58 protein-coding genes, 6 tRNA genes, 1 other RNA gene and 1 riboswitch (1 of these 66 only partly in view) are annotated in these 57,402 nt (G+C 39.2%); of the genes, 29 read left to right on the forward strand and 36 right to left on the reverse strand.

From position 1 onward, the window contains the following. From ACTJJH_RS14215 to ACTJJH_RS14235, 5 genes are all read right to left on the reverse strand, one after another. Positions 1 to 668: GTP-binding protein (locus ACTJJH_RS14215; RefSeq protein WP_440601320.1), on the reverse strand; the 668-nt coding region annotated here is incomplete at its 3' end. Between the two features lie 95 nt (positions 669 to 763). Next, positions 764 to 2,902: an elongation factor G gene (gene fusA, locus ACTJJH_RS14220; RefSeq protein WP_002120436.1), complete on the reverse strand. Its 2,139-nt coding sequence runs from the start codon at positions 2,900 to 2,902 to the stop codon at positions 764 to 766. Between the two features lie 177 nt (positions 2,903 to 3,079). Then, the gene (rpsG, locus tag ACTJJH_RS14225) at positions 3,080 to 3,550 is read right to left on the reverse strand and encodes a 30S ribosomal protein S7 (RefSeq protein ID WP_001138055.1); all 471 of its coding nucleotides are present in this window, start codon (positions 3,548 to 3,550) and stop codon (positions 3,080 to 3,082) included. Positions 3,551 to 3,710: 160 nt separating this feature from the next. After that, complete coding sequence (gene rpsL, locus ACTJJH_RS14230) at positions 3,711 to 4,085, reverse strand: 30S ribosomal protein S12 (RefSeq protein ID WP_002050319.1); 375 nt, start codon at positions 4,083 to 4,085, stop codon at positions 3,711 to 3,713. Positions 4,086 to 4,285: 200 nt separating this feature from the next. Then, entirely contained in the window at positions 4,286 to 5,605 is a 1,320-nt protein-coding gene (locus ACTJJH_RS14235) for an EcsC family protein (protein ID WP_440601321.1), read from the reverse strand. Between the two features lie 300 nt (positions 5,606 to 5,905). Between ACTJJH_RS14235 and ACTJJH_RS14240 the strand changes: the two genes are divergently transcribed. The 5 genes from ACTJJH_RS14240 to ACTJJH_RS14260 all read left to right on the forward strand — a co-directional run bounded on the left by ACTJJH_RS14240 (position 5,906) and on the right by ACTJJH_RS14260 (position 11,356). Further along, complete coding sequence (locus tag ACTJJH_RS14240; RefSeq protein WP_440601322.1) at positions 5,906 to 7,135, forward strand: beta-ketoacyl synthase N-terminal-like domain-containing protein; 1,230 nt, start codon at positions 5,906 to 5,908, stop codon at positions 7,133 to 7,135. 18 nt (positions 7,136 to 7,153) lie between these two features. Next, positions 7,154 to 7,606 carry a protoporphyrinogen oxidase HemJ gene (gene hemJ / locus ACTJJH_RS14245; RefSeq protein WP_002120291.1) on the forward strand — a complete coding sequence of 151 codons (453 nt, stop codon included), beginning with the start codon at positions 7,154 to 7,156 and terminating at the stop codon, positions 7,604 to 7,606. 157 nt (positions 7,607 to 7,763) lie between these two features. Continuing rightward, positions 7,764 to 8,324 (forward strand): hypothetical protein, encoded by a 561-nt coding sequence (locus tag ACTJJH_RS14250; RefSeq protein ID WP_440601323.1) that lies wholly within the window; start codon positions 7,764 to 7,766, stop codon positions 8,322 to 8,324. A gap of 385 nt (positions 8,325 to 8,709) precedes the next feature. Further along, entirely contained in the window at positions 8,710 to 10,335 is a 1,626-nt protein-coding gene (locus tag ACTJJH_RS14255; RefSeq protein ID WP_311082545.1) for an NAD+ synthase, read from the forward strand. Continuing rightward, positions 10,328 to 11,356 (forward strand): hypothetical protein, encoded by a 1,029-nt coding sequence (locus tag ACTJJH_RS14260; RefSeq protein ID WP_311082543.1) that lies wholly within the window; start codon positions 10,328 to 10,330, stop codon positions 11,354 to 11,356. Before ACTJJH_RS14255 ends, ACTJJH_RS14260 begins: the two co-directional genes overlap by 8 nt. A 43-nt stretch (positions 11,357 to 11,399) precedes the next feature. Here the strand turns inward: ACTJJH_RS14260 and ACTJJH_RS14265 are convergent. From ACTJJH_RS14265 to ACTJJH_RS14295, 7 genes are all read right to left on the reverse strand, one after another. Next, positions 11,400 to 11,476 (reverse strand) — tRNA-Met (locus ACTJJH_RS14265). 157 nt (positions 11,477 to 11,633) lie between these two features. Further along, the gene (cntB, locus tag ACTJJH_RS14270) at positions 11,634 to 12,590 is read right to left on the reverse strand and encodes a carnitine monooxygenase, reductase subunit CntB (RefSeq protein WP_440601324.1); all 957 of its coding nucleotides are present in this window, start codon (positions 12,588 to 12,590) and stop codon (positions 11,634 to 11,636) included. 47 nt (positions 12,591 to 12,637) lie between these two features. Beyond that, on the reverse strand, positions 12,638 to 14,089 hold the full coding sequence (locus ACTJJH_RS14275; RefSeq protein WP_440601325.1) for an NAD-dependent succinate-semialdehyde dehydrogenase: 1,452 nt from the start codon (positions 14,087 to 14,089) through the stop codon (positions 12,638 to 12,640). Between the two features lie 63 nt (positions 14,090 to 14,152). Beyond that, positions 14,153 to 15,268 carry a carnitine monooxygenase subunit alpha gene (cntA, locus tag ACTJJH_RS14280; protein ID WP_033848324.1) on the reverse strand — a complete coding sequence of 372 codons (1,116 nt, stop codon included), beginning with the start codon at positions 15,266 to 15,268 and terminating at the stop codon, positions 14,153 to 14,155. A 42-nt stretch (positions 15,269 to 15,310) separates the two neighbouring features. After that, entirely contained in the window at positions 15,311 to 16,285 is a 975-nt protein-coding gene (locus ACTJJH_RS14285) for an alpha/beta hydrolase (RefSeq protein WP_440601326.1), read from the reverse strand. 11 nt (positions 16,286 to 16,296) lie between these two features. Next, the gene (locus tag ACTJJH_RS14290) at positions 16,297 to 17,949 is read right to left on the reverse strand and encodes a BCCT family carnitine transporter (RefSeq protein ID WP_075383853.1); all 1,653 of its coding nucleotides are present in this window, start codon (positions 17,947 to 17,949) and stop codon (positions 16,297 to 16,299) included. Positions 17,950 to 17,969: 20 nt separating this feature from the next. Then, complete coding sequence (locus ACTJJH_RS14295; RefSeq protein WP_199978223.1) at positions 17,970 to 19,082, reverse strand: tartrate dehydrogenase; 1,113 nt, start codon at positions 19,080 to 19,082, stop codon at positions 17,970 to 17,972. Positions 19,083 to 19,185: 103 nt separating this feature from the next. Between ACTJJH_RS14295 and ACTJJH_RS14300 the strand changes: the two genes are divergently transcribed. Beyond that, on the forward strand, positions 19,186 to 20,166 hold the full coding sequence (locus ACTJJH_RS14300; protein ID WP_311082535.1) for a LysR family transcriptional regulator: 981 nt from the start codon (positions 19,186 to 19,188) through the stop codon (positions 20,164 to 20,166). A 54-nt stretch (positions 20,167 to 20,220) separates the two neighbouring features. Here ACTJJH_RS14300 and ACTJJH_RS14305 read toward each other — a convergent pair whose 3' ends face one another. The 5 genes from ACTJJH_RS14305 to coaD all read right to left on the reverse strand — a co-directional run bounded on the left by ACTJJH_RS14305 (position 20,221) and on the right by coaD (position 22,834). Next, complete coding sequence (locus ACTJJH_RS14305) at positions 20,221 to 21,405, reverse strand: porin (RefSeq protein WP_440601327.1); 1,185 nt, start codon at positions 21,403 to 21,405, stop codon at positions 20,221 to 20,223. A 148-nt stretch (positions 21,406 to 21,553) separates the two neighbouring features. After that, positions 21,554 to 21,630 (reverse strand) — tRNA-Met (locus tag ACTJJH_RS14310). 64 nt (positions 21,631 to 21,694) lie between these two features. Further along, positions 21,695 to 22,050: RNase P RNA component class A (gene rnpB / locus ACTJJH_RS14315), an RNA gene on the reverse strand. 27 nt (positions 22,051 to 22,077) lie between these two features. Continuing rightward, positions 22,078 to 22,341, reverse strand: a complete 264-nt coding sequence (locus tag ACTJJH_RS14320) for a YfhL family 4Fe-4S dicluster ferredoxin (RefSeq protein WP_005070936.1) — start codon at positions 22,339 to 22,341, stop codon at positions 22,078 to 22,080. A gap of 1 nt (position 22,342) precedes the next feature. Next, positions 22,343 to 22,834 carry a pantetheine-phosphate adenylyltransferase gene (gene coaD / locus ACTJJH_RS14325; RefSeq protein WP_005070938.1) on the reverse strand — a complete coding sequence of 164 codons (492 nt, stop codon included), beginning with the start codon at positions 22,832 to 22,834 and terminating at the stop codon, positions 22,343 to 22,345. A 134-nt stretch (positions 22,835 to 22,968) separates the two neighbouring features. Here coaD and smpB point away from each other — a divergent pair, with 134 nt between their 5' ends. Continuing rightward, positions 22,969 to 23,445: an SsrA-binding protein SmpB gene (gene smpB, locus ACTJJH_RS14330; RefSeq protein WP_002120348.1), complete on the forward strand. Its 477-nt coding sequence runs from the start codon at positions 22,969 to 22,971 to the stop codon at positions 23,443 to 23,445. Between the two features lie 48 nt (positions 23,446 to 23,493). Here smpB and ACTJJH_RS14335 read toward each other — a convergent pair whose 3' ends face one another. The 3 genes from ACTJJH_RS14335 to rluD form a co-directional block, all read right to left on the reverse strand. Next, complete coding sequence (locus ACTJJH_RS14335) at positions 23,494 to 24,045, reverse strand: flavodoxin family protein (protein WP_032038597.1); 552 nt, start codon at positions 24,043 to 24,045, stop codon at positions 23,494 to 23,496. Between the two features lie 109 nt (positions 24,046 to 24,154). Next, positions 24,155 to 24,892, reverse strand: coding sequence for a peptidoglycan editing factor PgeF (pgeF, locus tag ACTJJH_RS14340; RefSeq protein ID WP_320124574.1), 738 nt, complete (start codon positions 24,890 to 24,892; stop codon positions 24,155 to 24,157). A 10-nt stretch (positions 24,893 to 24,902) separates the two neighbouring features. Beyond that, positions 24,903 to 25,955 (reverse strand): 23S rRNA pseudouridine(1911/1915/1917) synthase RluD, encoded by a 1,053-nt coding sequence (gene rluD, locus ACTJJH_RS14345; protein ID WP_005075271.1) that lies wholly within the window; start codon positions 25,953 to 25,955, stop codon positions 24,903 to 24,905. Positions 25,956 to 26,026: 71 nt separating this feature from the next. On the opposite strand from rluD, the gene ACTJJH_RS14350 reads away from it, so the two are divergent. Together ACTJJH_RS14350 and ACTJJH_RS14355 are read left to right on the forward strand one after the other, a co-directional pair. Next, complete coding sequence (locus tag ACTJJH_RS14350) at positions 26,027 to 27,178, forward strand: outer membrane protein assembly factor BamD (protein WP_032038600.1); 1,152 nt, start codon at positions 26,027 to 26,029, stop codon at positions 27,176 to 27,178. Between the two features lie 157 nt (positions 27,179 to 27,335). Continuing rightward, positions 27,336 to 29,210, forward strand: a complete 1,875-nt coding sequence (locus ACTJJH_RS14355) for a DNA primase (protein ID WP_440601328.1) — start codon at positions 27,336 to 27,338, stop codon at positions 29,208 to 29,210. On the opposite strand, the gene hemA is transcribed toward ACTJJH_RS14355, so the two are convergent. After that, positions 29,207 to 30,490 (reverse strand): glutamyl-tRNA reductase, encoded by a 1,284-nt coding sequence (gene hemA / locus ACTJJH_RS14360; protein WP_440601329.1) that lies wholly within the window; start codon positions 30,488 to 30,490, stop codon positions 29,207 to 29,209. The genes ACTJJH_RS14355 and hemA overlap by 4 nt on opposite strands. A gap of 88 nt (positions 30,491 to 30,578) precedes the next feature. Between hemA and ACTJJH_RS14365 the strand changes: the two genes are divergently transcribed. The 11 genes from ACTJJH_RS14365 to panD all read left to right on the forward strand — a co-directional run bounded on the left by ACTJJH_RS14365 (position 30,579) and on the right by panD (position 36,652). After that, positions 30,579 to 32,288: a tetratricopeptide repeat protein gene (locus ACTJJH_RS14365; RefSeq protein ID WP_440601351.1), complete on the forward strand. Its 1,710-nt coding sequence runs from the start codon at positions 30,579 to 30,581 to the stop codon at positions 32,286 to 32,288. A 4-nt stretch (positions 32,289 to 32,292) separates the two neighbouring features. Further along, on the forward strand, positions 32,293 to 32,871 hold the full coding sequence (gene lolB / locus ACTJJH_RS14370; protein ID WP_440601330.1) for a lipoprotein insertase outer membrane protein LolB: 579 nt from the start codon (positions 32,293 to 32,295) through the stop codon (positions 32,869 to 32,871). An 18-nt stretch (positions 32,872 to 32,889) separates the two neighbouring features. After that, positions 32,890 to 33,723 (forward strand): 4-(cytidine 5'-diphospho)-2-C-methyl-D-erythritol kinase, encoded by an 834-nt coding sequence (ispE, locus tag ACTJJH_RS14375; protein ID WP_440601331.1) that lies wholly within the window; start codon positions 32,890 to 32,892, stop codon positions 33,721 to 33,723. Beyond that, positions 33,722 to 33,796, forward strand: a tRNA-Gln gene (locus tag ACTJJH_RS14380). The genes ispE and ACTJJH_RS14380 overlap by 2 nt, the downstream gene beginning before the upstream one ends. A gap of 26 nt (positions 33,797 to 33,822) precedes the next feature. Continuing rightward, a tRNA-Gln gene (locus tag ACTJJH_RS14385) sits at positions 33,823 to 33,897 on the forward strand. Between the two features lie 20 nt (positions 33,898 to 33,917). Then, positions 33,918 to 33,992: transfer RNA gene (locus ACTJJH_RS14390), tRNA-Gln, on the forward strand. Positions 33,993 to 34,083: 91 nt separating this feature from the next. Further along, positions 34,084 to 34,158: transfer RNA gene (locus tag ACTJJH_RS14395), tRNA-Gln, on the forward strand. 36 nt (positions 34,159 to 34,194) lie between these two features. Beyond that, positions 34,195 to 35,145 (forward strand): ribose-phosphate pyrophosphokinase, encoded by a 951-nt coding sequence (locus ACTJJH_RS14400; RefSeq protein WP_002120445.1) that lies wholly within the window; start codon positions 34,195 to 34,197, stop codon positions 35,143 to 35,145. A 96-nt stretch (positions 35,146 to 35,241) separates the two neighbouring features. Beyond that, positions 35,242 to 35,538, forward strand: a complete 297-nt coding sequence (rplY, locus tag ACTJJH_RS14405; protein ID WP_002120443.1) for a 50S ribosomal protein L25 — start codon at positions 35,242 to 35,244, stop codon at positions 35,536 to 35,538. A gap of 20 nt (positions 35,539 to 35,558) precedes the next feature. Continuing rightward, the gene (pth, locus tag ACTJJH_RS14410; protein WP_440601332.1) at positions 35,559 to 36,140 is read left to right on the forward strand and encodes an aminoacyl-tRNA hydrolase; all 582 of its coding nucleotides are present in this window, start codon (positions 35,559 to 35,561) and stop codon (positions 36,138 to 36,140) included. Between the two features lie 131 nt (positions 36,141 to 36,271). Then, complete coding sequence (gene panD, locus ACTJJH_RS14415; RefSeq protein ID WP_002120296.1) at positions 36,272 to 36,652, forward strand: aspartate 1-decarboxylase; 381 nt, start codon at positions 36,272 to 36,274, stop codon at positions 36,650 to 36,652. A 45-nt stretch (positions 36,653 to 36,697) separates the two neighbouring features. Here the strand turns inward: panD and ACTJJH_RS14420 are convergent, their stop codons facing one another. Together ACTJJH_RS14420 and ACTJJH_RS14425 are read right to left on the reverse strand one after the other, a co-directional pair. Then, positions 36,698 to 37,258 carry a GDYXXLXY domain-containing protein gene (locus ACTJJH_RS14420; protein WP_068526700.1) on the reverse strand — a complete coding sequence of 187 codons (561 nt, stop codon included), beginning with the start codon at positions 37,256 to 37,258 and terminating at the stop codon, positions 36,698 to 36,700. Beyond that, positions 37,255 to 39,039: a DUF2157 domain-containing protein gene (locus ACTJJH_RS14425; protein ID WP_440601333.1), complete on the reverse strand. Its 1,785-nt coding sequence runs from the start codon at positions 39,037 to 39,039 to the stop codon at positions 37,255 to 37,257. Before ACTJJH_RS14425 ends, ACTJJH_RS14420 begins: the two co-directional genes overlap by 4 nt. A 176-nt stretch (positions 39,040 to 39,215) precedes the next feature. Then, a riboswitch (FMN riboswitch) is annotated at positions 39,216 to 39,366 on the forward strand. 90 nt (positions 39,367 to 39,456) lie between these two features. Between ACTJJH_RS14425 and ribB the strand changes: the two genes are divergently transcribed. After that, entirely contained in the window at positions 39,457 to 40,116 is a 660-nt protein-coding gene (gene ribB, locus ACTJJH_RS14430; protein ID WP_238517120.1) for a 3,4-dihydroxy-2-butanone-4-phosphate synthase, read from the forward strand. Between the two features lie 58 nt (positions 40,117 to 40,174). Here ribB and ACTJJH_RS14435 read toward each other — a convergent pair whose 3' ends face one another. Next, entirely contained in the window at positions 40,175 to 40,849 is a 675-nt protein-coding gene (locus tag ACTJJH_RS14435; RefSeq protein WP_002120346.1) for an HAD-IA family hydrolase, read from the reverse strand. Between the two features lie 97 nt (positions 40,850 to 40,946). Between ACTJJH_RS14435 and ACTJJH_RS14440 the strand changes: the two genes are divergently transcribed. Further along, entirely contained in the window at positions 40,947 to 41,714 is a 768-nt protein-coding gene (locus ACTJJH_RS14440; RefSeq protein WP_016144494.1) for a hydroxymethylpyrimidine/phosphomethylpyrimidine kinase, read from the forward strand. Between the two features lie 44 nt (positions 41,715 to 41,758). Here ACTJJH_RS14440 and lysM read toward each other — a convergent pair whose 3' ends face one another. The 6 genes from lysM to ACTJJH_RS14470 all read right to left on the reverse strand — a co-directional run bounded on the left by lysM (position 41,759) and on the right by ACTJJH_RS14470 (position 45,429). Then, positions 41,759 to 42,232 carry a peptidoglycan-binding protein LysM gene (gene lysM, locus ACTJJH_RS14445; RefSeq protein WP_002120434.1) on the reverse strand — a complete coding sequence of 158 codons (474 nt, stop codon included), beginning with the start codon at positions 42,230 to 42,232 and terminating at the stop codon, positions 41,759 to 41,761. A 186-nt stretch (positions 42,233 to 42,418) separates the two neighbouring features. Further along, on the reverse strand, positions 42,419 to 42,655 hold the full coding sequence (gene acpP / locus ACTJJH_RS14450) for an acyl carrier protein (RefSeq protein ID WP_001279871.1): 237 nt from the start codon (positions 42,653 to 42,655) through the stop codon (positions 42,419 to 42,421). Positions 42,656 to 42,739: 84 nt separating this feature from the next. After that, positions 42,740 to 43,474: a 3-oxoacyl-ACP reductase FabG gene (fabG, locus tag ACTJJH_RS14455; RefSeq protein ID WP_002120395.1), complete on the reverse strand. Its 735-nt coding sequence runs from the start codon at positions 43,472 to 43,474 to the stop codon at positions 42,740 to 42,742. Beyond that, entirely contained in the window at positions 43,471 to 44,457 is a 987-nt protein-coding gene (gene fabD, locus ACTJJH_RS14460; protein WP_002120357.1) for an ACP S-malonyltransferase, read from the reverse strand. The genes fabG and fabD overlap by 4 nt, the downstream gene beginning before the upstream one ends. Before the next feature lie 151 nt (positions 44,458 to 44,608). Next, positions 44,609 to 44,794 (reverse strand): 50S ribosomal protein L32, encoded by a 186-nt coding sequence (gene rpmF / locus ACTJJH_RS14465; protein ID WP_000290730.1) that lies wholly within the window; start codon positions 44,792 to 44,794, stop codon positions 44,609 to 44,611. 74 nt (positions 44,795 to 44,868) lie between these two features. Beyond that, positions 44,869 to 45,429: a YceD family protein gene (locus ACTJJH_RS14470; protein ID WP_002120393.1), complete on the reverse strand. Its 561-nt coding sequence runs from the start codon at positions 45,427 to 45,429 to the stop codon at positions 44,869 to 44,871. Positions 45,430 to 45,525: 96 nt separating this feature from the next. On the opposite strand from ACTJJH_RS14470, the gene ACTJJH_RS14475 reads away from it, so the two are divergent. The 5 genes from ACTJJH_RS14475 to rluB all read left to right on the forward strand — a co-directional run bounded on the left by ACTJJH_RS14475 (position 45,526) and on the right by rluB (position 49,469). After that, complete coding sequence (locus ACTJJH_RS14475) at positions 45,526 to 46,188, forward strand: elongation factor P hydroxylase (protein WP_440601334.1); 663 nt, start codon at positions 45,526 to 45,528, stop codon at positions 46,186 to 46,188. 90 nt (positions 46,189 to 46,278) lie between these two features. After that, complete coding sequence (locus ACTJJH_RS14480; protein ID WP_440601335.1) at positions 46,279 to 46,896, forward strand: L-threonylcarbamoyladenylate synthase; 618 nt, start codon at positions 46,279 to 46,281, stop codon at positions 46,894 to 46,896. 223 nt (positions 46,897 to 47,119) lie between these two features. Then, on the forward strand, positions 47,120 to 47,911 hold the full coding sequence (locus ACTJJH_RS14485; protein WP_064785569.1) for a segregation and condensation protein A: 792 nt from the start codon (positions 47,120 to 47,122) through the stop codon (positions 47,909 to 47,911). Next, a complete protein-coding gene (gene scpB / locus ACTJJH_RS14490) occupies positions 47,908 to 48,504 on the forward strand; it encodes an SMC-Scp complex subunit ScpB (RefSeq protein WP_002120355.1) in 597 nt (198 codons plus the stop codon). The genes ACTJJH_RS14485 and scpB overlap by 4 nt, the downstream gene beginning before the upstream one ends. A gap of 41 nt (positions 48,505 to 48,545) precedes the next feature. Next, positions 48,546 to 49,469 (forward strand): 23S rRNA pseudouridine(2605) synthase RluB, encoded by a 924-nt coding sequence (rluB, locus tag ACTJJH_RS14495; RefSeq protein ID WP_002120431.1) that lies wholly within the window; start codon positions 48,546 to 48,548, stop codon positions 49,467 to 49,469. A 61-nt stretch (positions 49,470 to 49,530) separates the two neighbouring features. On the opposite strand, the gene bioD is transcribed toward rluB, so the two are convergent. The 5 genes from bioD to ACTJJH_RS14520 form a co-directional block, all read right to left on the reverse strand. Continuing rightward, entirely contained in the window at positions 49,531 to 50,175 is a 645-nt protein-coding gene (gene bioD / locus ACTJJH_RS14500; protein WP_032004264.1) for a dethiobiotin synthase, read from the reverse strand. Next, positions 50,176 to 50,925 (reverse strand): malonyl-ACP O-methyltransferase BioC, encoded by a 750-nt coding sequence (bioC, locus tag ACTJJH_RS14505; protein ID WP_440601336.1) that lies wholly within the window; start codon positions 50,923 to 50,925, stop codon positions 50,176 to 50,178. It abuts the gene before it with no gap. After that, positions 50,922 to 52,079: an 8-amino-7-oxononanoate synthase gene (locus ACTJJH_RS14510; protein ID WP_440601337.1), complete on the reverse strand. Its 1,158-nt coding sequence runs from the start codon at positions 52,077 to 52,079 to the stop codon at positions 50,922 to 50,924. Before ACTJJH_RS14510 ends, bioC begins: the two co-directional genes overlap by 4 nt. 1 nt (position 52,080) lies before the next feature. Continuing rightward, positions 52,081 to 53,361, reverse strand: coding sequence for an adenosylmethionine--8-amino-7-oxononanoate transaminase (bioA, locus tag ACTJJH_RS14515; RefSeq protein WP_174724537.1), 1,281 nt, complete (start codon positions 53,359 to 53,361; stop codon positions 52,081 to 52,083). Positions 53,362 to 53,454: 93 nt separating this feature from the next. Further along, complete coding sequence (locus ACTJJH_RS14520; protein ID WP_440601338.1) at positions 53,455 to 54,186, reverse strand: alpha/beta fold hydrolase; 732 nt, start codon at positions 54,184 to 54,186, stop codon at positions 53,455 to 53,457. Between the two features lie 356 nt (positions 54,187 to 54,542). Between ACTJJH_RS14520 and otsB the strand changes: the two genes are divergently transcribed. Beyond that, entirely contained in the window at positions 54,543 to 55,394 is an 852-nt protein-coding gene (gene otsB / locus ACTJJH_RS14525; RefSeq protein ID WP_440601339.1) for a trehalose-phosphatase, read from the forward strand. Continuing rightward, positions 55,382 to 56,815 carry an alpha,alpha-trehalose-phosphate synthase (UDP-forming) gene (locus tag ACTJJH_RS14530; protein ID WP_440601340.1) on the forward strand — a complete coding sequence of 478 codons (1,434 nt, stop codon included), beginning with the start codon at positions 55,382 to 55,384 and terminating at the stop codon, positions 56,813 to 56,815. Before otsB ends, ACTJJH_RS14530 begins: the two co-directional genes overlap by 13 nt. Positions 56,816 to 56,884: 69 nt before the next feature. Here the strand turns inward: ACTJJH_RS14530 and ACTJJH_RS14535 are convergent, their stop codons facing one another. After that, positions 56,885 to 57,402: the end of an MFS transporter gene (locus ACTJJH_RS14535; RefSeq protein WP_167564410.1), read on the reverse strand. Its footprint extends 676 nt past the window's final position; only the last 518 of its 1,194 coding nucleotides appear in the window; its start codon lies off the right edge, out of view; the stop codon is at positions 56,885 to 56,887.

Below are 57,402 nucleotides of genomic sequence, written 5' to 3' on the forward strand. Positions count from 1 at the left end.
ATTGAGAATACGTCTTCGATTGGCATTAAGAATGCTTTGTCGATAGCACGTTCTGGTTCTGGGATGTAAGAGTCAAGCGCTTCAACAAGAGCAAGAACTGAAGACTCACCATATTGACCAGCATCGCCTTCCAACGCTTTAAGCGCAGAACCACGGATAACTGGAGTGTCATCACCAGGGAAGTCATAAGTAGAAAGAAGTTCACGAACTTCCATCTCTACTAATTCAAGTAATTCTTCATCATCAACAAGGTCACACTTGTTTAAGAATACGATGATGTAAGGTACACCAACCTGACGAGAAAGAAGGATGTGTTCACGAGTTTGTGGCATTGGACCGTCAGTCGCAGCACACACAAGGATCGCGCCGTCCATCTGAGCAGCACCAGTAATCATGTTTTTAACGTAATCGGCGTGGCCCGGGCAGTCAACATGCGCGTAGTGACGAATTGGAGAATCGTATTCTACGTGTGAAGTATTAATTGTAATACCACGTGCTTTTTCTTCAGGTGCTGAGTCGATTTGTGAGTAATCTTTCGCTTCACCGCCGTAAGTTTTTGCACAAATTGTTGCAATCGCAGCAGTTAAAGTTGTTTTACCATGGTCAACGTGACCGATTGTGCCCACGTTTACGTGTGGCTTATTACGTTCAAACTTGGCTTTAGCCATGATGATCTTCCTTTATAAACTACTCATGGAGGGTCACCCCATGAGCACTTGGTTTTTAACTAAGAAATTAGTTTGGGCTTATAGTAATCGAAAGATTACTCGTCGTCACCTTTTTTACCGCCAGCTTGGAATTTAGCGATGATGCCTTCAGCCACGTTACGTGGAGTTTCAGCATATTTAGCAAATTCCATAGAGTAAGTCGCACGACCTTGAGACATAGAACGCATTTGAGTCGCGTAACCAAACATCTCAGCAAGAGGAACTTCTGCACGAATTGCTTTTGTTCCACCAGGAAGATCGTCCATACCTTGAACCATACCACGACGACGGTTTAAGTCACCCATGATATCGCCCATGTAGTCTTCTGGAGTTTCTACTTCAACTTTCATGATAGGTTCAAGAAGGATAGGATCCGCTTTCATGAAACCATCACGGAAGGCATAAGAACCTGCCATTTTGAACGATAATTCGTCAGAGTCGACGTCATGGTAAGAACCGTCGAATAATGTCGCTTTAATACCAACAACAGGGTAACCAGCCAATACACCATTCTTCATACGTTCTTGAATACCTTTGTCAACCGCGCCAAAGAATTCTTTAGGTACTACACCACCAACAACTTCTTCAACGAATTGGTATTCTTTACCAGCTTCTTCAACATCAAGCGGTTCAAGACGTACATATACGTGACCAAACTTACCTTTACCACCAGTTTGACGTACGAACTTACCTTCTTGTTCAACAGACTTTTTGATCGTTTCACGGTAAGCAACCATTGGTTTACCAATGTTAGCTTCAACACCGAATTCACGCTTCATACGGTCAACAATGATGTCAAGGTGAAGTTCACCCATACCAGCAATAATTGTCTGACCAGATTCTTCGTCTGTACGAACACGGAACGATGGATCTTCTTTAGCCAAACGACCTAAAGCGATAGACATTTTTTCTTGGTCTGCTTTAGTTTTTGGTTCAACAGCCAATGAAATTACTGGCTCTGGGAATTCCATACGCTCAAGAGTAATGATGTTTTTCTCATCACATAATGTATCACCAGTTGTAACGTCTTTAAGACCTACACACGCTGCGATATCACCTGCACGGATTTCATCAAGATCTTGGCGTTCGTTCGCATGCATTTGCACGATACGACCGATACGTTCACGCTTAGCTTTAACTGGGTTATAAACCGGATCACCTTGTTTAAGAACACCAGAGTAAACACGTACGAATGTTAAGTTACCTACGAATTTGTCGTTCATGATTTTGAACGCAAGCGCAGAGAACGGAGCTTCGTCAGATGCTTCACGAGACGCTTTAGTTTCGTCTTTGTCGTCAAGGATACCTTCGATCGCTTTAACTTCTGTAGGTGATGGTAAGAATTCAATTACAGCATCCAACATACGTTGAACACCTTTGTTCTTGAACGCAGAACCACAAAGCATTACTTGAATTTCAGAAGCTAATGTACGAGCACGTAAACCAGCGATGATGTCTTCTTTAGAAAGATCACCTTCTTCTAGGTACTTGTCCATTAATTCTTCAGAAGCTTCAGCCGCAGCTTCAACCATTTTTGTACGCCATTCGTTAGACGTATCAACTAGGTCAGCTGGGATATCAGCATATTCAAACTTCATACCTTGAGATGCTTCATCCCAGATAATCGCTTTCATTTCGATAAGGTCAACAACACCCTGGAATGTATCTTCAGCACCAATTGGCACAACGATAGGAACAGGATTACCACCTAAACGAGTTTTAACTTGCTCAACAGCACGGAAGAAGTTTGCACCAGTACGGTCCATCTTGTTCACGAATGCTAAACGAGGCACTTTATATTTGTTCGCTTGACGCCATACAGTTTCAGACTGAGGTTGTACACCACCTACAGCACAGTAAACCATGCACGCACCGTCAAGAACACGCATAGAACGTTCAACTTCGATTGTGAAGTCTACGTGTCCCGGGGTGTCAATTACGTTGATACGGTGTTGTTCGAATTGGTTACCCATACCAGACCAGAAACAAGTCGTAGCAGCAGAGGTAATTGTAATACCACGCTCTTGCTCTTGTTCCATCCAGTCCATTGTTGCTGCACCGTCGTGTACTTCACCAATTTTGTGAGATACACCTGTGTAGAACAAAATACGTTCAGTTGTAGTTGTTTTACCTGCGTCAATGTGCGCAGAAATACCGATGTTACGGTAACGAGTAATTGGGGTTTGGCGAGCCATGATGTCTACATTCCTAAATGTTATATTTAAAACAGGACGCACCAATTAAATTGATGCGCGCGAATATCCAAACAGGCAACTTAAATACCTGCAAAGCCCCCACTTTGATAGAGAGCAATGTTGAATCGAGCTGCTGTACGCATGAATATTCTCCTGAATAAGGCCTGTTTTATCCGCTTAGAAACGGTAGTGAGAGAAGGCTTTGTTAGCTTCAGCCATACGGTGCACATCTTCACGTTTTTTGATTGCTGCACCTTTACCTTCAGCTGCATCAAGCAACTCACCAGCAAGACGTAAAGCCATCGTTTTTTCAGAACGCTTAGCAGCAGCATCTACTAACCAACGCATAGCTAAGGCAGTACGACGGGATGGGCGTACTTCCATAGGTACTTGATAAGTAGCACCACCAACACGGCGTGCTTTTACTTCAACCATAGGACGAACTTTTTCAAGAGTAGTCTCGAAAAATTCAACTGGGTCTACTTTGTTTTTTTCTTGAACGCGTTCTAAAGCACCGTAAACGATACTTTCTGCAATAGATTTTTTACCATCTTGCATTACGTGGTTCATGAATTTAGCGATTGTTTGGCTGCTAAATTTTGGATCTGGAAGGATCTCACGAGCAGCGACTACGCGACGTCTTGGCATTTTAATACACCTAATAATATGACACTTCAGGATGATCCAGCAGTTTGTACAAGTGTCATGTACACGACGCTGGCCTTACTATACGTCGCTTGAATTACAAATCTATGAAGAATTCAAACAAGCGAAACGCTAAAGGGCTTATTCGACTAGTTTCCTAGAATTACTTCTTAGGACGCTTAGTACCGTATTTAGAACGTGATTGATTACGATCTTTAACACCAGCACAGTCTAATGAACCACGAACGGTATGGTAACGTACACCCGGTAAGTCTTTAACACGACCACCACGGATAAGAACAACACTGTGCTCTTGTAAGTTATGACCTTCACCACCGATGTAGCTAGATACTTCAAAACCTGAAGTTAAGCGAACACGGCAAACCTTACGCATAGCTGAGTTAGGTTTTTTAGGTGTAGTTGTATAAACACGTGTACAAACACCACGACGTTGTGGACAAGCCTTCAACGCAGGAACTTTGGATTTTTCAACCAAAGTCGTACGACCCTTACGGATCAACTGATTCGTTGTTGCCATATGGCAATTCTCCCGTTATTAAAAAACCTTAAAAAGAAAATACCTCTTTTTAAGGGCACATAATTGTAAGCCAAGATGCAAAAATGGTCAACACGGCAATACTTACCAAATGTTGACCATATCAATGTTTGACAGCACGATTTACAAATTTAAATAGAGGTTATTTTTACTTTTTAAACCTTCACTTTGTAAGCGTATTGTTAAGAGTATTTTTTATCTTCCAATATCTCGTCATCATCCTCTGGAGTTAGAGCAGGCTTTTGTTCAGTATGCTCATGTTCTGTCACATGTTTATCAGCAAGTTTTTCTAAGCCCTTATGAACATTTTCCTGAACTTTCTCTTCACTTTTTTCGTTTTCTGTAGGTTTTAACACAATAGATACTTTCGAGATTACCTCGTGATTTTCTACTTTATGATGATGAGCAGCATGAATATTGCCATCTTCGCCTACATTTAAAAGTCTTGGGCTTGCTTTTTGAATGAGTGTAACCGCAGCATAATAAGCCTGTAGTGGAGATAAATGCTCACTTGGATGTTCGTTTAAATAATGTCTTGCAGCTCCAAAAATTGCCTGAGCTTTATGTCCTACATCTTCTTGTAATTTCCAGCTATATACTGCACTTAAAACAGCGCCTGCAACTGGGGTAAACTTACCAAAAGCTGAAAGTTTAGGAATACGATTTAACCATTCCCATTTAAACTCCCCTTCTTCATCTGTTAACCAGTTCTTTAAAGTATCTATATCTGTGGTTGAACCTAATACTTGCTGAAATTGATGAATATCTTGAGTTTCCAACATATTCCGCAATGTTTTTAAAGCCAACAAGAGAGTTTGTTTCTCTGCAATCAGGCTAATGTCAACTTCTTTAAAAATAAACTCAACAACATCTTGGTCTGCCACCTCGAGCAAATCAAAGCCATGTGATCTTCCTGTCTGGTAAATAGTTCTTAAAACTAAAACCAATGAAACTGGAATATCTACAGCTGCACCGACCACGCCTGATACACCTGTAATTGCACCTTGTACAGTCGCAATGAGCTTGTTTTGTTCTATAAGCGCCTGACTTAGACGTTGAGAACGACCTGTATCTTTAGTTAATTCAAATAAATCTTTAGCACCCGCTTCTTCTAGGATTTTTTCAGTTAAGGTACTTTTTGAACTAAAGTCATTTAACCAATTAAATAAATGGCCTGAGATTTTTTCATCCCAATCTGGCGAAAGAAATGTAGCAACACCATTTACTTTTTTAAAATGTCGACCAAATACCTGACGTGTGACTTTTGGTAAATGTTCTCTTAGCATTTGTTGAGGACTTTCATATTGCTCAACTTCAAATGGGCTTTTTGTTCTCGATCTACCTTCAACAGTTTTTCCAGTTGGGATTGGTTCAATTACCTTACTGACGTCACCTGATTGGTTCTGTTGCAAGATACTCAATCCTGTAGAACTGAGCTTTTTAGCCACTCCGAAGACCTGAGAAAACAAATTGTCAGATTGATTATTATTAAATTTTGTCATCAAGTACCTCGATTTTTTAATTTATCTAATTAGAGATAAATACTAGGTGGAATGTGGATTTATCTCAACTTGAATGTGTGTATTTTAGTTAACCCCAAATGCAACATACTATGTATTTGGTTATTTTTTTTAAATGTAAAATTGTCATAAAGATTTGCCATAAGAAATAAAAATCCTTTCTGCTATCATGTTAACAACGAAAAACATGAGTCCCGTTTTCTTACAGCTATATTCTCCTATTCATTTTCATAGCTGTTGAACACGATAGACTCTTAAATATCACCATAAAGGGACCTGTAGATGAAACGTGTTGTAATCACTGGTATGGGTATTAACTCATGTATCGGTAACTCTTTAGAAACAGTTACTCATTCACTTCAAAATGGAATCTCCGGGACACGTTTTAACCCAACTTATGCTGAACTCAATTTTAAAAGTCATGTCAGCGCTGCTGCAGAACAAGACTTTGATAATATCGACCGTAAATTAAAACGCTTCATGGGCGTATGTGCGATGTATGCATACAACGCTGCTGTAGCTGCAGTTGAACATGCAGGCCTTACTCCTGAACAACTTGCTGGTAATCCACGTTATGGTATTGCAGGTGGTTCAGGTGGTGGCTCAACTGCTTCTGTTGTTGAAATGACAGAATTATTAGAGACTAAAGGCGCACGTAAAGTGGGTCCATTCTTCGTACCACGTAACATGTCAAACACCATTACTGCAAACGTAGGTGTTGCATTTAAACTACAAGGTATTTCACATACTATTACAAGTGCTTGCGCAACTTCTGCAGATGCAATTGGTTATGCGTACAACTTAATTCAACTTGGCAAACAAGACCTCATGCTTGCTGGTGGCGGTGAAGAAGATCACTGGTCTCAAAGTTTATTGTTTGATGCAATGGGCGCACTTTGCTCGAAATATAACGACTCTCCAGAAACAGCATCTCGCCCATATTCAGCAGACCGTGACGGCTTCGTTATTGCTGGCGGTGGTGGTTTCGTAGTACTTGAATCACTTGAGCACGCGCAAGCACGTGGTGCGAACATTTTAGCTGAAGTAGTAGGTTATGCTGCGAACAGTGATGGCGCGGACATGGTTGCTCCAAGTGGTGAAGGTGCTACACGTTGTGTATTAATGGCACTTGAAGAAGCTAAGCAACATGGCGTAGAGAAAATTGACTATGTAAATACACATGGTACTTCTACTCCAGCGGGTGACATTACAGAACTTAAAGCAATGGAACGTGCATTTGGTGAAGGTAACGTACCTCCTCTTAGCTCAACCAAATCTATGACAGGTCATAGCTTGGGTGCGGCTGGTGTACAAGAAGCTATTTACTCTGTGCTAATGATGCAAAATGACTTTATTGCACCAAATATCAACGTGACTGAACTTGATGAAGGCGCAAAACCTTTTGATATCGTACTTGAAAAACGTGATGCAAAATTGAATACTGTAATGAGTAACAGTTTTGGCTTTGGCGGTGTTAACGCTTGCCTTATTTTCAAGAAGTGGGATGCATAATCCCACCTAGGATTATCGATGGATGCACCTTCTGATGCTTTTTTGTGGGTAAAAGCATTACATATTATTGCCGTGGTTTGCTGGTTCGCTGCTTTGTTCTACTTACCACGTCTATATGTTTATCATGCTATGAGTGAAGATGCTGCAAGTCATCAACGCTTTGAGGTAATGGAACGCAAGTTGTATCGTGGAATCATGTGGCCTTCGATGATTGCTACATTAATTACCGCCCATTTCCTTGTAGAGTGGGGTGATGCAACTCGACATTACCATCAAGCGACTTGGTTTTACCTCAAAGTTGGATTAGTGGCTTTATTAGTGATTTATCATTTGGTATGTGGCTATTATCGTAAAAAGCTCATCGGAAATGCTCACTATAAATCACATAAGTTCTGGCGCTTTTTTAATGAAATGCCAACCTTAATTTTATTTGCTGTTGTGATTTTAGTTGTTGTAAAGCCTCAGTTCTAACTGGGGCTTTTGCTTTTCTTCTCTAAGAAGTCTTATATTCACAATAATAAAAACATAAAATTCATTTAAATATTTATAAAAACAGAACTATAAAACTAATGAATAGTCATAGCTCTTTATTTAGCAACACATGATCTATACTATGCTAAACAAATAGATGAACTCATTTAATGGCAAAGCTATGCTAACTTTTAATGCCCTTAAACGCTTAATCCATACACCATTTATTCTTCTTACACTTTTTATTTTCCGTCACTTAAAAAACTATCCGATTAGACATCTGACTGCTCACGAAAAATTATTAGCACAAATGGTTTTCGGCGACATGCTTGATTGTGAACGGCCTAAAATTATTGCTACGCGCTACCTCCCTTGGCAGAGTTGCGGTATTTTCATGGCCCCAAATGGGAATATTTATGTCAATACTGCTGATTACAGTGAAAATTACGCTTTAGAATCTAAGTTTATGCAAGGTATTTTTATTCACGAACTCACACACGTCATGCAATATCAAAAAGGCATTCATGTACTCTTTAAAGGTGCTTTATTACAATCAGCCTATTACCTCAGCTTTAAAAGTTACAATCCCTACAAATATACCTACCACCCTGACAAGGCATTTAGTACGTATAATATTGAACAGCAAGGCGAAATTGCGCGCGATATTTGCTCTGGAAAAATCCCAAATATTATCTGTTCACCTCAACTTCATTTGTAACTAAATAATCAATCTCGCTTTGAACGTAACATTTTTTGCGTAATGTAAATGAGAATTCTTATAAATCAGAAATACTTATCTAAACTATAAAATTGCGCTTATTCAATTCAAATTATTGAAAAAAATAGAACAGACTTATTCCAAATTAGCTTGTGATAAGGCAGTATACAAACAATAAAAATAATGAAGCCTGTTTCTATTCTATACAGAAAATCTCGTTATTTTTACGCAGAAAATATGGGATTGGTATATATTATTGATCTTGACATTTTTGTTTACTATTTTAATTGTTTACTATCGTATCATACACATCGTTGAAAAATTATATTCATAAAAATCAACACTGTGTGTATCTATATTCGTTATGATCTAGGATTAGGTTTGAATGAAAAGTTTTAAAGTTGCCCTTGCTCAGTTTTCTCCGCATATTGGCAATATTGACTCAAACACCCAAAAGATGATTGAGCAAGTAAATCAGGCGAAAAAACAAGACGCTGACCTGATTATTTTTCCCGAGCTTTCTGTTATTGGTTATCCAGCTGAAGATCTATTGTTACGTCCAAATTTAAATAAACGTATGCAAAAGGCTTTTGCACAACTTGCCGAAGTTAAAGATATTGTTATGGTTTTCGGATTTGTGAACCAGACAGAAGATGGTCAACGTTACAATTCTGCTGCTGTCATGAAAGACGGTCAAGTTTTGGGTGTTTTTAATAAACATAATTTACCAAACTATGGCGTCTTTGATGAAAAACGTTATTTCCAAAAAGGCCATCAGCATTTGGTGTTTGAATATCTTGGGCATAAGTTTGGTGTATTAATTTGTGAAGATATCTGGTCAATTAATACGGTCAAACAGTTGAGCCAATTAAATGTTGATACTGCTCTTGTACTCAACTCATCACCATATGAAGTCGGCAAACCACAACACCGTATACAGACCTTAAGTGAACTTGCAAAACAACTTCATCTAAATATTGTTTACGTTAACCAAGTGGGCGGACAAGACGATTTAATTTTTGATGGTACAAGTTTTGTCAGCAATCAAAATGGTGAAATTGCTTTACAAGCAGCAAGCTTTAAAGAAGACATTTATATTGCTGAATTTGACCGTGATACAAAGTTATATAAAGTCACTGAATCTGCTCCTGCATTAGAAACATTTGCAGAAATCTATCAAGGTTTAGTCATGGCAACTCGTGACTATGTAGAGCGCTCGGGCTTCCCAGGTGTGATTCTGGGTCTTTCTGGTGGTATCGACTCTGCCCTTACACTTGCGATTGCTGTGGATGCAATCGGTGCAGAAAAAGTGCAAGCTGTAATGATGCCTTATACTTACACTTCTCAAATTAGTGTAGAAGATGCGGCTGAACAAGCTCGCCGTATGGGTGTGACTTTCGGTATTGCTGAAATTCACTCAATCGTAAATAGCTTCATGCAAACCCTGTATCCTTTCTTTGGTAATTCACCAGCTGATGCAACTGAAGAAAATTTACAAGCGCGTGCTCGTGGCACATTGCTTATGGGCTTATCAAACAAGTTTGGTAATTTAGTCCTTGCTACAGGGAATAAATCTGAACTTTCAGTTGGCTACTGTACGCTTTATGGCGATATGGTTGGTGGCTTTGCTGTTCTAAAAGATGTTTATAAAACTATCGTGTTTGAATTAGCAAAATACCGTAACAGCTTAAGCGAAACTCCTGTGATTCCTGAGCGTGTGATTACCCGCCCACCTTCAGCAGAACTTCGCCCAGATCAAAAAGACCAAGACTCTTTACCAGCATATGATGTGTTAGATGCCATCCTTTACGCATACATTGAAGAAGATTTAGGTCAGGCCGATATTATTGCCAAAGGTTTTGATAAAGAAGTTGTTGAAAAAGTCATCCGTTTAGTTGATCGTAATGAATACAAACGTCGTCAAGGTGCGATTGGCCCGAGAATTACCTCTCGTGCATTTAGTCGCGAACGACGTTATCCGATTGTCAACGGTTGGACAGCGAATGACTGAGCAGAAAAACTCATCAAAAACTACAGCACTTGCTCAAGCACTTTTGCTTGAGCAAGTGGAATTTTTCAAAAAACAATTATCTATAGAAAACTCACCTATCTATTTCCAGCAGTTCATTCAGTTGTTTATGCAACATGCTGACGAAATCAAGCTACATGAGGTTGTTGATTTAGAGCAACTACAAGCCGTTGTGAAACGCTATGCTTTTGAAATGCAGCTAGGTGCTGGTTTACTTGAGTTTATTGGGGAAATCGCGCAGCGTATTTATTTATCTGCTATGAAGTCTCCAATTCAGTTACAAGACTTGGTCTCTGACCACCAATTTGAAATGTGGCTTTCTAAATTTTTAGAAATGGAACATATTCCTCATTATCTCAATCAGTTTTTAAGAACTAGCCCTTCTGTACAACAGCTTTGCCAATATATTGCAACCTCGACTCTAGAACAAAAATTACCAAAACTTCTAACTGCCTCTAGAGTGGATGACTATCATTTTGAATGGCAACATAAACTCAAAAAATTTTCCTTTTTGCAGCAGCAACGTCTTGAGCATAAACTTGAAACCTGGATTGCCAGTTTTATTCACGAGCAACTTACAGAATTAAGTCTTTTATCGAGTGAAGATTTAGAAAGTCTAGTGCGTCATGTTTGGGAAGATATCAGACATAAAAAAATGTATGAGTTTATGAAACAACTCACTCCTCTCGATGTTGAAGAGTTCTTTGTTTTAATTTACGAATACTGGAAAGAATTACGTCAATCAGAATTTATGCAAGATCTGATTTTGTATGGTGTCGAAGTTTTTTATGACTTTTATAAAGATCAGAGTTTATTTGAAGTATTAAGTGAGATTGGATTAACCGAAAACGACTTACAAACAGAAGCTTTACGTTTTTATCCGAAGGTTATGGATGCCTTTAATGAGCACGGTATTTTAGAACCTTTACTTCAAGCGCTTTTAGCTCCCTTTTATCAAAGCTCAAAAACACTCGATATGATTGAAAAACATTTTAATGAGTAAAAAATAGATAAAAAGAAACCACGCAGGAGCGTGGTTTTTAAAATGGTGGCTATGACGAGACTTGAACTTGTGACCCCCGCATTATGAGTGCGGTGCTCTAACCAACTGAGCTACATAGCCGTAAACTGTGTGCGCATTATCTATAGTTCTGTATAGCAGGTCAATAGGTAAAAACCCTTAATGCCCATCAATTGAACAAATAAGATTCAGATCATCATTATTTGTTCTTTTTTTAGCATTTTTTTGCTTTAAATAATTGATCGGCCACAGAAATATATTAAAGATCTAATATTAGTTTTTTACCTTTAGCTCTCGACACACAAATCATCATGCTCTTCTGTGAAGCCTTTTCTGCATCACTTAAGTATTGATCAAAGTGATCTGCTTCGCCTTCTAAAATAGCAGTTTCACATGTACCGCATACGCCTTCGCGACATAAGCATTCCACATCAATATTTAATGTTTCAATAGCTTGTAAAATCGTCTGATTACTTTGTACTTCAATTTCCTGATTAGACTTGGCTAGTACAACCGTAAATGCTTCCCCATCTTCAGGAACTGCTGAAGCGAATTGTTCCCAGTGAATGTACTCATCGCGGTAACGGTGCTTATTACAGCAATCAATCACAGCATCAATCATGGGTTTCGGCCCACAAACATACACATGTGTGCCTTTAGGTTGTGATGAAATCAATTCATCCAGCTTTAATGAGCAACCTTCTGAGTCAACATAATTAAACACATGTTCTGCATGTTTCTGCTTTAACTCATCTAACAAAGCCGCATGTTCAGGTGAGCGGTAAGCATAATGTAGCTCAAAATCTGCACCACGTGCTGCAAGCTCGTCCATTTGAGGCAAGAATGGTGTAATACCAATTCCACCTGCAATTAAAATATGTTTATTGCCTGTTTCAGCTAATGGAAATAAATTTTTTGGTTCTGAAATCTGAATTTCACAGCCTTCATCACACTGATCATGCATAAACACTGAACCACCCTTACCTTCCACATCTTTACGAACACAGACTTGGTAAGTTGATAAATCTTGCGTACAGCTCATCAATGAATATGCATTTGAAAGCTGTTCATTCATTTTGACAATAATATGGCTTCCCCCACTAAATCGAGGAAAGTTCTGCCCATCTTGACGTTTGAACGTAAACCGTTTGATTAAAGGGGTTAGCTGTTCCACACGAGTAACAACCGCTGGGAACATTTCATAATGACTCGCCATATTAGAATCCTTCTTTTACCGCATATTTTTGTTGTTAGCGCTTATCCTTAAAGCCCTAAACACATGTATTTAATGGTCATGAATTCTTCAAGACCATATTTTGAGCCTTCACGCCCAACACCTGATTGTTTCACACCACCAAATGGTACAACTTCATTTGAAATTGCTGTGGCATTCATACCGACCATTCCATATTCAAGCTGTTCTGACACTCGCCATAAACGTGAAATATTTTCGCTATAAACATACGCAGCCAAACCGAAGATCGTGTCATTTGCTTGAGAAACGACGTCTGCTTCATCTGTAAAGCGAATAAGCGGCGCAACTGGACCAAAAATTTCTTCTTGGACAATTTCCATTGTACGGTCAACGTTCGTTAGAACTGACGGCTCATAAAAGGTTTGCCCTAAAACATGCTGTTTACCACCGCAAGCAATTTTAGCGCCTTTGCTCACTGCATCATCAATCAACTGCTGTGCTTTCAAAACTGCTTTTTCATTAATTAATGGACCAATTTGCACACCATCTTCAAGTCCATTACCGACTTTAAACTTTTGTACTTCTTGTACAAACTTCTCGGCAAAAGCTTGATAAATATTGTCGTGTACATAAATGCGGTTAGCACAAACACAGGTCTGGCCTGCATTACGGAACTTGGCAAAAATCGCGCCTTGTACAGCTTTATCTAAATCGGCATCGTCAAACACAATCAGAGGCGCATTACCACCTAACTCAAGCGCCAATTTTTTAATGGTGCTTGAACACTGCTGCATCAGTAGGCGTCCTACTGGAGTTGAGCCAGTAAACGTCAATTTCTTCACTTTTTCATGCGAAGTAAATACAGAACCAATTTCTTGAGATTTACCGGTAACAACATTAATTACACCAGCTGGAATACCTGCTTTTTCGGCAAGTTTCGCAATCGCTAAAGCACAGTAAGGTGTTTCATTTGCTGGCTTAATCACTATCGTACATCCAGCTGCTAAAGCTGGTGCTGCTTTACGCGTAATCATAGCAATTGGGAAATTCCACGGCGTAATAGCAGCCACAACCCCCACAGGTTCTTTATTAATAATAAAGCGCTGCTGGTTATTTACGGTTGGAATCACATCACCATAAATACGCTTGCCTTCTTCGGCAAACCATTGAATAAAGGATGCAGCATAACGCACTTCACCTTTTGCTTCTGCCAAAGGCTTTCCTTGTTCAATAGTCATAATGAGAGCAAGTTCATCGGTATGATCGAGAACCAGTTTGTACCAAGCCAATAAAATATCTGCACGGTTTTGGGCAGTTAAAGCTTTCCAGCTTTGCAAAGCCGTATAAGCAGCCTCAACTGCTTGAGTCGCCTCAGCCGCTCCCATATTTGGAATTGTGCCAATTTCTTCGCCTGTTGCAGGGTTAGTTACCGGAACCGCCGCATTCGACTGTGCAGCTAACCATTGTCCGTTAATATAGGCTTGTTGCTGAAATAATTCAGTACTTTGTAAACTCGACATATCATCTTCCTAATTGAAGAGTCAGGTGTAAGTCATCTTTACACCTGAATAAATCCATTTGTTTTATTTGTGATGCTGCGCCACTAAATGTTGGAAGTAAGCAATACCATGTTCACTAATTCCTGAACGTTGCTTATCAGTCATAATACGGCCTTGGCCTCGATAACCACGTGATTTCAAACCACGTTGTACACTTTCTACCAAGTTCAAATCTTCAGGACGGAATACATTGCGATACCACTCAATTAAGTCTTTCTGATCTTGAGTGAGTTCTTCGTTGGTGAAGTAAATATCGTAATGTTGCAAGGTCGTTTCTGCATCTACTGGAAACTCATAGATCACCGTCATGAAATTGCTACCCGGTGGTACGTTGAACATGGTGCAAGGCCAAGTCCAGAAACCGTGAAATTCAGGATCAGTGACCGATGGATCAAGCTTAAATGACTTCTCAGATGAACGTGCAAAGCCATATTGCAATGTCCAGTTCTGATGTGTGGTATGCCAATATTTATCAACTTGTACGGAGTCAGCAAAACCAGGATGCGCTGGTCCACAGTGGTAACATTCTAGATAATTATCGACAATTACTTTCCAGTTTGCTGGCGTTTCTGTCACGAAACGTGCTGCCAGTTTCAAATCTTTAATTACGCTACATGCTTGATTTAAACGCTCAGCAAATTCCGGAAGCTGGTCTTCTACGCATGTCGCACTTTCATCCATATTAATGAAAACAAATCCTGCATATTCCTCAACTTTTAAAGGCACCATGCTTGAGTTTTCTTTATCGAAAGATTCGACATGGTCACAGTTACGTGCCAAAGCTAAGCTACCATCTAGCTTAAAAGTCCAAGCATGATATGGGCAAGTAATTACATTTTTTGCTTTACCACTGCCACTTAAAAGCTCGTGACCACGATGTGGACACACATTATAAAACGCACGTAAAACACTATCTTTACCACGAATGATGACAATATTTTCACCAATTACTTTACGGGTAATATAGTCATTCGGTTGTGCCAATTCACTGCCATGTGCAACACAAATCCAGCTTTTAGCAAAGATTGCTTCTTTCTCATGCTCAAATACTTGCGATGAAGTATAGAAAACTTTAGGGAAAGTCCATGCAACATCTGGGTTTGCGCAAAAATCTTCAGGTAATTTTTCAACTGCACTCATGTTATTACTCCATTAAATTCTTTTCGTCCAAATGACTCGATATTAAATTGATGTCTTTTCGACACTGCCAAACATGCGACGTATCGCACTCAGCATGTTTTGATATAACTGTTGAACTTCAGGGCAATCACGCATGAGACGTAAACTGCCATGTAATAAACCTTTGCCTAAATGGAACTCGTTAGGGATACCTGCTTGTTCCAATTTTTGGGTAAGGAAATAACCGTCATCACTTAAAGGGTCATACTCTGCAACGGCTACAAAACTCATAGGCATATCTGAAAAATCATTTACCAATAAAGGTGCTAGACGTAAATCCTGCCAATCTTGTGAATTCGGTGCATATTCCTTTAAATAAAAATGCATATCTTCCGTTGTAAGTAACGGCGCATGGGCATGCTTTTGTGCGGCTGGTGTATCAAGTGCTGTAGTTAAACACGGATAAACCAAAGCCAGACCTTGAGCTTGTAAACCACTATGCTGTAGATGCACTGCAAGAGCTACTGCTAAGTTACCGCCTGCGCTATCGCCTGCTAGAACGATATTTCCGCTATCAATCTGCCAATCAGAACCATACTCTTTAAGCCATTGATAAACTGCTAAACAATCTTCAAAAGCTGCTGGAAAGCGATGCTCTGGTGCCATGCGGTAATCCACACTAATGACAACTGCATTTAAGTCCTGACATAAATAACTGGTAATAAACTCATGTGAATCGAGGCCACCCACCATCCAACCGCCACCATGTAAATACAACACACATGGCCAACCAGCTTCAGGTCGTTTAGTTTTTGGTGAATAGATGCGAACAGGTACAGGATGCTCTGCATTTGCAACAACTCGGTCTTCTACTTCGATCTTGCCATCACGAGGCAAAGTGTAGTGTCGACACATCGCGTCATAGGCCGCGCGGACTGAGTCAATATCTGCATCTGCTGGTGAATAAATGCTGCTCCAATACACAAGGCTTTGCATTTCTTCACTTAAAACATACGTGGTCTGTTCACATGTAGTCATTACCGTTCCCTCTAGCTGGTTTTTCTGTCCAGTTTGATTGAGCTTGCAAGCTCAAGCTGCATCCGTTTTGCATGTTCATCTTGAGTCTGGTTTAAACCAATTTCCACATCATCATAACCTTGTTGCTCAATTAAATGTGATGGGACTTTGGCATAATCCTGAATCAACCATTTCACTAAGCCATAGGTCTGAATCAGAATAATCACAATGAATGGTAAAGCTGTCACAATAGTTGCCGTTTTCATGGTGTCTAAAGGTGCCTTACTAAAGATCATGGCAATTGGAACCAAAGTCAGCATGACACACCAGAACAGACGTGCGTTTGGCGATGGATCTTGCCCTTCACTTAAACCACGTGTACATGTTGCTGAAACCGCATACCCAACCGCATCCATATGTGCTGCCAAGAACACCACCATAATGCCGAGGAAAATCCACATCATCAGCTTTCCAGCAGGTAATAGGCTGAGCAATTGACCAATTGCAACCTCACCACCCTGTTGGCTTAAGATTTGCGGTACATTAACAGCCCCATGAATAAAGCTATAAACGCTGTAGTTTTCAAACACACCAAAGATGAACCAAAGACCAACACTACCGCCAATTACCATGGCAAAGATCACCTCTTTAATAGTACGGCCTTTAGAAACACGCGTTACGAACAGTGCCACACCCGGTGCATATGAAATCCACCACAACCAGTAAAATACAGTCCATTCACGGGTAAACTTGCCATCACCCATTGGGTCGGTAAACAAGCTCATGTCGACAAAGTTGGTTGCCATTAATCCAAAACTCATTAATGAATTATTCAAAATGAATTGAGTCGGACCAAAGCAAAGTACATAAATCGCAAATAACACTACACCTAAGCACACCATGTGGCTTAAACGCTGCATGCCCTTGTCCATACCTACATACGAACTAAGTGCAAACAGAACCGAAACTGCCAAAATAATGATGACTTTAGTCATAAAGGTATTTGGGATACCTGTGAGTTGAGACAAAATATTGGTAAATGTCACGGCGGTGAGTACTAATGAAATCGTCAATGCACCAAACATGCAAAGCAAGAACATAAGGTCAACTAAACGTCCAACCACGCCGGTTGATTTAAAGCCTGTCACAGCTTCAATCACAGATGCCAAACTTAAGCCTTTATTTTTTCTCACATGATAGCTGTAGCACAAAGAAATTGATGCCAAAGCATAAATTGCCCATGCACTTAAACCTGAGTGAAAAAACGAGTAAGCCACGCTATATTTCAATGCTTCTGCTGACTCAGGCGGTAAGCTCAAACCCGGAGTTTGATAATAGTAAGCCCAGTCCAAAAAGCCCCAGTACAATGTAGAAGACCCGATACCCGACAAGATGAACATAAAAATCCATGACATCGTGGTGTATTGAGGCTTTCCTTCACCGAGTTTAATTTTGCCGTATTTACTAAAAGCTAGACCAAAAGTAAAAATAATGGCTAAAAAAGCAAACAGTAATACTGGGGTTGTAAATACCGATGTCGTCCACTGCATCCATGTTGCAGCAATCTTTATCGACTCTTGCGAATAAATCGCCAAACCAGCAACTGAAATAAATACAAACAGTAAACTGGTTACGGCAAGAACTTTATCCGTATAAATTTTTGTGTTTTGATTATCCATATCCATACATCCATTTTTGGATGGCGTTATTCCATAGCGAACACGTCCATTTTAATTTGGGCTACACACGATGCAATTGCATCTCCTACCTCATAAGTTTTTGCCTGACCACCGATATCGGCTGTCTTTGGCCCATTAATTAATACATGCTCAATCGCCTGCATAATGTCCTGACCTGCTTGAATGCAACGTTCGTCTTCTTCGCCAAAGAATTCGAACATCATGGCACCTGACCAAATCGCAGCGATTGGATTGGCAATTTGTTTACCGTAAATATCTGGTGCCGAACCATGTACAGGTTCAAACAATGATGGGAATTTTCTTTCTGGGTTTAAATTTGCCGAAGCAGCCAAACCAATAGTTCCTGTACATGCAGGGCCTAAATCGGAAAGAATGTCGCCAAATAAATTCGATGCAACAACCACATCAAAGCGTTCAGGTTGTAAAACAAAACGAGCTGCTAAAATATCAACGTGCTGTTTATCGGCTTGAATTTGTGGATATTGTTTTGCCATCGCATCAACGCGTTCATCCCAATACGGCATGCTGACGGCAATACCATTTGATTTGGTCGCTGCTGTAATTTTTTTCGCATCACGCTGATTTGCAAACTCAAATGCATAACGCAAAATGCGATCTACGCCATGACGTGTAAATACGGCTTCTTGTAAAACAAACTCTCGATCTGTTCCTTCAAAAGCCTTACCACCAATGGCTGAATACTCACCTTCACTGTTTTCACGGACCACGTAGAAGTCGATATCACCCGGTTTTTTGCCTACTAAGGGACATTTAACACCCGGCATTAAGCGCACTGGACGTAAATTCACATATTGGTCAAAACCGCGACGGAACTGGAGCAACGACCCCCAAAGTGAAATATGGTCAGGTACTTTATCTGGCCAGCCTACAGCGCCAAAATAAATTGCATCGTAGCCCTGCAAAGTTTCAAACCAGTCATCTGGCATCATTTTGCCGTGCTCAAGGTAGTAATCGCAGCTTGCCCATTCAAATGCATCTAACTGAAGCTCAATGCCGTACTTCTCTGCTGCAGCCTTTACAACCTTAATGCCTTCTGGTAGAACTTCTAAACCAATGCCATCGCCTGCAATCGTGGCAACTTTATATCTTTTTGCCATAAGCTTCCTTCACACCTTCGACTAATATCCTTGTATGGCTTAAACATGATGTTTTAAGCAAAAATGATCAACAACAGAACTATCACTCCAATGGACACGGATCGTGAATAATCTACCTAACCTATCGGATTTAAAGGTTTTTTGCACAGTCGCCAAACTAAAAAGTTTTGTCGAATCTGCTGAGGAACTTGGGACTTCGCCAGCTTTTATTAGCAAGCGAATTAATATTTTAGAAAACACGTTGAGCTGCAAACTTTTTCATCGCAGTACGCGTCATGTCAGCCTAACGGAAGATGGCAAACTTATTCTTGAGAGAGTTTCAAATATTCTTGAAGAATTTGATGAAGTTTGTGAACTGGTGAATAACCCGCTGAGTACACCTACGGGTCGTATGGATATTATTAGTAGCTTTGGTTTTGGCAGAAAACATATCGCACCGATTCTGTCTAAATTAATGATGCTTTATCCAAAGCTTCAAATTCATTTTGACACCATCGACAATACCAAAGACCTGATTCAACACAGTATTGATTTGGACATTAGAATTGGTAATGAAATCGCACCGAATATGATTGCGAAGAAGTTAGCTTCCAATTTTCGGATTTTATGTGCGGCGCCGAGTTATTTACTTAAACACGGCGTACCAGACAGCATTCAAGATTTGCAAACACATGATTGTTTGACAATTAGTGAACGCGATCAATCTTCAGTTTTATGGAAATTTAGGCATGCCTCTGAAGATGTCGCAGTACATATCAAACCACGCTTTGTTTCGAATAACGGCGAAATTATTCATCAGCTTGCTATAGAAGGTCATGGCATTATTTTCCGTTCAATTTGGGATGTTGCAGATGAATTGATTACAGGTCAACTCCAGCATATTTTGCCTGAATATTGGCAAGATGCAGATATATGGGCGGTTTATCCATCACGGCTTAAAAGCTCATCTAAATTACAAACCTGTATTTTGTTTATTCAAAACGAATTGCTCAATCGTTTACAGCATGTTCAAAACCTAAACCGAGGACAACTCATTTCTCCGGCAGTTAAAAGAGAACCACCACCTGAAAAAGTCTTTCTATGAAAAAAAGCCCTAAGTGAGGTCTATTCACTTAGGGCAATAAATCGCTTTTAAATTTTAAAAATAATATCCGATTGAAAGATAAAATAATTTATCCCAATCATTACTGCTACCTTGTGCAAGACCATCAGCCCCACCACCCACCATTGGATCATTTTTACTCATAATGTATTCACCCTGAATACCAATAGCTTTGTAATTAAAATAAACCCCTGCTATTAAACGTTCAGAATCTTTATAGCCATCCTCGTCTTTAAAAAAGCGGCTATGAGAGATATAAGGCTTAATATTTTCAAGTTTGTGGAATGGTTTAGCAAAGGTATAGTTAATTTCATTAACCAAATATTTACCTTTATTGGCAACTTGATATGGATAATCAAATGCTCCAATGGTTGAGCTATTTGGCAATAAATCATCCCCATTCGTCACATCTTGCTTACCAGCTAAAAACATCCATTGCCATGCCTGATATTGCGTTTGAGCAAATACATTCCATGATTTGCGATGCCCATCTTCATCAGTTCTTTTATTTTCTAAATCAGAGTACCAAACTGAACCACCTAACTCGATCGAAAATTTTTGAGCTTTATCAAGTTCAAATTTTCTAGATCCTCGAGCAATCCACATATTCTTTTCTTCGATATTAGTACCTGTGGTTAAATCATCAGCTTCCACAAAGTTACCACTGTATCTGCTTGAGTCCTTTGAGGTTCCCTTATAATTTCCGCCATCAGTTGGATAGAAACCTAAGGTCAAATTGTATTTATCATCTGCAAATTTATATTTAATCCCCAGATTATCAATATCTTCTAAACCAACGGTATTTAAAAGCGTTTCGTAATAACTACTTCCCCAAAATTCACCAAAGCCAAAATCAACGGGTTGCAAACCTGCCGTGATTCTCTGCTGATCAGATAATTTATAACCTACCCAAGCTTTTTTTAGAAAAATCGCATCACACAAGCGATCATATTGATAACAACGAGCATCTGCCCCTGCAATCCAATCTGGATTTTCATAACCTAGCACTAATTTAATATCAGTTAATCGCCAGTCATCATTTTGAGAACCTTCATTTGCATCAACCACATAATCTTTATGCAAATAACGAGAACGTACTGCGCCAGAAACTTTAAATTGTCCCGATTCCAAAGTTGGATCTCCCCAACTTAAATCAGCCGCAGAAGCCTCTACTCCCGCCGTTAAGCTTAAAATTCCTAAAAATAATAATGACCTTTTCATGTCTTCAACATCCTTGTTAAGTGTTATAAGAACATGAAGAAATTGATCTAGACAAGCAATGCCATAACTATAAAGTCGGTCTTTACAAACTGTGTTTAATCAAAAAATGAGCATAAAAAAAGACCACGCAGGAGCGTGGTCTATAAAATGGTGGCTATGACGAGACTTGAACTTGTGACCCCCGCATTATGAGTGCGGTGCTCTAACCAACTGAGCTACATAGCCGAAAACTGTGCGCGCATTATCTTAACTTCTTTAACGCACGTCAAGAAAAATTTTAAATAAAATGAGGTGAAGTGAGCCTATAAGCCGGGTTCTGTCGAGGATGGTCATTCCTCTAGGCGTACAATCACTCATACGCTCAAGCGACCTACCCGAATCCAGTACGGGCCGTACCTCAGGATTCCTATTTGGTCTTGCTTCTGGTGGGGTTTACCATGCCGTGAACTGTTACCAGACACGCGGTGCGCTCTTACCGCACCCTTTCACCCTTACCTCACGAATGAGGCGGTCTACTCTCTGCTGCACTTTCCGTCGGCTTTCACCGCCCAGGCGTTACCTGGCACCCTGCCCTATGAAGCCCGGACTTTCCTCCCCTGCTTCAGTCACGAAGACCTCCACAGCAGCGACCATCCAGCTCACTTCAGGGGCGCATATTAACAAATTTATTTACTAATTGCTTGTGCTTTTTTGAGCAATTAATTTTTTATATTTGTCGAATAGCTCATCTTCCGTCTCCACATGCTGCGGATCTTTAGGAATACAGTCCACTGGACAAAATAACTGACATTGCGGCTGGTCATGATGACCAACGCATTCAGTGCATAAATCTGGATGAATTTCATAAATCACTTCACCCATGAAAATAGCTTCATTTGGGCAAACTGGTTCACAAACATCACAGTTTATGCATTCATCGGTGATATATAACGACACTTTACCAACCTTGTTGATGTTTACGTTCAAAGGCCTCAACCACAGCTTGCGGAACAAACTTGGTTACATCCCCTTTTAAACGAGCAATTTCCCGAATTAATGTCGAAGAAATAAATGAATACTGCTCAGATGGTGTTAAAAATACTGCTTCAAAATGTGGGTCAAGTTGACGGTTCATATTGGCAAGTTGAAATTCATATTCAAAATCAGAAACTGCTCTTAAACCACGAAGTACTGCTGTTGCCTTTTGCTCTTTGAAAAAATTAACCAGTAGACCATCAAAGCCTACAAATTCAACATTTGATAAATGGCTGAGTGATGTTTGGGCCAGTTCAACTCTCTCTTCTAGACTGAACAAAGGGTTTTTATGATGTCCAATTGCAATTGCTACTACAACCTCATCAAACATTCTTGATGCTCTAGTAACTAAATCAACGTGTCCATTCGTGATGGGGTCAAATGTTCCAGGATAAATTACACGCGTTTTAGACATCCGCTAGTACTCTAATTGTATTGTGAACCTATTTTAGCAAAAGTTATACATGAGGCGAAATATTGACGTGCAGGAAAAACTTCACCTTAGCATCAGTTTACGGCACAATAGGCATAATTGTGGAAGTTTGAATTATGGCGAAAGCGACAGTAGTGAAAAAACATAATGGCGGAACCATCGCACAAAACAAACGTGCCCGCCATGATTATTTTATCGAAGAAAAATTTGAAGCTGGTATGTCTTTACTCGGCTGGGAAGTAAAGTCTTTACGTGCTGGTCGCATGAGTTTGACAGAAAGTTATGTCATTTTTAAGAATGGTGAAGCGTTTTTATTTGGTGCACAAATTCAACCGCTCCTTTCGGCGTCTACTCATGTAGTACCTGAAGCTACACGTACACGTAAATTATTATTATCACGCCGAGAACTAGAAAAGCTAACAGGTTCAGTGAACCAAAAAGGTTACTCATGTGTTCCTTTAGCATGTTATTGGAAAGGTCACTTGGTTAAACTTGAAATTGCTCTGGTGAAAGGTAAACAGCTTCACGACAAACGTGCGACTGAAAAAGATCGCGATTGGCAGCGTGATAAAGCTCGTATATTTCATAAGTAATTAAATAAAAAGCCTCTTTTTAGAGGCTTTTTTATATCGCGGAATTTATTAATTTAATCTATATAAGAGTCCAGCAATATATTCGCCAAACCATTTAGCTGTATCTAAATCACCTTGTGGAGGAGTAATTTCAACAGGTGCATTATCTGACTGTGTCATTAAACCTAAACAACTCGATAATCGGTTTAAATCTTTTTCACTATGCCCAGTCGTCATTAAAGGTAAACCTGACCAAAGCATGCCATGTTGCATCGCAAAAATATTTAATTGTTGTAATACCGCCAGTTTATCGCCACTCAACCCACCTGAGTTTGCAAATCCAGCTGCAAGCTTCCCTTGCCACAAACGCTCTTTCCAACGTTTAGAAGTACTGTCCATAAACTTTTTAAAGTCAGCGGTCATACTTCCCATATAAGTAGGCGAACCAAAAATAATACCGTGCGATGCATCAAGCGCATCCCAATCAATATGTTCAATATTCATTAAATGTACTTTTATACCCATCACCTCTGCACCAGCAGCAATAGCGGAAGCTACCTTCGCGGTATGACCATATGGACTGTGGTAGACAATAGAGAGATGTTTTTCAGGCAAAGACATAAGATTAAAATTTTGAGCGATTTTTTCTATTTTATCATTTTATTAACACTTGCTAAACCTTCATCTATAAATATGAAATAAGAGAGCCATTTAAGGAAGTTATCAAAACTTACATAAAAACAAACGTAGCCATACGTCCTGTCTTCGCATCACGACGATAAGAAAAATACTCATCACCCTGTTGATAAGAACATTGATCTCCACCTAAGACTTTTTGCACACCTAGACTTTGCAAAATAAAGCGAGCAATCGCATATAAGTCTGCATGAAATTTATTTGGAGCCACGCCCTCAACAAAAGCTACTTCCAATTCTGGATATTTATCACAAAAGGCAGCTTTTACTTCAGCCCCAATTTCAAAACAAGGTTGACTGATTGCAGCTCCTAACCATGCCCAAGTTGGAGGATTTTGCATAGCTGTAACTGTATTTTCAATAATGCCACCTGCTAAACCACGCCACCCCGCATGCAAATTAGCAACTTCACTGCCTTCGGCATTTCCCAACACGACAGGTAAGCAATCGGCCGTCATCATCATTAAAGCATGACCTTTCGTTTGAGTAACTAAACCATCACCAATTAAAGCTTTAAAGGGAATTTGTTCATTTACAGTATGGCAAATCGTACTATGCGTTTGGGTCATCCATGTCATTTTTTTAACACCAAATTGCGCAAACTCATCTAACAATATCATTCGATGCTGTTGAACACGTTGTGCCTCATCTTTGACATGTAAAGCCAAATTAAAGCCAGATAATTCAAGTTGATCCGTTGGTAATGCCAAAGGATGTTGAACACGTGTCTGCCCTACAAATACGCCTTGAGGTAAACCTTGAACAAATTCCATATGCACGTCCTTAATATGCAGCGTTTTCTGAACGCAACACATTCACTAAATGTGTAAAATCTTCAGGCCACGGCGCTTCAAACAGCATTTCTTCACCAGTACGAGGGTGTTTCAAGCCCAATTTCGCTGCGTGCAATGCCTGACGTTTAAAACCACGTAAAGTTTCAATGAGCAACTCAGATGCACCAGCTGGCACACGTACACGGTTCATATAAACCTGATCGCCAATCAAGCCATAACCAATGTAACTAAAATGTACACGGATCTGATGTGTTCGTCCTGTTTCAAGACGAGCTTGTACACGGGTAAAATCTTTAAAACGTTCTTTTACATTGTAGTGAGTTACTGCATCTCGTCCACCCGGTAAAATTGCCATTTTCACACGGTCAACTGGGTGGCGTTTGATTGGTTCATCAATCGTACCGCCAGCAATAATATTTCCATAAACAACCAAGTCATATACACGGTAAACCGTTTTATTTGCCAACTGTTTACTTAAAGAAAATTGAGCTTCTAGGCTTTTTGCAACAACCAGTAAACCGCTGGTATCTTTATCAATACGGTGTACTAAACCAGCGCGCGAAAGTTCTGCCAATTTTGGGAAATGGTAAAGCAAAGCATTCACTAAAGTTCCAGAACTATTGCCTGCTCCTGGATGTACCACCATGCCTACTGGCTTATTAATGACTAAAATATCATCGTCTTCATAGACAATATTAAGTGGAATATTTTCAGGTTGACTCGTTGTCTGAGCTTCAAGCTCTACTTCAAGCGTAAGTAGCTCTGTTCCTTCACAACGGTGCTTAGGCTTGACAATGTTACCATTCACCAACAGATGGCCATCCTTCAACCATTGCTTGAGCTTTTCACGTGAAAACTCGCTCCATACCAAGGCTGCTACCTGATCGATACGTTGTCCCAGATAGGTTTCATCTAGCTGAACTTGCAACGATAAACGTGTTGCAGTTGTATCAGAAGTATGGTTATCTGCATCCTCAGAATCTTCAAGTAAATTGAAGTCGGTTTCAGAGAAGTTTGTGTTTGAAGATTGTGCTGAAGTCATTTGATCATTGAGATAAAAGTGGTTTAATAGCGCAATTGTAGCTCATTGCCCAACATAACAGAGGAGTTTTTATGTCGCTACCACGTTATAAAATTACGATGCTTGCCTTATCTTTAGGCGTAGCGTCTGCATTTGTGGGCTGTAGCAGCAATCCAAGTAAAAAAGAAGTGGTCGATACTGGCCCTCAATCTAGTGAACAAGCTTACTTCGAAAAGGCCCAAAAGTCGCTTGACCGTGGTCAATATCTTGATGCGACCAAGTCCTTAGAGGCAATCGATACTTATTATCCGACTGGACAATACGCTCAACAAGCACAACTTGAACTTCTATATTCGAAATTTAAACAAAAAGATTATGAAGGCGCGATTGCCTTAGCAGAACGTTTTATTCGTTTAAATCCTCAACATCCAAATGTGGATTATGCTTATTATGTTCGTGCTGTTGCCAATATGGAGCAAAACTACGACAGTTTGATGCGTTATACCTCTTTACAACAGTCACATCGTGATGTGAGTTATTTAAAAGTTGCGTATCAAAACTTTGTTGATTTAATTCGTCGTTTCCCAAGTAGCCAATATTCTGTCGATGCTGCTCAGCGTATGAAATTCATTGGGCAAGAACTTGCCGAAAATGAAATGACTGCTGCTCGCTTCAACGTTAAACGTAAAGCTTGGATCGCCGCTGCAGAACGTTCGCAATGGGTGATTGAACACTATCCACAAACACCTCAAATTCCAGAAGCTTTAGCCACTTTGGCATATAGCTATGACAAGTTAGGTGATAAAGCTACTTCCCAACAATATATTGAAGTTTTAAAGCTTAATTATCCAAACCTTGTGAAAAAAGACGGCACAGTTAACATGCGTGCTGCTCGTAAAGAAGGTAACTGGATCAACCGTGCAACTTTAGGTATTTTCGGTCGTGAATCGACTGCTGCAACGCCAGAGAGCACAACTGAAGCAGAAGCTCCAAAACGTGGTTTCCTCAACCGTGTTAGTTTTGGTTTAATTGGTAATTCAGATAAAGAAGAAACTGAAGCACCAGAACAAACACCTGTTGAAGCTCCCAAGTCTGAACGTAGTTGGACAAACCGTTTAAGCTTCGGTTTATTAGACAAACCTGAGTCACAAGCAGCAGAAAATACAACTGTTGCACCAGCTGTAACCTCTACTGAAGCTTCAAATGATGAGGCAACACAAGGTGCGGATGGGGCTGCTCAATAAGTTTAAGCTTTAAAAAACATCAACAAACAGGCAAGTGATATCACTTGCCTGTTTGTTTTTATAAAATATTAAAATATTTATTGGGCATATCTCGATTCATCATGTCAGAATATTCTGACTCACTGTCTCATCAAGTTTTAATACGGTTATCTGAATTATGGCAATTCCACAGCATACGATTGATCAAATTCTAGATCGCACAGATATTGTCGATCTGATTGGTCAACGTGTGAAACTGAAAAAGACCGGACGTACATATTCCGGCTGTTGCCCTTTTCATCAAGAAAAAACGCCATCATTCCATGTCTACCGTGACAAACAGTATTATCACTGCTTTGGTTGTCAGGCTAACGGAAATGCAATCCGTTTTCTTATGGATATTGATAACCGAAACTTTATTGAGGTAATGAAAGAATTATCGAGCAGTACCGGAATTGAATTACCTAAAGATAATACTGAGAATAAAAAACTATCTTATACCCGTCAGGTTACAAAGCCACAGCCACCCGTTACTAAAACAAATGCGGCAGAGCCTGTAACTCCACAACAACCAAGTGATGAAAGCTACAACACGCTTGAACCCGTATTTTTTGATGACCCTTTTGCTCAGTTCGAACAGCCATTTAGCTTTGATGAACCCGTTCAAGAAGGTAATTTATATGACTTACTGGAAAATGTTGCTCAATTCTATGAGCAACAATTACCAACAAGTCAGAAAGCTAAAAATTACTTTAAACAGCGTGGACTAACCAATCAGACTATTCAATTTTGGCGCTTAGGCTATGCTCCAGAAGACTGGCAACATCTAGAAAAAGCCTTTCCTTATGACATTGACGGATTAAAACAACTTGGACTTATTCGCTCAAGTGATAATGGGCGTGATTTTGATTTGTTACGTAACCGCGTCATTTTCCCAATTCGCGACCCTAAAGGCCGAGTGGTTGGTTTTGGTGGGCGTGCTTTAAATGATGAAATCAAACCTAAGTACATTAACTCGCCAGACTCAGAAGTCTTTCATAAAAATCAGCTACTTTATGGACTTTATGAAGGTAGAAAGCTTAAATCTAGCGATTGGTTAATGGTTGAAGGCTATATGGATGTCATTGCGCTTCAGCAATATGGCATTACCGGAGCTGTGGCAACTTTAGGGACTGCAAGTAATACTGAACACCTTAATATTTTATTTAAACAAAATAGTCGTATTACGATTGCTTTTGATGGCGATGCAGCAGGTCAAAAAGCTGCGCGCAGAACTTTAGAAATTGCTTTACCCCTTCTCAATGATGGTCGTGAACTCAAATTTTTTGTTCTACCGAATGATCACGATCCCGACTCTCTCATCCGTCGAGAAGGACTCGAAAATTTCCAAAAACTATTACAACAAGCCCCTCTTCTGTCCGATTTCGTGTTTGCGCACTTAACAGGTCAACACGATATCAGTACACCTGAAGGGAAAAGTTTAGTCATGGGTGAACTCAGAGAGCTCACCGAGTTATTGCCTAAACAAGGTTCTTTCCGTTACTTACTTACTCAATCTTTCCGTGAAAAACTCGGATTAGGTAAACGTTTTACTCCACAAATCAGCCACGATGCCTCGCTCTCATTTAACATCCATACAAAAGATGAAGACTTTGCGATTGCAATTTTAATGCATCATCCTTTTCTTTATATTCACTTTGAAGGATTACGGGCTTATATTCACCAAGATGAATTATTAGCCAAAGTACTGGCAATCTTAAACCGTATTTTTGATGATTTACCAGATGACCAAGAGCTGGCAACTTATTATGTGCTTGGTGCTTGTAGTAGTTACTGTCATGAAATCGCCGATATTATGCAAAGAACCAATATTCAAGCATTAACACAGGCTCCTGAAGTAGCTGACAAGTTAGCTAAAGAATATTCATTAAGTCTGCAAGAAAGATATTTACGTCAAAAACTGAAATCACCGATTTCTTTAATTGAATCAAGAAATCTAAGACAACAATTGAATGAATTAACAAAACAAATTAGCTTAAAGCTGTTGTCTTAATGTTTTGGCTTACGCTCATGATCAAATACATCCTGTAAATGCTGTTGTAACCATTCAAAATAATCAGGATTTTCTGCTTTGGCGGCTTCACGTAGCAATATCGATGTAGGATGTATAAGCTTTTGCGTCAAACGGTGTGCAAATTGCTGTAACACCTGTTCGGCATTCTCACCATGATGCAAAGCTTCTAGTGCATGTGTAAGCTCTTGTTGACTAATTTCTTCACTGTGTTGGCGGTAAGCATGAATTGTACTACCCGCCTCTTTAACCTTTTGATGCGTAATAAGCTGAGTAGCTAATTGATTAACCATGACCTCTGCTTCAACAGCCGCCTGACGACGTTGAGCAAGGTTCTCATCAATCACACTTTGTAAATCATCAACACCATATAAATAGACCCCATCAAGTGCTTCAACTTTAGGATCTATATCACGTGGTACCGCCAAATCAACCATTAACATTTGTTGGTAGCGGCGTTTTTTTAATGCGGCCTTAACATCAGAATAAGCAATAACTTGATATAAACTTCCAGTACAACTCGACACAACATCAGCACGATATAAATTCTCTGCTAATGCTGAAAACTCAATAATTTCAACTTCAACCTGATGTGCAATCTCCTGAGCCAGCTGGTCAGCACGCTCACGGCTACGATTGCAAATAATAATCTTCGCGACACCCATTTCAGCCAAATGCTTAGCAACCAAGCTATTCATTTCACCCGCAGCAACAACCATTACGGTAAGCTTTTCAGGCTTACTAAAAACCTGTAAGGCCAGTTGTGCAACTGCATAACCCATTGAAACAGCATGACTACCTACCGCTGTTTCGGAACGTACCCGTTTAGCTGCATAGAAAGCGTATTCAAAAACACTATTTAATTCAGGAGAGACCGTTTGAGCTTCTTTAGACAATGCCAAAGCACTTTTAACCTGCCCTAAAATTTGTGGCTCACCAAGCATGAGAGAGTCTAGACCACTCGCCACTCGCATTAAATGTGTAATGGCCTGCGTGTTCTCGTAACGATAAACATGATGAATTAACTGCTTTACATCAATATTATTGGCATCGGCTAACCATTTTAGAAGGCTTTCGGCGTTTTCAGCCATGGCATAAACTTCTGTACGGTTACAGGTCGAGACGACCACCAAATCCTTTAGGCTTTGGTGATGGCGTTGTTCGGCAAGCAAACGACTTAATCGCTCTGCATTGAAAGCAATTTGTTCGCGGAGTTCTACAGAAGCTGTTTGATGGTTGACACCCAATGCAAAGAAAGACATATCAGATCATCATTTCGCTAAATTTATGCTATTGTGCAACATCGGTGTCATAAAAAGCATTACTTTGGATCAATAAAAATTGCGTCAAATGAATAGCCGTATTAATTTTAACGGTGCTTCGATAAGACAGTATTCTACCACATTCTTGTTGTTAGGTAGCATGTCCTCGTATGTCTATGCACGTCCTGTGCAAGAGACCTATGCCGTGCATTCATTTGATCAGGCCCTAGAGCAAACGATGGTCGCTGAATTTGCTCTAGCTTATGACGATATTCCAAACGCTTTGCATAATTACACAGTGCTCGCAATTAAAAGCAACTCTACATCAATTAAGCAGAGAGCTTTAGACGTTGCACTTGAATATAATGATTTACAAGCTGCTTTAAATATTGCTACACACTGGGTAGCTCAAGAACCTAAAGATGTACCAGCTTTATTTTATTTGTCACATATTGCTTTAAAAACGCACGAATATCAGCTTGCTGCTGAGACATTAGATAAAATTTTAAAGATAGATCCCACTGCCGATTTAGAACAAATTTTAGCCAGCATTGCTCCAGAAAATGCGCAAGATCGAGAAGTACTATTAACAGCTTTACGTTCTAGCGCAGAAAAAGATAATCCTTCTATTTTGGCACTCATCGCCAATTTAGAAGCTCAAAATGGTCAATTACAAACTGCGCTAACTAACATTAACAAAGCATTACGTCGACGTCCTAAAGTAACGAGCTTTATTTTAATGAAAGCAAACTTACTTATTGCTCTCAGCGATCAAGAAGGTGCGCTTAAATGGTATGCAAAGTCGAGTCGTAAAAATAAGAAAAATTTAGATATTCGATTAGCTGAAATCCGCTATCTCATACAAATTAACCAATCTCAGCTTGCGTTAGAAAAACTTGAAAAGATTATAGAAACTAACCCTAAAGCTGAAGAAGCCTTATTTATTGCAGGCTTAACAAGTATTGATTTAAAGCAATATGACAAAGCGGAACAATATCTTGTTGACCTACGAAACTCGGCAAAATATCAAAATGAAGCGTATTACTACTTAGCTATTAATGCGGAGCGTAAACAGCATTATGAAACTGCAAAAGCATACTATCGTTTAGTTGATGGCAGTTTATATGTGGTATCTAGACGAAACTTGATCACAATATATGATAAACAAGAAAATTTACACGATGCTTTACGGTTCCTTACTCAAGAACGAGTAAATTATCCTCAACATGCAAGTTTCTTATATCAAGCCCAAGCTGAAATCTTAAAGAAAATGGGCAATAAAAAAGCTGCACTAAATCTATTAGATGAAGCAATTAAAAACCTACCCGACGACCCAGAACTGATTTATGCGGAAGTTTTATTACTTGATCCATATACGGACCGTGACAAGCTGGACAAAACCTTAAAACAATTATTACAACTTGAGCCCAACAGCCCAACGTATCTAAATGCATATGCTTATACACTGGCACTGCAAAACCGTCGTTTAAAAGAAGCACGTCAGTATGCAGAGCAAGCATTAGAATATGCGCCTGAACAGGCCTCAATTCTTGATACGCTAGGTTATATTGCATTTTTACAGAACGATTATGAAGCTGCGGCGGAAGCCTTAGGCAAAGCGTATGAACTTAGCCATAATATAAATATTGGCGTTCGTTATGCTAAAGCTTTGTATATGCAAGGGTCACTCACGCAATTTAGCGCAGTGTTACAACAACTTAAACAAAAACATGCCAATGATCCACAATTACAACAGCTTGATGCGTTAATTTTACCTACATCTGCAAAAAAGAGTTAAATATATGAGCAAATTTGCCCAACTGTGCACAGCGATCTGTGGATCAAGTGTATTATTTCTAACCGGTTGTCAGCATTTTACTCAACCAAAACCTGCGGTTACCCAACAAGTTCAAGACGAAAAACACTTTAATTTGCAAGGTAAGATAGGGGTTCGTACACCACAGCAAACCGGTAGTGCTTTTTTTACCTGGCTTCAACAGCAAGATAATTTTGATATCGAGTTAAGCGGTATTTTAGGCGTTGGAAAAACCCAAATTCAGGGTAAACCGGGCGAAGTAACTTTAAACAGCTCTAAAACAGGACTTATTAGCGCAGCCTCTCCAGAAGAACTTTTAGAGCGAGCAACGGGTTGGCAAGCACCAATTACACACTTAACGAGCTGGATTTTAGCAAAACCAGCAACGCTAAATGCTCAAATTACGAAAGATGCTGCAAATCGAGTGAGCCAACTGGTTGAAGATGGCTGGATGGTTAATTTCAGTTACGATGGTGAGCAAACTTTGCCGAACAAACTGGTTTTAAAGCAAGCTCTTGCTGAAGATAAAGAAAACCGTATTACAATGGTCATCCAAAATCGCTAAGTCTAATTATATAAATCTATGATTCGAGTTCCTTCCCCTGCTAAGCTCAACCTGTTTTTACATATTACAGGCCGACGTGAAAATGGTTACCATGAGTTACAAACCATTTTCCAACTGATTGATTTATATGATTGGATGATATTTACACCGACTTTGGGCGAAGAAATCGAAATTGATGGATTGAATGAAGTTCGACCTGAAGAAAACTTGATTTATCGGGCAGCTCAAATACTAAAACCACATGCAAAAAAATTTTGTGGTTTGCACATCAAAATTGAAAAAAATATTCCAATGGGTGCGGGTCTAGGCGGCGGTTCATCTAATGCCGCCACAACGCTTATTGTGTTAAATCAATTATGGGAATGTGGCCTAGAGCAAGAACAACTTGCGGACTACGGTGTAAAGCTCGGTGCTGATGTTCCAATTTTTATTTATGGTAAAAATGCATGGGCTGAAGGCATCGGTGAACATTTATCATTCATAGACTTAGATCAAAAACAGTTCATTATTTTAAAACCTGATTGTTTTATCAGCACTCAATTGCTTTTTTCACAAAAAACATTGACAAGAGACTCTAAGACCACTAAATTTTGCGCCTATCAGTTAGAACCTTCTAATTTTGGAAATAACTTTGAGCCACTGGCTCGGCAGTTATACCCTGAAGTAGAAGAAGCAATGCAATATTTAGATCAGTTTGGTCAAGCAAAGCTTACAGGTACAGGTGCTTGTGTTTTTATTGAAGTAACGAATGAAATGAATATTGATGAAATTCTTAAGCATTCGCCATGTAAATCTTACTTGGTAAATAGCTTAAAAGAATCTCCTCTTAATCATTTTAAGGTTACACGTTAGGGGCGTCGCCAAGTGGTAAGGCACCGGGTTTTGATCTCGGCATCCGTTGGTTCGAATCCAGCCGCCCCTGCCAACCTCACCTGTAATGATGATTATATTAGGGGCGTCGCCAAGTGGTAAGGCACCGGGTTTTGATCTCGGCATCCGTTGGTTCGAATCCAGCCGCCCCTGCCATCATATATATCATCGAATTTAGGGGCGTCGCCAAGTGGTAAGGCACCGGGTTTTGATCTCGGCATCCGTTGGTTCGAATCCAGCCGCCCCTGCCATTCTCTTATTTTAAAGATAGACTTAATTGCTATGCTTTTTGTTGATTAATCTTGACATTGCATTGCAAAAATATTAAAGTTCTGCCGCATTAGGGGCGTCGCCAAGTGGTAAGGCACCGGGTTTTGATCTCGGCATCCGTTGGTTCGAATCCAGCCGCCCCTGCCATCTATTTCATTACATACCAACCGCCAAGGGTGCTTCATGCCCAATCTTGTCGTTTTTAGTGGAAATGCTCATCCACAGTTCGCTCAAAAAGTCGTAAGTCACTTACATATCCCTCTAGGTGCTGCATCAGTCGGTCACTTTTCTGATGGAGAAATTTCAGTAGAAATTACTGAAAATGTTCGTGGTAAAGACGTATTTATCGTTCAGCCTACTTGTGCCCCTACCAATGATAACCTTATGGAAATCTTGGTTATGGCAGATGCTTTGCGTCGTGCAAGTGCTGGTCGTATTACCGCTGTTATCCCTTATTTTGGTTATGCTCGCCAAGACCGTCGTCCACGTTCTGCACGTGTGCCGATTACAGCTAAAGTTGTCGCAGACATGCTTACCACTGTTGGTATTGACCGTGTCGTGATGATCGACTTACATGCTGACCAAATTCAAGGTTTCTTCGATATTCCAGTCGACAACATCTACGGTACTCCTGCTTTGCTTGCTGACTTACGTCAACAACAACATGACAACCTTATGGTGGTTTCTCCTGACGTTGGTGGTGTAGTACGTGCTCGTGCTGTTGCCAAACAGATGGGTGACATCGATTTAGCAATTATTGATAAACGTCGTCAAAAAGCCAATGAGTCGCAAGTTATGCACTTAATTGGTGACGTAAAAGATCGTGATTGCGTTATCGTAGACGATATGGTCGATACTGCTGGTACATTGTGTAAAGCAGCTGATGCGCTTAAGCAATTTGGTGCACGTCGTGTAGTTGCATACGCAACTCACCCTGTACTATCAGGTAAGGCTATTGAAAACTTACGTAATTCAGTTATTGATGAACTGGTTGTGACTGATACCATTCCTCTTTCTGAAGAAGCATTGACCTTAGGCAAGATCCGTCAGGTTTCTGTTGCTAGCATGGTTGCTGAAACGATTCGTCGTATTAATAACGAAGAGTCTATCAGTGCAATGTTCGATAGTTTATAATATTGCAGCTTTTTATAAACCCTAGCCTTGGCTGGGGTTTTCTATCACTAAACTGGTCGCAAGTTTAGTCTTTTAAACTTTAATGAGGATTTACTCATGGCAAACTTCGTATTAAACGCTCAAGCGCGTGCTGAAGACAAACAAGGGAAAGGTGCGAGCCGCCGCCTTCGTCGCGAAGCTTTAATTCCAGCTATCATTTATGGTGGCAACGCTGAGCCTGTAACTGTTACTTTAGAACTTCGTGAGCTTGTAAAAGCTTTAGAAAGCAATGCTTTCTTTGAAGAAGTTGTAGAAATCAAAGTGGGCGACAAAGTTGAAAACGTTAAAATCCAAGCGTTACAACGTCACCCATCTAAAAACACTCCTATGCACGCTGACTTCAAACGCGCATAAGTGTTTAAAGGCGTAGATTAGTGTCAAATATTTCGCTAATTGTTGGTTTGGGCAATCCTGGTTCAGAATATGCCCAAACCCGCCATAATGCAGGTTTTTGGTTCATTGAACAGCTTGCAGACAAATATGGCATTACATTAAAAAATGATCCGAAATTTCACGGAATCAGTGGACGTGGTAATATAGAAGGGCACGATGTCCGTCTACTTCTACCCACTACATTTATGAACCGTTCTGGACAAAGTGTAGTTCCATTTGCAAAATTTTATCAAATTGCTCCCGAAGCAATTTTGATTGCTCATGATGAACTTGACATGAACCCTGGTGTAATTCGTCTTAAAACAGGCGGTGGACACGGTGGTCATAACGGTTTACGTGACATTGTCCCTCATATTGGTCCAAATTTTCACCGTTTACGTATTGGTATCGGACATCCTGGCTCGAAAGAGAAAGTTTCAGGTCACGTACTTGGAAAAGCACCAAGTAGTGAACAAAGTCTGATGGATGCAGCAATTGATCATGCCCTTTCTAAAATGAAGCTACTTGTTCAAGGACAAGTTCCACAGGCCATGAATCAAATTAATGCATATAAACCCACTTAAATTGTTGAACAATCATGCTTGCTATCTTGCTTTTTTAGGAGCAAAATGCGCATCAGCCACTTTGCCAACCGCAAAAGCTAAAGATTTCACCATAAGATCTATATCTTAGGTCTACTCAGGAGACGCTAGCCATGCTATCTCGTTTATTAAAATGCAAAATTCACCGTGCAGTTGTAACCCATGCTGAACTTCACTATGAAGGTTCTTGTGCAATTGATGGCGTATTGATGGACTTAGCTGGTATTCGTGAATATGAAGAAATTCATGTTTGGAATGTAACCAATGGCAAACGCTTCACAACTTATGCGATTCGTGGTGAAGATAACTCTGGAATTATTTCAGTAAACGGCGGTGCTGCACATCAAGCAGACGTTGGCGATTTAGTAATTATTGCTACATTTGGTGATTTTACTGAAGCTGAAGCAAATATTCATAAACCACGTTTGGTATATGCTAATCCAAATAATACAGTCAACCACACAGCGAATTGCATTCCTGTTCAAGTTGCCTAATTTATTTTAAGAATAAAAAGCCCGCATTGACGGGCTTTTATTATTTTATAAATCCTTAATAGTTCCTTCCCACCAGTTCTTTTGTTTTTCACAATTTAATGGTTGAAGCTGCTCTCCTCGTAATTCGAACAATATCGCCTCTCCTTTAGAATTTACCTTAAATTCAGCATATTTGGCTTTTTCATAACATTGGGCCAAGCCTTCTGCAAACAAGAAACTGCGAGAGGCAGGATATAAAGCCTGCAAACGATTTTCAGGATTTTTTAAAATTAACCTCTGCCCAGCAAATGAATTATTGATATCTAAAATGGTACGAACTACGCGATTTTGTGAATCCAAAATAACTTTTGCGGGAACGGAAGAGCGATTAAAAATCACCTGTTCCAGAGCCTCACCTTCACTTCCTGCAAGAGCTTTAAGAGATTGTAAATGTAATTCATAAGCCAGTGCCATATAGTCACCTTGTAAAATTGAACGAGGATCAACTGGCTTAAGCTCAATGAAAATACTTTTACTATGGTGCAAATGCCATTCATTTTTCGCCACTAAACCTGCAAAAAATAATATGGTGGCTAATGCAAGAATAAGAGAAAAATACTTTTTCATTCTTTCTCTCCTTTAACAAGATCATTTTTATTTTCACGTTGAAGTAACCAAGACAGAGCCAACAAAACAATACCCGAAATAAAAATAGATGCACTCTTAGCTAGAAAAGTTATTTGTAGGTTGTAATAGAGCTGCCAGAACACAAAAACGAATACAGTTAAGCTCACTCCATACACAATATAATCTTTCTTTTTTAATGCCCACGTTAAAATAATAAGCAGGATGAAAATTTCAAAATATCCCAACACAATAAGTAACACACCAAATATTAAAAAGGCGAAAAAAGTGAGTGCCTTAAGTTGTCGATATAAATGAAGAACACTAAAGCAAAGTAACCAGACAACAGGTAGCAAATATAAAACCCATAACTGCTGATCTATCGAATTTTCTGGTACCAACCCCATAAAAGTATTGAAAAAAGAAGCTACAAGAATTACGACCAGCACGCATAAAAAAATACTACGCTCGTATAGGGCTATTGATTCTCTCTTAGGTAAGAGCACCAAACTAAAAACCAAGTAACTGAGCAAAGTTAAATTTAAATAAGTCTGAGTAGAATGTATTGACCACAATGAATGGTCCAGTTGTAGCAAATAGATAAAAGCTATGCCATACGTAGCAAGCATTTGAATTAAAATGAAGAACCAATGTGGTTTAAGAAAATAACTAATACATAGAATAATAATCTGTGCAATTAAAACCCATAGAATTTGATCTGTTTCTGAACCAAGATGAAACAAGAAAGCGATCTGCCCACTGATAAACAAACAATAGGCAAATTGCCGAAAGAAATAGCTTTGTGATTTCTTTAAAAGAATAAACGCCAATCCAACAAAAACAACTCCAATAACTAAAGAAATAGCTTCCCAAAACACCAGCGTAAAAGCTGCAAGTGACAAGCCAGCAAGCCAAGCACCAATTGCCAATGGAATGACATAAAAGCGGCTTTGACGAAAAATTTTTATTAAAAGATAGCTGATCAGCGCAAACCAAATAAAAATAATGCCTGCAATCAATAAAAATATGAACTCATTAGAGTCTTTAAATAGGTTATTAATCCCATCTACAAGCCATATCGTTGCAGTCACACCAAGAACAGCTGCCATCAAACTAGCACATAGCTGATCATCTTTTTTGAAGAAATAATAAAAAACGACTATTCCGGAAAAGAAGGCAGAAATTAGATAAGGAATATTCTCATTCGATAAATATTGAATTATTCCAATAATCGAAATAACGGCGAACCAAGCGATAAAGACAAACCTTAAAGCACGATATTTCTTTATACATACCCAAAACTCAATAAGGCTTAATAGATTTAGAGCGATTAAATATAAATAAGGAAACTTTTCAGACCAGAAAGTCTGTTTAAAAAATAAAAAAAGTGTAAGTTGGCTGGTAATACAAATTAAAGCAAAGATTCCAATATTCGGCCGATATAACCACGGTAATAAAAGTAATGTCCAAATTAAAAAAAGCAAATAACTGTCTGCACCAGTTTGATAAACCTGTCCAATTACAGCCAAGCTTAAACCTATCATCAAACCACTAACACTATGTAAGGTCTGCCTAACCCCATCACTTAATGTATCTTTTATGCTGAACCAAGCTGTGACAACTAATATAACGGGCGGGATCGCGAGTTGAATACTGTTTGGAAGCATAAACCAGTTGGCAGCAATTAAATACAGAATACTTACTGCCATAAATACATAACTGAAAATATGGAGATGCTGAATAAATGAACTATTGGTTAGAGGATAATAGTCTCTTATCTGCATGAAACACCTATTTTATTTATAATTTTCTATAAAAAACATAGCATTCCATTTTCATATCAACAAGTAAGCTCTTGTTAAAAAGCCTATTTCGATTTATGAAAATGCTTATTCATAAAGAAACTTAGCATTCTATAAAAGCATCTAGCCAATTCTATCAAGCGCGCTATAATAAAACCCATCGCTTCAGGGCGGGGTGCAATTCCCCACCGGTGGTAAAGTTAATTTTTATAAATAGATTAACAAGCCCACGAGCTTAAATTGTGTAATTTGAGCAGATTTGGTGAAACTCCAAAGCCGACGGTATAGTCCGGATGAAAGAAGACGACGAACTGGGATAAATCCGTTTTATTTCAGTGCCAGCCTGTTTTTACATCAGTCCTGAAATGTTCAACCGTATTTTTACGAGAGCGTTTCATTATGTCTAGCTTAATTCAACCAGAACTTTTTTTCTCAGCCCTCTCTCCTGCTGAGCAACGCATTCAACAAGCATTAGAAGATATCCATCAAGGCAAGCCTGTCTTGGTTATGGACGACTTTGATCGCGAAAATGAAGCAGATTTAATTGTTGCAGCCGAAACTTTAACGGTAGAAACAATGGCACGTATGATTCGTGATGGTTCAGGGATTGTATGTTTATGCCTTACAGAAGAGCTAGCAGACCATCTAGAACTACCACCAATGGTTTCTCAAAACTCGAGCCAGTTTCATACCGCTTTTACAGTGACCATTGAGGCAGCTCAAGGCGTTACCACTGGTGTTTCTGCTAAAGACCGTGTAACAACTATTCAAACTGCTATTAAAGATGGCGCTGTTGCAAGTGACTTAAATCGTCCGGGTCACGTTTTCCCATTACGTGCACGTAATGGTGGAGTCCTTACTCGTCGAGGTCATACCGAGGGAACAATTGATCTAGCAAGATTAGCCGGTTTAAAACCTGCTGGTGTGTTATGTGAATTAACCAATCCAGATGGCACGATGGCATCGGGCATTCAAGTTTTAGCATATGCTCAAACTCATCACTTAACGGTGATTACGATTGAAGAACTTGTTCAATACCGCCAGCAACACGGTATTTAAATAAAAAAGGTTTGGCTTTAGATCAAAGCCAAACCTTCAAATCAAAATTTAATAATATTTAAGAAACTTTCTTTTGTGCTGCCAGTTCTTCAACATAGTCCAAAAGCTCAGAAAACTGCTTAATCATTGCTTTTGGCTGTGCTTGAGCAAGTTCCTCTGCTGTTCCGTAACCATAAGTCACCGCTACCGCCTCAATACCGTTATGACGAGCACCCAAAACGTCATATTGGCGGTCACCGACCATTAAACACTCTTCTGGGTTTAATTGCTCATGTTCCAAAATATAATGGATAAGGTCAGCTTTATTAGTCCGCTCACCCGTTAACTCACTCCCATAGATATGTACAAAGTATTGACTTAATTCAAAATGATCCAAGATACGTTTTGCATAAATCGTTGGTTTAGCAGTTGCGACAAATAAACGATATCCTTCTTTTTTTAAAGCGCTAAGCGTTTTGGCAACAGATGGATACACTTCATTTTCGAACAGGCCAACCACCGAAAAACGCTCGCGATAAGCAAGTAAAGCTTGTTCAGCTAAAGCATCATCTTGAGTAGCTAATAATTTTGCGAGTGATGGCTTTAATGGTGGGCCAATTGTCCAGTCAATATCTAAATCGGCAGCCAATGGATAGCCTAATTTCTCCATTGCATAGCGAATTGAAGTATGGATTCCAACTTTTGGGTCTGTTAAGGTTCCATCTAAATCAATCAAAATATGTTTTATAGCCATTCAATCATTAACCCAGTAAAGTATTTAATTCAATTGGTCGAGAGTTTAATCAAACTCTCTTATACTAACGTAATTTTAAATTGAAAAGGAAATAACCGTGCGTCCAACCGTACTTTGTTTCTCGGGTTTAGACCCTTCAGGTGGTGCAGGTTTACAAGCCGATATCGAAGCAATTGGACAAAGTGGTGCCCATGCAGCAATTGCATGTACTGCCCTCACCATTCAGAACTCACAACAAGTATTTGGCTTCGAAGCAACCTCAAAAGAACTCTTATTAGCACAAGCAAATGCAGTTGTAGGTGACTTACCCATTAAATGTGTTAAGTCAGGCATGCTTGGCACGACAGATAATATTGCGGCACTAGCTGAATTTTTACGTGCTCATCCTGACTATCAATATGTACTTGATCCTGTTTTAGTCGCAAACAGTGGCGGCTCTTTAGGTGATCAGGCAACTCTCGTTAAAGCGTTCGTTGAACTTATTCCTCTAGCCACAATTATTACTCCAAATACCGTTGAATTACGTGCTCTAACAGGTATTACTGATTTAGATCAAGCCACTCAAAAGCTTTTTGAAATGGGTGCTAAAGCTGTTCTAGTGAAAGGTGGACATGAAGATACACCAGATCATATTAAAAATAGTTTATATATCGATGGTGAACTAGCAGCGAGTAGTAGCTGTCCTCGCCTTGAAGGTGAATATCACGGCTCAGGTTGTTCTTTAGCTAGCTTTATCGCTGGCCGTTTAGCTTTAGGTGATTCTTTAAAAATTGCAGTACAGCATGCTGAAACATGGTTATTCGGTGTTTTAAAAAATGCAGACACCCCTGTACCAAACGGACAAAAGATTCCAAAGCGTTTTTAAAAGCACAAAAAAGGCGCTTAAAGCGCCTTTTTTATTAATCTTAATTATTGAGGAATACGTAAAACTTGTCCTGGGAAAATCTCATCAGGATCTTTTAACATTGGTTTATTTGCTTCAAAGATTTTTGGATATTGATTTGCATCGCCGTAAACTTCTTTCGCAATTTTTGAAAGGTTGTCACCTGATTTCACGGTATAAAATTTACTTTCCGGTTCAGGAGTTGCCACTGTCATCTGGTCATCTACTTGAGCCACATGATCAATGTTTCCAACAATAAGAATAATTTTCTCTTTATCTGCTTGGCTTTTTACCTGCCCTTTAATAATTGCGGTATCAGTAGTACCGTTATAGGTTACAGATAAGCCTTCTACCCCTAAGCCCAAACTTTTAATTAAACCTAATAATTTATTTGCAACTTCTTGTGCAGAAGGTTCTGCTGGTGTTGCTGGAGCTGGTTGTGGTTCTGCTGGTGCGGTATTTTTCTTGCCAATACCTTTTACAAAATCAAAAAGACCCATCTTTTAGTCCTCATATTATTGTTTATAGTAAAGTCATTAAACTGACCTTTATTGTTATACTTCAAAAAAGTTATACCTCTGCTATCAATTGAGGTTGATCTTGTAAAAATATGTATCTCTTAAATTTTTTCTAAAATAAAAAAAGCCACCTTACGGTGGCCTTCTTTTTATTCAGCAATATGCGAATTAACCAAGTTTTTTAGTTACATAGTCAATTGCAGATTGAACTGTAGTGATTTCGTTAGAATCTTCATCAGGGATAGTGATGTCGAAGTCGTTTTCGAAAGACATAACAAGTTCAACTAAATCTAAAGAGTCAGCACCTAAGTCATCCATAAAAGATGCTTCGTTTTTAATCTCTTCAGCTTTAAGACCAAGTTGTTCTGCAACCGCTTGTTTAACGCGTTGTTCGATATCGCTCACAGGAATTCTCCTCATTGCTTGTGGCGTTTAATTTGCCACTAGTTTAATTGAATATAAAAATTTTTAAAAGTTTATACATCGGCGTTAGGCCATGTATAAACCACCATTTACATGTAATACCGTACCGGTAATGTAACCTGCTTTATCACTTGCAAGGAAACTCACCGCATTTGCGATATCTTGTGGCTCACCTAAGCGATTTAAAGCCACTTGATCACTCATTTTTTTGCGAATGTCTTCACTAAGTGCATCTGTCATTTCTGTTGCAATAAAACCTGGCGCCACACTGTTTACAGTAATTTGGCGGCTACCCATCTCTTTTGCAAGGCTACGGCTGAATGCTTCAATACCTGCTTTAGCAGCAGAATAGTTCGCTTGGCCTGGGTTTGCAAAGTGAGCTACAACAGAACTGATATTAATAATTCGACCAAAACGTGCCTTCGTCATACCCTTAAGCACACGTTTAGATAAACGATAAACTGCTTTAAGGTGAATGTTGAGAATGTCATCCCAATCATCTTCAGACATACGAAGCAACAAATTGTCTTTCGTAATACCTGCATTGTTAACTAGAACAAGTACAGGACCATAGTTCTGTTCAATATGAGAAACGACTGCTTCAATCTCATCGAGATTACGCACGTCGAGCGCCAAACCTGCACCTTGTTCACCAAAGCTATCACTTAATTTTTGTGCACCAGATTCAGAAGTCGCAGTACCTACAACAAAATAACCGTCTTGAATAAGTTGCTGGGCAATGGCAGCGCCAATACCCCGACTCGCGCCCGTTACTAATGCAACTTTGCGTTCTTGTGTCATGCAATTTTTCCTTCTGCCACTAAAACAGCATTTAGGGCATCTTCCATTTTGCTCTTACTATCAATAGAAAAAGCTTTTTCAATATTTGGTAAACGCTTTGCGAGGTTACTCAATACTGTACCTGGACCACACTCAACAATGTATTGAATACCTTGGTCTTGTAGAGACTGCATGGTACGTGTCCATTGTACTGATTGGTACAATTGTGCAGTTAATGCCTGACGCAATTGAGCAACATCGGTAGCTATTCCCGCGTTGACATTTTGTATTACAGGAATGGTAGGTAGCTCAATGGCAGTTTGTTCCAAAGCTTCTGCAAATTTCTCAGCGGCAGGTTTCATCAACGAACAATGAGAAGGAACTGACACTGGTAAAGCAATTGCTTTAGCTGACTGCTCTTTTGCCAAAGCCATAACTTCTTGTACAGAAGCTGTACTTCCTGCAATCACAACTTGACCTTGTGAATTATAGTTTGCAGCTTCTACAGAACCTTCACCTGACGCACTCACGGTTTGACAAAGTTCAACCACTTTTTCATCAGCCAAACCAAGGATTGCAGCCATAGCCCCTTGACCCTGAGGTACAGCACTTTGCATGAGCTTGCCACGCAAGTTAACTAATTTAACTGCATCTGCCAAGCTCATAGAGCCTGCAGCTACCAATGCACTGTATTCACCTAGTGAATGTCCTGCAAGGTATTTAGGTGCCAGACCACCTAAATCAAGCCATACACGCCATAAAGCGATACTGGCAGTTAATAACACAGGTTGGGTATTTTCTGTTTGGTCGAGACCTTCGCCACTTTGCGCAATATGCCAAAGATCAAATCCAAGAGCATCTGAAGCTTCTGCAAAAGTTTGCCCGACCCCACTAAACTGTTCTGCTAGTTCAGCAAGCATACCGACTTTTTGTGAACCTTGACCAGGAAACACAAATGCAGTTTTTGTGGCTAAAGCTACTTGTTCAAGACGTTTAGCAGACATAAGAAATCCTTTTTTGGGTTTTCACTCATTTCTGGAGCGGAAATTTAACATGTTATTTATATATTTATAATTGCGAAAAACAACAAAAAAAGGGAGCTTTCGCTCCCATTTTTTCTATACTTAAGCATCACGCTTAATGCATATCATGCAATTATTCAGCATCAGCTGCTTTAGCGAATAATTGACGACCACGGTAGAAACCGTCTTTAGTCACGTGGTGACGACGATGAGTTTCACCAGTTGCTTGGTCTACTGTTAATGCATTCTCGGTTAAAGCGTCATGTGAACGGCGCATGTCACGGCGAGAGCGACTTTTACGGTTTTGCTGAACGGCCATGATGGCTCCTTACAAAGATCGAAAAAATGGATCAGAACAAATTCAGTTGTCTTATCTCACAATTATAACACAAATTATGAGTTAAGTTTACCCTTCAAACCTGCCAAAACATCAAACGGATTATCCCGTTTTTCTTCGACAACATTCTGAATGGTAGGTTGATGTTTATGTTCACAAGCATCATGCTTGGGAGATAAAGGCATCAACAATAACAGTTCATCTTCTAGTAATGCGAGTAAGTTAATCGAGGCAGGCGTATCATAATCGCCTTTCGTCGAAGACTCACTTTCACCTAAAACGATGAAATCAGCATCCTCATCCAAGCGCTCTATCAGTGACTCATCATCCACTAATGCAATATGGAAGTCTAAGACAAGAGGCATTTCAACAGGTTCCAAACAACGTTGGCACTCCATTGGAACTTTCGTGTCCATGTGACCGTCCATCCACACAATGCGATGATATGCATCCATTGATAGCTTACAGTCTATGTTGATCAATTGGTTATCAATTGATCCAACAGCTTCACGAGCGATACGAGCAAAGCGAGACAAGGGCAGTTGACCTGACCATGTAAAGCCTTGTTCAGCCCATTTAAACGGCTCAATCTGTGCCGGAAAGGTATTTGCTGACATAATTAAGGCGGCAATTCTACAAATTCATCGGTACTCTGTCAAAGATTAAGATACAATTTTGCACTTCTTTAGACAGAACTCGGGGTAAATTAAGCAATGCACCTGTTGCAGCCGCAACCTGAAGTTAACACTTCATTACTCGTTTGCACCCATTCAACTCATCAGAACACTCTTGTACCTGACCTAGTGCAACTCTCACCATGGTCAAGCTCAAAATCGGAGTCTGAGCAAGTTGATTGGCTTATTTTACACTTTAATCACTGGTTTTCCCACCATAATGTGACATTAGTTCGTGGCGATTTTGAACCTGAATATTTTCCAGCGGCAAATAAAGAACCAGCCAAGATCCAATTTGCTCACGGTTTCTTTAATAGTGCTTTGCATGAAATTAGTCACTGGACTATTGCTGGTGAAAAAAGACGTCTATTATCAGATTTAGGTTATTGGTATGCACCTGATGGTCGCACCCAAGAACAGCAAAGTTTATTTGAACAAGTAGAAATTAAGCCACAAGCAATTGAATGGTTATTTGCGCAATCTTTTGGCCGAAAATTTAGAGTTTCACTCGATAACCTTACAGGTGATAGCGGTGATGGCAAACTATTTAAAGATAACGTTTATGCTCAAGTGCAACGTTACTTTTCGGGTGAAGCTAAGTTGCCACGTGATGCAGCAGCATTTATTGGTTTTATTTGCCAATGTACACGTTCGGGTACACCCTTACAATTAAATGAATTTAAACGTGAACTCCTTGATTAATTGACAAAAAAGCTACGTTAATTGCTTGCCTAGGCCATTTAAAAAGCCTAATAATTATTTTTAACACTGGCGTGATGGAGTCTCTAAAATATGATGCATTTACATGTACATCCTGAAAATCCACAGCAACGCCTCATTGCCCAAGCGGTTGAACGTATCCGAGCAGGAGATGTTGTGGTCTACCCTACCGATGCTGCCTATGCGATTGGCTGTCAAATCGGTAATAAAAATGCCATGGAACGTATTGCACAGATTCGTGGCTTAGGACCTAAACATCAATATGCCATTATGTGCTGTGACTTATCTGATATTGCAACTTATGCAAAAGTTGATAATGCGACATATCGTTTATTGAAAGCGAACACACCAGCTATTACTACATTCATTTTACCTGCAACAAGTGAAGTCCCTCGTAGATTGATGCACCCTAAGAAGAAAACAATTGGCTTACGTATTCCGAGTAATGCAATTTGTCAGGCTTTATTACAAGAACTTGGCGAGCCGCTACTCACCAGTACATTAATTTTACCGGGTCAAGAAGACCCTCTAGATGACCCTTACGATATTGAAAATCAGTTAGATAAACGAATTGATGTATTTATTGACGGAGGTTTTGGTACCTTGACCAGTACAAGTATCGTTGATTTATCGGGCGAACATCCTGAAATTATCCGCCGTGGTGTTGGCGATGTAAGTGCTTTTGAATAAGCACTTACTTTTTTACCAATAGTTTAAAAAAAAGTATTATCACTCAAAAAAATACTCTTTATTTATTTTGGATTTTTTTTACACTTTAGTCGTTAAGTAATTTATTAAAAGACACAATTCATTTAGAATGATTTTCACTATCTGCTGTTCTTCTACTTACAGCTGTCTAGGACTTGAATAACAAGTCTCATGCTTTTGAAAATTCGCGTGGCTTATAATCGTAATGAATCAATCACTTCATCAATCCATGGAAGACGCTCCACACATCCGTGTTTTAGATGAGTGGCATGACAAAATTCCAGAAGATCTCTATATACCTCCAGCTGCATTTGAGATTTTGCTCGAGCGGTTTGAAGGTCCATTAGATTTTTTAATTTATCTGATTCAGAAAAACGGTTTCGATTTAATTCAACTCGATATTGCTCCTATAGCGACTCAATATTTGGCCTATATGGATAGCATGAAATCTTTAAATATCGAGTTGACAGCAGATTATATGGTGATGGCTGCTCTATTAGCTGACCTAAAATCTCGCCTACTTCTACCAAAACCTACAATTATAAGCATTGAAAAAGATCCTAAGCAGGAGCTTATTGATCGTCTTGAAACCTATCTACGCATTAAGCAAGCAGCTGAGCGTTTAGGCCAAATGCCAATTCTCGAGCGCGATACATTTAACGCCAATGTAAGCTTGGGACATATCTCACCTGTTTATGAAGGTTACGATATTTCTGCGCTACATGATGCGTTGTTCTGTGTATTTAATCGCCCCGAACCTATTACCCATGTTGTCGCTCAAGAACCTGTTTTACTCGAAGAACGTATTGCATATATTGAAGAGAAATTAGAGTCTGGTGACGTGTTAAGTTTTAAAGAATTACTCAATCCCCAGCAAGGTCGTATGGGAATGGTTGTTACTTTTATGGCAGTTTTAGAATTGACTCGCCAACAGAAAATTAAAATTATTGCCACTGGTATTGAAGCCCCGTTAGCAATTCAAGGATCTTCAATATGAGTAGTTTTGAACAAAATAATAGTGATTTGTCATTAGCTGACATACATCATGAAGTCTTATTACAACTTGAAGCAATTATCTTTGCCAGTGAAGCGCCTGTTTCAATTGCCCGCTTAAAAGAAGCATTTAACAATCAATATAATAAACAACAGCTTCGTCAGCTTTTGCAACAGCTCGCGCTATTACAACATGGTCGGTCTATTGAGCTGATTGAAACAGCACAAGGGTTTCGCTTTCAGGTAAGATCTAAATATCGTAGTATTATTGCGCAAATTTGGCCAGAGCGACCAACAAAACTGTCGCCTTCATTACTAGAAACCCTGGCTGTCATTGCTTATCATCAACCGGTTACCCGAGCTGATATTGAACAAATTCGTGGTGTATCTAATAATAGTCAGATTCTTAGAACACTATTTGACTGGAACTGGATTAAAGAAGCCGGTTTTAGAGATTTACCCGGAAGACCTGCGTTGCTAATTACAACGCCTCAGTTTCTGAATGCTTTTGGTCTAGCCTCTCTAGGCCAATTGCCTCCCCTACAGAACGCCAAGGAAGCCTTTATGGCTCTCGATGCAAATGCACCGAAATCATAAAGAGGTGGACTGTTGATCATTATGTCTAAGGTTGTGCTGTCATGAGTGAAAAATTGCAAAAAGTATTAGCGCGAATCGGATTAGGTTCCCGCCGATATATGGAAGAGGTTATTGCCGCAGGACGCGTGAGTGTAAACGGTCGTGTTGCCCAAGTGGGTGAGCGCATTGAACCAGGCGATGAATTACGCATTGATGGCCGTAAAGTTCAGTTTCAGATTGAAGACGAAATTCGTCGTCGCGTACTGATTTATTATAAGCCTGAGGGTGAAATCTGTTCACGTAATGATCCTGAAAAACGCCCAACCGTATTTGATCATTTACCACAAATTGCCAATGACCGCTGGGTAATGGTAGGTCGTCTGGATATTAACAGTACTGGTTTATTACTATTCACAAATGATGGTGAACTTGCTAACCGCTTAATGCACCCATCTAATGAAATTGAACGTGAATACGCTGTTCGAGTAATGGGTGAAGTAACGCCAAAACTACGCCAAAACATGGTCAACGGAGTAGAGCTCGAAGATGGTCCTGCCAAATTCGAATCATTCTCTGAAATTGGTGGTGAAGGTATTAACCGCTGGTACCAAGTTGTAGTAAAAGAAGGTCGTAATCGCGAAGTACGTCGTATTTTCGAATCACAAGATCTTAAAGTAAGCCGTTTATTACGTACACGCTACGGTACAGTTATTTTACCGCGCGAATTACGTACTGGTCGCTGGATGGAACTCGACAAAACTGACATCGACAACTTAGCCAAATCGGTTGAGTTAAAACCACGTCAAGGTACAGGTTTATTTGGTATGGCGAAACGCCGTACTGATCGTATGACTGAAAAACCAATGGCTGCGCGTCGTGGCGGTTACTTACGTCAACAACGTCGTGATGATGAAAAAGAAGCTCCTGTTAACACAGGGAACCAACGTAAATCGACTGGTTTTAACCGCGGTTCGAAGAAATTCTAAGATATTAAAAAGATGTAAAAAAACCGCTCAAATTAGAGCGGTTTTTTATAACCTGCTTAACTTAATTCATTTTTGCCAGTTCAATCCATTCAGCTTCGGGGAAATGAATAGCTAAATAATCTTTCAAAAAATTTGAAGTATCTTGAGAAATTAATGGATCCTTTGATTCATCTTTTAGATTATAAACCAAGGCATGCAACTTCAGCCCACGAGACTTAAGTGCTTCAAGACTAAGCAAAGTATGGTTAATACTTCCTAAACGGCCCGATGTTACTAAAATAACAGGAAACTGATGCTGAGCGACATAATCAATGGTAAGCAGACTGGTGGTTAATGGCACCATTAAACCTCCCGCACCTTCCAACAATACGATTTCAAAACGCTCAGCCAATGTTTGGGTCGCATCTTCAATTTTTTGAAAATCAATTTCTCGGTTATCAAGACGTGTTGCAAGATGAGGTGAAGCAGGATAACTAAAGATTTCAGGCATGGTTAGCTTGTCATGATCTTCTTGGAACCAGCCCTGCCCCATAATTTCACGATGCTTTTCAATATCCTCAGAAATATCAGCGTTACCTGTTTGAATGAGTTTTTGGGTAATCACTTTTTTACCCTGCTCAGTCCATAATTTTGCTAAGAAGCCTGTCGCGTAGGTTTTACCAATTTCGGTATCAATCCCACTCACAAAATAGATCTGGCCACTCATTTACTTCATTCTCCGGGCAATACAATAAATAGGATGATATGTTAGGGAATATCCTTCAGCATACTTAAACCGATCATAATCTTGATAAAACTGTTGTAAAGTTTGTTTAGTCCAACGATGCTGAGCCGTTGCGGTTACACCTGTTGCTTTTAAATGTTGCAACACAGCTTTAGGTGAATCGAAATAGAGTTGAGTTTCTGATTCTGACAAATGCAAAATCTCAAAACCAGCTTGAGTTAAGACACTACTCCAATTTTCAACTGACCAGTAACTTAAACCCTGTCCTGTTAATTCTTTAATCTCTAATAAGTTTTTAGAACCAAAGGTTGAAAAGCATAACCAACCTCGCTCAGTTAAAGCCTCATTACAACGTTCGAGCAAATGCGGTAAATCTTGCATCCACTGTAAAGCTGAACCTGAAACAATCATATCCAGCTGCTGAGGGAAATCTAAAGTTTCAATATCCCCAATCAACCATTTTAAATTTTCTTGATGACTAAAGTGCTGCTGCACATCTGCATATAGATCATTCAAAATTAACTCTTCAAACTGAAAAGATGTAGCAAGAAGACGAGTTAAATTGCCAGAACCACAACCAATTTCAAAGACACGCGACATCGTAGCCGGGCAGAACTGCTGAACTAAACCTGTTAAATTTTGGCAAATCTGTTTTTGAACAATTGCATGCTCTGAATAGCTTTGCCCTGCTTTGGCAAAACGCTGGGCAACTAAGTTTTTATTCAAACTCACAGAAAACTCACCAATTCTTCAAGTTCATGTTGCTGCACCATTGACGTTAAAGAAATACGCAAACGCGAACTGTTTTTAGGTACTGTTGGTGGACGCACAGGCATAGCATAAAAACCACTTTCCTGAACGTATTTCGCTTTATCGATCGCAGCCTGACTTTCTCCAACAATGACTGGAATAATATGGCTGGTCGATGGGCTTACATAACCCTTTTGCACAACAGCTTGTTGAAGATATTGGCTAATATTTTTTAAGTGTTCACGTTGAGATTGAGAGACTAATACTTTTTGAAAAATAAAGTTTGCCCATGCCATAACAATCGGAGGCTGTGCAGTACTAAAAATAAGTGGGCGCATTTTATTAATGAGATAATCTTTAATAATTGGATCACAAATAATGTAACCACCGACCGCCGCTAATGCTTTGCCTAATGTACCGACCAGAAAATCAATTTCCTGAATCACATTATATTGTTCAGCACATCCTAAGCCTTGCTGACCACGAACCCCAATTGAATGCGCTTCATCAACATATAACATAGTTTTAGCAAACCGTTTTTTTAGCTGAACTAAAGCGGCTAAATCCGTCTCATCACCGTCCATACTAAAAATACTTTCTGTGACCACAATGATTCGTTCAATCTTGTCATCATCATGATATTTTTGGAGGAGTTGTTCCAAGTGTTGTAAATCGTTATGTCGATAACGCACATACTGAGCGCCAGATAAACGTATACCGTCAATCATACTGGCATGAACTAACTTATCCGCCAATATTAAAGTTTTACTATCAGCAACAGCTGGCAAAATACCAATATTCATATGGTAGCCACTATTAAATAATAGTGCCGCCCGACCACTAAATGCTTGGCTTAGGCTATTTTCTAATTGTTCATATTCGTCAAAATTGCCCGTTAATAGACGTGAAGATGAAGAACTAAAATAGCTACGCTCGATTGGAAAGCTATCTAAAAACTCTTCACGAAGATTGATATCAACAGCCAACCCAAGATAGTCATTTGAAGCTAAGTTGAGCATCGTTTTATTTTGAATCGTAATAAAACGTCCGTGCTGCACATTTTGGGTAAATTGTCTAAAGTTACCTTGTTGCTTTAACTCATCCAATTCGGCAGAAAAATGATCAAGCAATGACATCTTAATTCGCTCCCTGCATCGTTTGAACAACTTCAACTAATTGTTCGAGCAAATCGCTTAACTCTTGATGCGTGATGACATACGGTGGCATCACATAAACCAATTTTCCAAAAGGACGGATCCAGATTCCACGGTCTACAAATTGTTGCTGTAAGGTTTTCATATCAACATTAAAGGTGAGTTCTACTACACCAATTGCACCTAGCACTCGCACATCGGCAACATAATCAAGCTGACTTAAAGGCGTTAAATATTGGCCAAGCTGTTGTTCAATTCGCTCAATATTAGCCTGCCAATCTTGCTCAATTAATAATTGGGTACTTTTTAAAGCGACCGCGCAAGCAAGTGGATTGGCCATAAAAGTTGGGCCGTGCATAAACACCCCAGCCTCACCGCGACTAATGGTTTCTGCAACATGCTTTGTCGTTAAGGTAGCAGATAACGTCATGTAGCCGCCTGTTAAGCCCTTACCTATACACATAATGTCTGGCTCAACTTGGGCATGCTCCCATGCAAAGAGCTTACCCGTGCGACCAAAACCAGTCGCAATTTCGTCAAAAATTAATAACAGATTATATTGTTCACAAAGTGCTTTCGCCTGACGTAAATATTCAGGATGATAAAAACGCATCCCCCCTGCACCTTGAACAATCGGCTCAATAATCAGTGCAGCAAGGTTTTCATGATTTTGCTGAATAGCTTGCTCTAGCTCAGCAATATCTTCTTGGTTCCACTCTTCATGAAATTTGGTTTGCGGTGCTGCTACAAAAAGACGGTTCGGTAAACTTGTACCAAAAATTTGATGCATGCCTGTCACTGGATCACAGACCGACATCGCATTCCATGTATCACCGTGATAACCAGAACGTGTAGTAATAAAATTTGTTTTTTGTGGTTGGCCTTGTGCTGTCCAGAATTGCACAGCCATTTTCAAAGCAACTTCAACGGCAACCGAACCTGAATCTGCATAGAAAATTTTATCGAGACTTGGCGGCGTAATTTTTAAAAGAATTTTTCCAAGTTCAATTGCAGGATCATGAGTTAAACCACCAAACATGATATGCGACATGTTCTGTAATTGATCTGTCACTGCCTGATTGAGTTCAGGGTGGTTATAGCCGTGAATTGCACACCACCATGACGACATACCATCAATTAAAGTCTTACCATCATCTAGTTCAATCGTTGCCCCATAGGCACGTTTAACCTTAAACGTTGGTAAAGGTTGGGTCATTGAGGTATATGGATGCCAAATATGTTCCAAATCAAAATTATCGGTCATCCTCTATACCCTTTTACAGCAATTAAATCTTTCATTTAGCACATGTTAAACCTGTTAAGAATGAAAGAAAATTGCGAGATCAACCAAAGCTTATTAACTTTGCTGATGAATTGTTAAAAATTGGCAGATTTCTTCAATTGTTCGATCTACTTCTAGGTATGGAAAAGCATGAGTAGCGCCTTCTAATACTTTATAACTCATGTTTACTGTCGCGATATCCTTGAAATTTTCACTAATTTTGCAAGGAATGACATTATCTTGCTCGGCAAACACATGAAGCTGCGGACCTAGATAGTTTTTTAAGTTATTTACCAAATTTAGTTGCTCAAGCATTTGCAAACCTTCTGATAGCAATTCACTTGAAGGCGGATTTGCTATGTTTTGCATGCTTATCCAATCTTGTTTAGCCTGAGAGGAACCGAGTGTAATTAAATAATAAAAACGCTTTAAAGTGGCTTGCGGGTTTTGTAAAAAAGAAGTCTTAAATTGACTAAACACATCAGCAGACATAGCAGTCTGCCAATTATCGTTGGTAACAAAACAAGGATTTGAAGCGAGCGTAATTAAAGTTTTAGTTTGCCCTGTTTGTTCATAAAAAGTATTAACCAGTTGAGTTGCTAACTGTCCACCTAAAGACCAACCTATTACTACATCAACCTCAGCAACTAAATCAAGCTGGGCACGATACTTACCATCTAAAATATTAAAAATATTAATAAGTTGTGTTTGATAGCCAGCTTTTTCCAATTGCAATTTAAGGGACTGCAAAGGCTCCACTCCTACCCCCCAACCTGTAATTAATAAAATTTTATTTTGTAACTTCATATGCCTGTCCAAAGCCGATTTTATAAAGATTATATAATAATATCGATTTAAAATATCTTTTAAAATCAATATAAAGGGTAAATTTTAGAGCATAAAATTAAGCATTTATAATGAGTTAATATTCTGAAATATATTGATAAGTAAGACCCGCATTATTCATAGTAAATATACAAAAATTTAATTATCTAAACATTGAAGCCAATCAAAAAACAACATACTCCACACTTCGCCTATAAATCCATTATGCAATGTAATTAATGTTAATACTTATGTTTTTTTATTAAAAGAAATGACTCATCAATTCATTTTAATGCTAGAAGATTAATTATTGATCAGAAAGTATTAGGAAGGCTAATATGAACAGTCAAAGCACAATATCTGATGGGAGAGAAAAAAATACATCTTTTGTTACACCCAACGATATTATAAATAACTTATCTTTAGATAAAAATTACTGCTTATTTTTGGATATTGATGGGACATTAGCACCCTTTCAAATTAATCCTGAGCATAGTTTTATTCCACAAACTACATTAGACGTTATAAAAAAAATTACTAAATTAAATATACCTGTTATTGCTGTAACAGGTCGTGATGTAGATACAGCAAGCAAACTACTACATCCTATTGAGGTTCCAATTGCTGGTTTACATGGTTTAGATATTTATTTTGATTCAGGAAATTATATTCGACCAGATTTAAGCGGTATTAATTTCAAAAAATTAAAACAAGATATTATCAAAAATTGTGATAAATATCCCGAATTATTAATTGAGGATAAAGGATATTCTATTGCCTTACATTATCGTAAAAATCCTAATTTAGAAAATAATGCTATTAATATTATACAGAAAATTAATTTAAATCACCCCCACTTAAAAATAAATAGAGGGAAATTTGTTGTTGAATTAATTCCAAACCAAGCTGATAAAGGTAGAGCAATTGAGACTATATTAAATCATCTTGATTTACATGCAGTATTACCTATTTTTATAGGTGATGATTTAACAGATGAATCTGGTTTCACCTACATTAATCAGCAATCTGGCCTGAGTATTAAAGTAGGTCCGGGTGAAACACAAGCTAAATATAGATTAAAAGATATTGATAATGTCGCGGATTTTCTTCTTTTATTTCAAAACAGAATAAAAAGCTTATATGTCAAAAATAGCCAAAATCAGAATGGAGAAAAATTATGTCTAAATTAATCGTATTATCGAACAGAATAAGTATGCCATCGGGTAAAGCTTCAGCAGGTGGTCTTGCTGTAGCTGTACAAGATGCACTAAATGATAGTAACGGCATCTGGTTAGGCTGGAATGGGCAGCAAATTACCGATAACGAAGCGCCAGAATTTGCGCAGGCTTATTCTCAAGGAATTGACTACATTACCTGCCCCCTCACTCATCAGCAATATGCCCAATATTATTGTGGTTTTGCCAACAAGGTTTTGTGGCCAGCAATGCATCATAGAGATGATCTGATTGAATATGATGCAGAAGAATATAAGACCTATCAAAAGGTTAATCGCTTATTTGCTCAAAAGCTAAAACAGCTTGCTCAGCCTGAAGATCTTATTTGGGTGCACGATTACCACTTTTTTAGTGTGGCTCGCTATTGCCGTGAATTAGGCATGCAAAACAAAATTGGTTTCTTCTTACATATTCCTTTTGCCAGTCTGAATATCTGGCACAAAATTCCGGTAGCCCGTGAGTTAATTCAAGACTTGAGTCAATATGATGTTATTGGCTTACAAACTCAGATTGACCAAAATGCTTGCATGCAGACTTGTCTGAATTTACTCGAAGCTCAAAAAATTCAAAGCAATAGTATTAGCTATAAAAAACGTCAAATATTAATTAAATCATACCCAATTGGTGTTCAGCCTGAACTTATACAAAAACAAGCCCAACAAGATTTGGCGACCTCTTCGGTGTTTAATTTTGAAGAAATTCCACGTCAAAAAACTATTATTGGAGTTGATCGTATTGATTATTCAAAAGGTTTACTGGAAAGATTTAATGCATTTGCAACGTTCTTGGAAACCAGCCCTGAATATCATGGCTTAGTTCGACATCTTCAAGTGGCAATCCCTTCTCGTACCGATATTCCAGCTTATCAACGCTTATACCAACGTTTTAAAACCAAGCTGGAGTTAATTAACGAAGAGTTTGCGCATGAAGACTGGAGGCCAGTAGATTGCTGCTATGACACGGTACAACACCATAATCTTATGCACATTTATCGTCATTCAGATATTTGCTGGATTAGTTCACTACGTGATGGTATGAATCTAGTGGCTAAAGAGTATATTGCGGCACAAGACCCTGAAAATCCAGGTGTGCTCATTTTATCTAAATATGCTGGTGCCGCTGAGCAAATGTCTCAAGCCTTGATTGTTGACCCGCAAGATAGAGCGGCAATGATGGATGCTTTAAAAATGGCTTTAGAAATGTCTAAAGCTGAGCGTATTAATCGTTATCAACAATTGATAGAGGGATTAACATCATCTGATCTTACCCATTGGCGAAATAATTTCTTGGATGATTTAGAAAAGACGCCAACTTTACTAATGAAGCCTCAGCGATTATTACAAGATAATTATCAATCTATTTATCAGGTTTTATAAATCTGAATAAAAGAACATCGAGAAATTTAATTTCTCGATGTTCGCTATTTGGTGATTATTATTTATAAATTAATTTGTCTTTATTAATGTAAAACGGTTAAGTAAAGCAATAATAAATAGTAATACAGCGACGCCTGTTAAAACTGTACTTAAACCAGTCCATTCCCCAATCAAACCGATTAAAGCTGGTCCACTTAATGAACCTGTATAGGCAATTGTTGATACTAAAGATAGTGCTGCTGCTTTAGGCATATTGTTTTGTCGACCAACACGAGAAAACATCACTGGTACAATATTAGAACAGCCTAATCCTAATAGTGCATAACCCAATACAACCACTTGCCACACTGGTGCAGTTACAATAACAGCCATACCAATAGCGGCTCCAATTGCACTATAAGTCACAATATTTTTTTCACCCCATTGCTTAAGCAAGATATGACCTGCAAAACGACCAGTGGTCATGCTAAGAGCAAAGAAAGTATATGCGAGACCAGCAAAAGCAGGATTAAGTTGATATTTACTTGTTAAATAAATACCACCCCAGTCCATTGCTGCACCTTCTGATAAAAAGGCGATAAAACACA

Source organism: Acinetobacter sp. 22301, from assembly GCF_052045285.1.
In the GTDB taxonomy this organism is placed as follows: domain Bacteria; phylum Pseudomonadota; class Gammaproteobacteria; order Pseudomonadales; family Moraxellaceae; genus Acinetobacter; species Acinetobacter pittii.

Bases quoted from the DNA above. Each gene is read 5' to 3' on its own strand.
- fusA (WP_002120436.1), bottom strand. From the start codon at position 2,902: ATGGCTCGCCAAACCCCAATTACTCGTTACCGTAACATCGGTATTTCT.
- rpsG (WP_001138055.1), bottom strand. From the start codon at position 3,550: ATGCCAAGACGTCGCGTAGTCGCTGCTCGTGAGATCCTTCCAGATCCA.
- rpsL (WP_002050319.1), bottom strand. From the start codon at position 4,085: ATGGCAACAACGAATCAGTTGATCCGTAAGGGTCGTACGACTTTGGTT.
- ACTJJH_RS14235 (WP_440601321.1), bottom strand. From the start codon at position 5,605: ATGACAAAATTTAATAATAATCAATCTGACAATTTGTTTTCTCAGGTC.
- ACTJJH_RS14240 (WP_440601322.1), top strand. From the start codon at position 5,906: ATGAAACGTGTTGTAATCACTGGTATGGGTATTAACTCATGTATCGGT.
- hemJ (WP_002120291.1), top strand. From the start codon at position 7,154: ATGGATGCACCTTCTGATGCTTTTTTGTGGGTAAAAGCATTACATATT.
- ACTJJH_RS14250 (WP_440601323.1), top strand. From the start codon at position 7,764: ATGAACTCATTTAATGGCAAAGCTATGCTAACTTTTAATGCCCTTAAA.
- ACTJJH_RS14255 (WP_311082545.1), top strand. From the start codon at position 8,710: ATGAAAAGTTTTAAAGTTGCCCTTGCTCAGTTTTCTCCGCATATTGGC.
- ACTJJH_RS14260 (WP_311082543.1), top strand. From the start codon at position 10,328: ATGACTGAGCAGAAAAACTCATCAAAAACTACAGCACTTGCTCAAGCA.
- cntB (WP_440601324.1), bottom strand. From the start codon at position 12,590: ATGGCGAGTCATTATGAAATGTTCCCAGCGGTTGTTACTCGTGTGGAA.
- ACTJJH_RS14275 (WP_440601325.1), bottom strand. From the start codon at position 14,089: ATGTCGAGTTTACAAAGTACTGAATTATTTCAGCAACAAGCCTATATT.
- cntA (WP_033848324.1), bottom strand. From the start codon at position 15,268: ATGAGTGCAGTTGAAAAATTACCTGAAGATTTTTGCGCAAACCCAGAT.
- ACTJJH_RS14285 (WP_440601326.1), bottom strand. From the start codon at position 16,285: ATGACTACATGTGAACAGACCACGTATGTTTTAAGTGAAGAAATGCAA.
- ACTJJH_RS14290 (WP_075383853.1), bottom strand. From the start codon at position 17,949: ATGGATATGGATAATCAAAACACAAAAATTTATACGGATAAAGTTCTT.
- ACTJJH_RS14295 (WP_199978223.1), bottom strand. From the start codon at position 19,082: ATGGCAAAAAGATATAAAGTTGCCACGATTGCAGGCGATGGCATTGGT.
- ACTJJH_RS14305 (WP_440601327.1), bottom strand. From the start codon at position 21,405: ATGAAAAGGTCATTATTATTTTTAGGAATTTTAAGCTTAACGGCGGGA.
- coaD (WP_005070938.1), bottom strand. From the start codon at position 22,834: ATGTCTAAAACGCGTGTAATTTATCCTGGAACATTTGACCCCATCACG.
- smpB (WP_002120348.1), top strand. From the start codon at position 22,969: ATGGCGAAAGCGACAGTAGTGAAAAAACATAATGGCGGAACCATCGCA.
- ACTJJH_RS14335 (WP_032038597.1), bottom strand. From the start codon at position 24,045: ATGTCTTTGCCTGAAAAACATCTCTCTATTGTCTACCACAGTCCATAT.
- pgeF (WP_320124574.1), bottom strand. From the start codon at position 24,892: ATGGAATTTGTTCAAGGTTTACCTCAAGGCGTATTTGTAGGGCAGACA.
- rluD (WP_005075271.1), bottom strand. From the start codon at position 25,955: ATGACTTCAGCACAATCTTCAAACACAAACTTCTCTGAAACCGACTTC.
- ACTJJH_RS14350 (WP_032038600.1), top strand. From the start codon at position 26,027: ATGTCGCTACCACGTTATAAAATTACGATGCTTGCCTTATCTTTAGGC.
- ACTJJH_RS14355 (WP_440601328.1), top strand. From the start codon at position 27,336: ATGGCAATTCCACAGCATACGATTGATCAAATTCTAGATCGCACAGAT.
- hemA (WP_440601329.1), bottom strand. From the start codon at position 30,490: ATGTCTTTCTTTGCATTGGGTGTCAACCATCAAACAGCTTCTGTAGAA.
- ACTJJH_RS14365 (WP_440601351.1), top strand. From the start codon at position 30,579: ATGAATAGCCGTATTAATTTTAACGGTGCTTCGATAAGACAGTATTCT.
- lolB (WP_440601330.1), top strand. From the start codon at position 32,293: ATGAGCAAATTTGCCCAACTGTGCACAGCGATCTGTGGATCAAGTGTA.
- ispE (WP_440601331.1), top strand. From the start codon at position 32,890: ATGATTCGAGTTCCTTCCCCTGCTAAGCTCAACCTGTTTTTACATATT.
- ACTJJH_RS14400 (WP_002120445.1), top strand. From the start codon at position 34,195: ATGCCCAATCTTGTCGTTTTTAGTGGAAATGCTCATCCACAGTTCGCT.
- rplY (WP_002120443.1), top strand. From the start codon at position 35,242: ATGGCAAACTTCGTATTAAACGCTCAAGCGCGTGCTGAAGACAAACAA.
- panD (WP_002120296.1), top strand. From the start codon at position 36,272: ATGCTATCTCGTTTATTAAAATGCAAAATTCACCGTGCAGTTGTAACC.
- ACTJJH_RS14420 (WP_068526700.1), bottom strand. From the start codon at position 37,258: ATGAAAAAGTATTTTTCTCTTATTCTTGCATTAGCCACCATATTATTT.
- ACTJJH_RS14425 (WP_440601333.1), bottom strand. From the start codon at position 39,039: ATGCAGATAAGAGACTATTATCCTCTAACCAATAGTTCATTTATTCAG.
- ribB (WP_238517120.1), top strand. From the start codon at position 39,457: ATGTCTAGCTTAATTCAACCAGAACTTTTTTTCTCAGCCCTCTCTCCT.
- ACTJJH_RS14435 (WP_002120346.1), bottom strand. From the start codon at position 40,849: ATGGCTATAAAACATATTTTGATTGATTTAGATGGAACCTTAACAGAC.
- lysM (WP_002120434.1), bottom strand. From the start codon at position 42,232: ATGGGTCTTTTTGATTTTGTAAAAGGTATTGGCAAGAAAAATACCGCA.
- fabG (WP_002120395.1), bottom strand. From the start codon at position 43,474: ATGACACAAGAACGCAAAGTTGCATTAGTAACGGGCGCGAGTCGGGGT.
- fabD (WP_002120357.1), bottom strand. From the start codon at position 44,457: ATGTCTGCTAAACGTCTTGAACAAGTAGCTTTAGCCACAAAAACTGCA.
- rpmF (WP_000290730.1), bottom strand. From the start codon at position 44,794: ATGGCCGTTCAGCAAAACCGTAAAAGTCGCTCTCGCCGTGACATGCGC.
- ACTJJH_RS14470 (WP_002120393.1), bottom strand. From the start codon at position 45,429: ATGTCAGCAAATACCTTTCCGGCACAGATTGAGCCGTTTAAATGGGCT.
- ACTJJH_RS14475 (WP_440601334.1), top strand. From the start codon at position 45,526: ATGCACCTGTTGCAGCCGCAACCTGAAGTTAACACTTCATTACTCGTT.
- ACTJJH_RS14480 (WP_440601335.1), top strand. From the start codon at position 46,279: ATGATGCATTTACATGTACATCCTGAAAATCCACAGCAACGCCTCATT.
- ACTJJH_RS14485 (WP_064785569.1), top strand. From the start codon at position 47,120: ATGAATCAATCACTTCATCAATCCATGGAAGACGCTCCACACATCCGT.
- scpB (WP_002120355.1), top strand. From the start codon at position 47,908: ATGAGTAGTTTTGAACAAAATAATAGTGATTTGTCATTAGCTGACATA.
- rluB (WP_002120431.1), top strand. From the start codon at position 48,546: ATGAGTGAAAAATTGCAAAAAGTATTAGCGCGAATCGGATTAGGTTCC.
- bioD (WP_032004264.1), bottom strand. From the start codon at position 50,175: ATGAGTGGCCAGATCTATTTTGTGAGTGGGATTGATACCGAAATTGGT.
- ACTJJH_RS14510 (WP_440601337.1), bottom strand. From the start codon at position 52,079: ATGTCATTGCTTGATCATTTTTCTGCCGAATTGGATGAGTTAAAGCAA.
- bioA (WP_174724537.1), bottom strand. From the start codon at position 53,361: ATGACCGATAATTTTGATTTGGAACATATTTGGCATCCATATACCTCA.
- ACTJJH_RS14520 (WP_440601338.1), bottom strand. From the start codon at position 54,186: ATGAAGTTACAAAATAAAATTTTATTAATTACAGGTTGGGGGGTAGGA.
- otsB (WP_440601339.1), top strand. From the start codon at position 54,543: ATGAACAGTCAAAGCACAATATCTGATGGGAGAGAAAAAAATACATCT.
- ACTJJH_RS14530 (WP_440601340.1), top strand. From the start codon at position 55,382: ATGTCTAAATTAATCGTATTATCGAACAGAATAAGTATGCCATCGGGT.